Source organism: Myxococcales bacterium, assembly GCA_016706225.1.
GTDB lineage: Bacteria > Myxococcota_A > Polyangia > Polyangiales > Polyangiaceae > JADJKB01.
In genome coordinates this window covers 975,001-1,022,482 of the sequence record JADJKB010000022.1, presented here as the reverse complement: position 1 = coordinate 1,022,482, position 47,482 = coordinate 975,001, and the positions used below count along the sequence as shown (strand labels likewise).

The 47,482-nt window shown below is 67.1% G+C and carries 31 protein-coding genes, 1 pseudogene and 1 CRISPR repeat array (1 of these 33 cut by a window edge); of the genes and pseudogenes, 20 read left to right on the top strand and 12 right to left on the bottom strand.

Features of this window, described 5'->3' with window-relative positions; genetic code table 11:
- Nucleotides 1–59: 59 nt before the first annotated feature.
- Nucleotides 60–1,814: a CRISPR direct-repeat array (repeat unit 36 nt; unit sequence CGGATTCGTAGTCCGATGCCTTCGGGCGTTGGGCAC).
- 239 nt (nucleotides 1,815–2,053) lie between these two features.
- Both ettA and IPI67_35440 read left to right on the top strand, forming a co-directional pair.
- Nucleotides 2,054–3,724 carry an energy-dependent translational throttle protein EttA gene (ettA, locus tag IPI67_35445; GenBank protein ID MBK7585468.1) on the top strand — a complete coding sequence of 557 codons (1,671 nt, stop codon included), beginning with the start codon at nucleotides 2,054–2,056 and terminating at the stop codon, nucleotides 3,722–3,724.
- A 363-nt stretch (nucleotides 3,725–4,087) separates the two neighbouring features.
- Nucleotides 4,088–4,963 (top strand): hypothetical protein, encoded by an 876-nt coding sequence (locus IPI67_35440; protein MBK7585467.1) that lies wholly within the window; start codon nucleotides 4,088–4,090, stop codon nucleotides 4,961–4,963.
- 52 nt (nucleotides 4,964–5,015) lie between these two features.
- Here IPI67_35440 and IPI67_35435 read toward each other — a convergent pair whose 3' ends face one another.
- Both IPI67_35435 and IPI67_35430 read right to left on the bottom strand, forming a co-directional pair.
- The gene (locus IPI67_35435) at nucleotides 5,016–6,170 is read right to left on the bottom strand and encodes a PD40 domain-containing protein (GenBank protein ID MBK7585466.1); all 1,155 of its coding nucleotides are present in this window, start codon (nucleotides 6,168–6,170) and stop codon (nucleotides 5,016–5,018) included.
- A 135-nt stretch (nucleotides 6,171–6,305) separates the two neighbouring features.
- Entirely contained in the window at nucleotides 6,306–7,349 is a 1,044-nt protein-coding gene (locus tag IPI67_35430; GenBank protein ID MBK7585465.1) for a zinc-binding dehydrogenase, read from the bottom strand.
- Nucleotides 7,350–7,411: 62 nt separating this feature from the next.
- Between IPI67_35430 and IPI67_35425 the strand changes: the two genes are divergently transcribed.
- Nucleotides 7,412–8,032, top strand: coding sequence for a LysE family transporter (locus tag IPI67_35425; protein MBK7585464.1), 621 nt, complete (start codon nucleotides 7,412–7,414; stop codon nucleotides 8,030–8,032).
- Here the strand turns inward: IPI67_35425 and IPI67_35420 are convergent.
- On the bottom strand, nucleotides 8,029–9,246 hold the full coding sequence (locus tag IPI67_35420) for a hypothetical protein (protein ID MBK7585463.1): 1,218 nt from the start codon (nucleotides 9,244–9,246) through the stop codon (nucleotides 8,029–8,031). The two genes, IPI67_35425 and IPI67_35420, sit on opposite strands and share 4 nt — an antisense overlap.
- Nucleotides 9,243–13,616 (bottom strand): sigma 54-interacting transcriptional regulator, encoded by a 4,374-nt coding sequence (locus tag IPI67_35415; protein MBK7585462.1) that lies wholly within the window; start codon nucleotides 13,614–13,616, stop codon nucleotides 9,243–9,245. The genes IPI67_35420 and IPI67_35415 overlap by 4 nt, the downstream gene beginning before the upstream one ends.
- A 74-nt stretch (nucleotides 13,617–13,690) precedes the next feature.
- On the opposite strand from IPI67_35415, the gene IPI67_35410 reads away from it, so the two are divergent.
- Nucleotides 13,691–15,553 (top strand): sulfatase, encoded by a 1,863-nt coding sequence (locus IPI67_35410; protein MBK7585461.1) that lies wholly within the window; start codon nucleotides 13,691–13,693, stop codon nucleotides 15,551–15,553.
- Between the two features lie 165 nt (nucleotides 15,554–15,718).
- On the opposite strand, the gene psd is transcribed toward IPI67_35410, so the two are convergent.
- The 3 genes from psd to IPI67_35395 are packed head-to-tail and all read right to left on the bottom strand — an operon-like array spanning nucleotide 15,719 to nucleotide 18,732.
- Nucleotides 15,719–16,483 (bottom strand): phosphatidylserine decarboxylase, encoded by a 765-nt coding sequence (gene psd, locus IPI67_35405; GenBank protein MBK7585460.1) that lies wholly within the window; start codon nucleotides 16,481–16,483, stop codon nucleotides 15,719–15,721.
- Nucleotides 16,484–16,542: 59 nt separating this feature from the next.
- A complete protein-coding gene (locus tag IPI67_35400) occupies nucleotides 16,543–17,820 on the bottom strand; it encodes a fatty acid desaturase (protein MBK7585459.1) in 1,278 nt (425 codons plus the stop codon).
- Nucleotides 17,821–17,823: 3 nt separating this feature from the next.
- Nucleotides 17,824–18,732: a hypothetical protein gene (locus IPI67_35395; GenBank protein MBK7585458.1), complete on the bottom strand. Its 909-nt coding sequence runs from the start codon at nucleotides 18,730–18,732 to the stop codon at nucleotides 17,824–17,826.
- Nucleotides 18,733–19,007: 275 nt separating this feature from the next.
- On the opposite strand from IPI67_35395, the gene IPI67_35390 reads away from it, so the two are divergent.
- Both IPI67_35390 and IPI67_35385 read left to right on the top strand, forming a co-directional pair.
- The gene (locus IPI67_35390; GenBank protein ID MBK7585457.1) at nucleotides 19,008–20,741 is read left to right on the top strand and encodes an OmpA family protein; all 1,734 of its coding nucleotides are present in this window, start codon (nucleotides 19,008–19,010) and stop codon (nucleotides 20,739–20,741) included.
- A 5-nt stretch (nucleotides 20,742–20,746) separates the two neighbouring features.
- A pseudogene (locus IPI67_35385) lies at nucleotides 20,747–23,521 on the top strand (DUF11 domain-containing protein).
- A 384-nt stretch (nucleotides 23,522–23,905) separates the two neighbouring features.
- On the opposite strand, the gene IPI67_35380 reads toward IPI67_35385, so the two are convergent.
- Nucleotides 23,906–25,258, bottom strand: a complete 1,353-nt coding sequence (locus IPI67_35380) for a sigma 54-dependent Fis family transcriptional regulator (protein ID MBK7585456.1) — start codon at nucleotides 25,256–25,258, stop codon at nucleotides 23,906–23,908.
- A 68-nt stretch (nucleotides 25,259–25,326) separates the two neighbouring features.
- Here IPI67_35380 and IPI67_35375 point away from each other — a divergent pair, with 68 nt between their 5' ends.
- The 6 genes from IPI67_35375 (at nucleotide 25,327) to IPI67_35350 (ending at nucleotide 34,992) form a co-directional block, all read left to right on the top strand.
- Nucleotides 25,327–27,024, top strand: a complete 1,698-nt coding sequence (locus tag IPI67_35375) for an OmpA family protein (GenBank protein MBK7585455.1) — start codon at nucleotides 25,327–25,329, stop codon at nucleotides 27,022–27,024.
- Nucleotides 27,017–28,789, top strand: a complete 1,773-nt coding sequence (locus IPI67_35370; GenBank protein ID MBK7585454.1) for an adenylate/guanylate cyclase domain-containing protein — start codon at nucleotides 27,017–27,019, stop codon at nucleotides 28,787–28,789. Before IPI67_35375 ends, IPI67_35370 begins: the two co-directional genes overlap by 8 nt.
- Nucleotides 28,782–31,085, top strand: coding sequence for a FecR domain-containing protein (locus tag IPI67_35365; protein ID MBK7585453.1), 2,304 nt, complete (start codon nucleotides 28,782–28,784; stop codon nucleotides 31,083–31,085). The genes IPI67_35370 and IPI67_35365 overlap by 8 nt, the downstream gene beginning before the upstream one ends.
- On the top strand, nucleotides 31,082–32,518 hold the full coding sequence (locus tag IPI67_35360; GenBank protein MBK7585452.1) for a protein kinase: 1,437 nt from the start codon (nucleotides 31,082–31,084) through the stop codon (nucleotides 32,516–32,518). Before IPI67_35365 ends, IPI67_35360 begins: the two co-directional genes overlap by 4 nt.
- 109 nt (nucleotides 32,519–32,627) lie before the next feature.
- Nucleotides 32,628–33,497 (top strand): FHA domain-containing protein, encoded by an 870-nt coding sequence (locus tag IPI67_35355; protein MBK7585451.1) that lies wholly within the window; start codon nucleotides 32,628–32,630, stop codon nucleotides 33,495–33,497.
- 103 nt (nucleotides 33,498–33,600) lie between these two features.
- Nucleotides 33,601–34,992 carry an OmpA family protein gene (locus IPI67_35350; protein ID MBK7585450.1) on the top strand — a complete coding sequence of 464 codons (1,392 nt, stop codon included), beginning with the start codon at nucleotides 33,601–33,603 and terminating at the stop codon, nucleotides 34,990–34,992.
- 106 nt (nucleotides 34,993–35,098) lie between these two features.
- On the opposite strand, the gene IPI67_35345 is transcribed toward IPI67_35350, so the two are convergent.
- The gene (locus IPI67_35345; GenBank protein ID MBK7585449.1) at nucleotides 35,099–37,963 is read right to left on the bottom strand and encodes a TIGR03960 family B12-binding radical SAM protein; all 2,865 of its coding nucleotides are present in this window, start codon (nucleotides 37,961–37,963) and stop codon (nucleotides 35,099–35,101) included.
- 337 nt (nucleotides 37,964–38,300) lie between these two features.
- Here IPI67_35345 and IPI67_35340 point away from each other — a divergent pair, with 337 nt between their 5' ends.
- Nucleotides 38,301–39,059 (top strand): outer membrane beta-barrel protein, encoded by a 759-nt coding sequence (locus IPI67_35340; GenBank protein ID MBK7585448.1) that lies wholly within the window; start codon nucleotides 38,301–38,303, stop codon nucleotides 39,057–39,059.
- A 128-nt stretch (nucleotides 39,060–39,187) separates the two neighbouring features.
- Nucleotides 39,188–39,913: a ferredoxin--NADP reductase gene (locus tag IPI67_35335; protein ID MBK7585447.1), complete on the top strand. Its 726-nt coding sequence runs from the start codon at nucleotides 39,188–39,190 to the stop codon at nucleotides 39,911–39,913.
- Between the two features lies 1 nt (nucleotide 39,914).
- Here IPI67_35335 and IPI67_35330 read toward each other — a convergent pair whose 3' ends face one another.
- The 3 genes from IPI67_35330 to fbp are packed head-to-tail and all read right to left on the bottom strand — an operon-like array spanning nucleotide 39,915 to nucleotide 42,677.
- Nucleotides 39,915–40,664, bottom strand: coding sequence for a hypothetical protein (locus IPI67_35330; protein ID MBK7585446.1), 750 nt, complete (start codon nucleotides 40,662–40,664; stop codon nucleotides 39,915–39,917).
- Nucleotides 40,665–40,687: 23 nt separating this feature from the next.
- Nucleotides 40,688–41,614, bottom strand: coding sequence for a hypothetical protein (locus IPI67_35325; GenBank protein ID MBK7585445.1), 927 nt, complete (start codon nucleotides 41,612–41,614; stop codon nucleotides 40,688–40,690).
- 37 nt (nucleotides 41,615–41,651) lie between these two features.
- Nucleotides 41,652–42,677 carry a class 1 fructose-bisphosphatase gene (fbp, locus tag IPI67_35320; protein ID MBK7585444.1) on the bottom strand — a complete coding sequence of 342 codons (1,026 nt, stop codon included), beginning with the start codon at nucleotides 42,675–42,677 and terminating at the stop codon, nucleotides 41,652–41,654.
- A gap of 161 nt (nucleotides 42,678–42,838) precedes the next feature.
- On the opposite strand from fbp, the gene IPI67_35315 reads away from it, so the two are divergent.
- The 6 genes from IPI67_35315 to IPI67_35290 form a co-directional block, all read left to right on the top strand.
- On the top strand, nucleotides 42,839–43,753 hold the full coding sequence (locus IPI67_35315) for a class I fructose-bisphosphate aldolase (protein MBK7585443.1): 915 nt from the start codon (nucleotides 42,839–42,841) through the stop codon (nucleotides 43,751–43,753).
- 118 nt (nucleotides 43,754–43,871) lie between these two features.
- Nucleotides 43,872–45,350, top strand: a complete 1,479-nt coding sequence (locus IPI67_35310; GenBank protein ID MBK7585442.1) for a leucyl aminopeptidase — start codon at nucleotides 43,872–43,874, stop codon at nucleotides 45,348–45,350.
- 7 nt (nucleotides 45,351–45,357) lie between these two features.
- Nucleotides 45,358–46,104 (top strand): hypothetical protein, encoded by a 747-nt coding sequence (locus IPI67_35305; protein MBK7585441.1) that lies wholly within the window; start codon nucleotides 45,358–45,360, stop codon nucleotides 46,102–46,104.
- A gap of 14 nt (nucleotides 46,105–46,118) precedes the next feature.
- A complete protein-coding gene (locus tag IPI67_35300) occupies nucleotides 46,119–46,826 on the top strand; it encodes a hypothetical protein (GenBank protein MBK7585440.1) in 708 nt (235 codons plus the stop codon).
- Between the two features lie 10 nt (nucleotides 46,827–46,836).
- Nucleotides 46,837–47,019: a hypothetical protein gene (locus tag IPI67_35295; protein MBK7585439.1), complete on the top strand. Its 183-nt coding sequence runs from the start codon at nucleotides 46,837–46,839 to the stop codon at nucleotides 47,017–47,019.
- Nucleotides 47,020–47,021: 2 nt separating this feature from the next.
- Nucleotides 47,022–47,482, top strand: the 5' portion of a protein-coding gene (locus IPI67_35290) for a peptidyl-prolyl cis-trans isomerase (protein MBK7585438.1). Its footprint extends 472 nt past the window's final position; only the first 461 of its 933 coding nucleotides appear in the window; it begins with the start codon at nucleotides 47,022–47,024; the stop codon falls past the right edge of the window.

Below are 47,482 nucleotides of genomic sequence, written 5' to 3'. Positions count from 1 at the left end.
CGATGCCTTCGGGCGTTGGGCACTCACGAGTTTCCACGGGCCTCCACGCGAGCCAGGCCGGATTCGTAGTCCCGATGCCTTCGGGCGTTGGGCACCGATATTGCGGGTCATCGCCATGCGCCGCGCACCAGCGGATTCGTAGTCCGATGCCTTCGGGCGTTGGGCACAACCTTGGTCCGAGTACCGGCAGAGGTCCGCAAATCTACGATTCGATCAGTCCAACCGATGCCTTCGGGGCGTTGGGCGGCCCTCGACCGTCGATTTTTCGACGGCGCGGCGATCCGTCGGATTCGTAGTCCGATGCCTTCGGGCGTTGGGCACGCCTGCTCGGCTCAGCCTGTGATGCAGCCGACATCGGATTCGTAGTCCGATGCCTTCGGGCGTTGGGCACACTCAGTCAGCATTACGCCAACCACTGCTTTCCCGCGGATTCGTAGTCCGATGCCTTCGGGCGTTGGGCACAGCTTCCACCGAACGCTCATCTTCCGCGGGGACCGCGGATTCGTAGTCCGATGCCTTCGGGCGTTGGGCACCAAGGAAGCAGCGAAGAGCGACGCGCAGCGACACCGGATTCGTAGTCCGATGCCTTCGGGCGTTGGGCACCACGACACGCAACGGAAGAACGGCAAGCAGGTGCAACGGATTCGTAGTCCGATGCCTTCGGGCGTTGGGCACCGGCCCGCTTCAGTTGGTGGGACGACGTGGCCCCCGACGGATTCGTAGTCCGATGCCTTCGGGCGTTGGGCACCTGGCGTGAGCGCAACCAGTTGCAGGCCCTCGTGCTCCGGATTCGTAGTCCGATGCCTTCGGGCGTTGGGCCCACCTGCCAGATGACAGTGCAGCGCTCCGCGAGGCTCGGATTCGTAGTCCGATGCCTTCGGGCGTTGGGCACAGGATCGGTCCGCCCGCCTCGCTGAGCACGCGACACGGATTCGTAGTCCGATGCCTTCGGGCGTTGGGCACGTCAGGAACAAAACCACGGCGGCGAGGCACGCCTCCGGATTCGTAGTCCGATGCCTTCGGGCGTTGGGCACTCGAATCGGACCGCGGAGTGCTGGGCGCTTCCGTCGGATTCGTAGTCCGATGCCTTCGGGCGTTGGGCACTAGTCGGCGGCGCATTCCCCGCACAACCCACCAGACGGATTCGTAGTCCGATGCCTTCGGGCGTTGGGCACCGCTCCGCACCGTCGCCGGCGATCGCGATTGCGGTCGGATTCGTAGTCCGATGCCTTCGGGCGTTGGGCACCCGACCATTCAGGATGCTGGCCAACGTACTGAGGCGAGTTCGTGATCCGATGCCTTCGGGCGTTGGGCACATGTCGAGAGAGCGGCGTCACGCGCCCGCTGCGAGTCGGATTCGTAGTCCGATGCCTTCGGGCGTTGGGCACCGCACGTTGCGGGGCTCCGGGCAGTTGCAGCGCGCTCCGGATTCGTAGTCCGATGCCTTCGGGCGTTGGGCACCCGACGAGCACGGCGGAGGTCGCTACGTCGACGACGGATTCGTAGTCCGATGCCTTCGGGCGTTGGGCACCAGAACGCGAAGCGGCTCGGCGAACGTGACCCCCGGCGGATTCGTAGTCCGATGCCTTCGGGCGTTGGGCACACCGGCGGCGGGTCTCTGGTTTCCGCCGGGGGTGCGGATTCGTAGTCCGATGCCTTCGGGCGTTGGGCACTCGTTCACCGTCTCGCTGTGATAGGCCCGATTCGCGGATTCGTAGTCCGATGCCTTCGGGCGTTGGGCACGCGGTTTCGAGGGACGCGGATTCCCCGAAGTCCAACGGATTCGTAGTCCGATGCCTTCGGGCGTTGGGTACCTCGGTGGCTGCAACGCCTACAACGAAGCGACACAATAGGACACGCCCTGGCCAACGCCTCTCGGGAGCGGGCCGACGGCCGGGGCTCCGTCGCGCTGCAACCGCGCGTCGCCCGCTGCGGGTCAGGGCGGCGGCAGCGGCAGGGTCGGCTGCGACATCACGAGAGAATGAGTCGTCTGGGCTCGGGCCTATGTGCGCCTCTACCCGGCGCCGCGCGGGCGCGCTAAACACGCGCGGCCATGGATTTCATCTTCACGATGCAGGGGGTCACGAAGGTCCACCCCCCGGACAAGAAGGTCCTCGAGGACATCACGCTGGCGTTCCTGCCCGGCGCCAAGATCGGTGTCATCGGCGCGAACGGTTCGGGCAAGAGCTCGCTCCTGCGCATCATGGCCGGCGTCGACAAGGACATCTACGGCGAGGCCAAACCGCATCCGGCCATCAAGGTTGGTTATTTCTCTCAAGAGCCGGAGCTGGGTGACGCCAAGACCGTGCGCGAGGCCGTCGAGGAGGGTGTGCAAGAGGTTCGCTCGCTGATCACCCAGTTCGAAGAGCTGAGCATGAAGCTCGGCGAGCCGATGAGCGACGACGAGATGAACAAGCTGCTCGAGAAGCAGGGTGCGCTGCAAGACCGCATCGACGCGCTCGACGCCTGGAACATCGATCAGCACGTGGACGTGGCGATGGAGGCGCTGGAGCTGCCGCCGCCGGACGCAGAAATTCAACATCTGTCGGGTGGCGAGAAGCGGCGTGTGGCCCTTTGCCGGGTGCTGCTCAGCGCGCCCGACATGCTCTTGCTCGACGAGCCCACCAACCATCTGGACGCGTCCAGCGTGGCGTGGCTGGAGCGTTTCTTGAAAGAGTTCCAGGGCACGGTCGTGGCGGTGACCCACGACCGTTATTTCCTGGACGACGTGGCCGAGTGGATCTTGGAGCTCGACCGCGGGCGCGGATACCCATTCAAAGGCAACTACTCGGGCTGGCTGGAGCAGAAGGGCGCGCGCCTGGCGCAAGAAGAGAAGGGTGAGAGCTCGCGGCAACGCAAGCTGAAGCAGGAGCTGGACTGGGTGCGAGCGTCACCCCGGGCGCGGCAGGCCAAGAGCAAAGCTCGCCTCTCCGCCTACGAAGAGCTCATGACCAAGAGCAACAAGGGACCGGTCGATCCCGCGGAAATCAGCATTCCGCCGGGGCCGCGCCTGGGCGAGGTGGTGATCGAAGCAGACCATCTGGTCAAGGGCTTCGGCGACAAACTGCTGATCGACGATCTGGAGTTTCGCCTGCCGAGGAGCGGCATCGTGGGGGTGATCGGCCCGAACGGTGCGGGCAAGACCACCCTCTTCCGCATGCTCGTTGGGCAAGAGACGCCGGACTCGGGTGCGCTCAAGGTGGGCGAGACCGTGAAGATTGCCTACGTCGATCAGAGCCGCGAGTCCCTGGCCGGGGACAACAGCGTGTGGCAGGAGATCAGCAAAGGTGAAGACAAGATCGAGCTGGGCAAGCGCGAGGTCGCGTCCCGCGCTTACTGTTCGTGGTTCGGCTTCAAGGGCAGCGATCAGCAGAAGCGCGTCGGCAGCCTCTCCGGCGGTGAGCGCAACCGAGTGCACCTGGCCAAGCTGCTGCGTGAGGGCGGGAATCTGCTGCTGCTCGACGAACCGACCAACGATCTCGACGTCGACACCCTGCGCGCCCTGGAAGAGGCCTTGCTCGAGTTCCCCGGCTGCGCCGTCGTCATCAGCCACGATCGCTGGTTCCTCGATCGCATCGCGACCCACATCCTGGCCTTCGAGGGCGACAGCCACGTCGAGTGGTTCGAGGGTAACTACCAGGCGTACGAGGTGGACCGGAAGCGACGCCTGGGTGTGGACGCGGACCAGCCGCATCGCATCAAGTACAAGAAGCTGCGCGGCTGAGGCGTCTCAGCGCGACTTCAGGTTCTCCGCCAGGAATTTCCGGACCTCGACGAAGGCGGCCTCGGCGCTCTTCTGGTCGTAGCGCGAGTTCGACGGATTCGCGAAGGCGTGCTCGGACCGAGCACCCCCGTGAGTCCATTCGGGTTGGGGGTTGTCGAGGCGCTGGGGGCGGGCGCGGAGGAGGCCTGAGGTGCGGGCGACGGATTGGGCGCCGGAGGCGCGGGAGGGTTCTTCGAGCTGGCTGCGGTGATGGCCAAGCTGAAGAGCGCGATGCTGATTTTGCGCGTGGCTTGGCTGTAACAGAACTCCCGACCGGCGTCGCGAGGTCACCATCGTCGACCCATCGATGCTAGGTTGGTAAGGATGCGCTGGGCCTACGCTGTTGTGTTGCTCTCGACCTGCGGTTGCTCTGGGGAGGCATTCACCGACGCCGGCGCCAGCGGCGCGAGTGGTGCGCCAGGCAGCGGTGGGGTGGCGAGCGGCGGTGTATCGGGCGCCTCGGGGCAGAGCGGGGCGGGCGCGGGTGGCAGCGGAGCCTTGTCGAGCGGTGGCGGTGCAGGTGGTTCACTGCCCAGCGGCGGCGCGGGCGGTGTAGGCGGCGTTGGCGGTGGCAAAGGCGGAAGCGGAGGCAGCGGCGGCGGCGCGGGCGGAGGCGGCACCTGTCTCGGCATTCCGACGGGTGCGACGTTCCCCTTCCGCCCGTTGCTGGACAACTTCGACCGGCCCGACACCCAGGCGATTGGTGGCGCGTGGGTGGGCAATACCGCCCACTTCGCCATCAAGGGCAATCAGCTGCTTCACATGAAACCCGGCCAGGACAGCGAGATCCTGTTCGCTGAATCGGCCTGTCCCTGGCAAGAGGTGTTCGTGACCCTGATGACCGTCGACAACACCGCCAGCAGCATTGGGCTCCAGCTGGCGTCCCAGGGACCGATCAACTGTGAGCAGGTGGAGGTCGACTACGTCCCTGCAAAACCCATGGTCCACGTCACCACCTGCAGTGCAGGCACCTGGCTGGAGCAGGGCGCAGAGATCCCGCTGACCGCCAAGCTCGCGAACGGAACGAAGTTTGGCGCCCGGCTCTACGCGAATGGGACGGTCGAGGTGTTCGTGAACGACAAGATCCTGGACACGCGCAAGATCGCCGGTTGGCCGCATGTGGGCAAGCCGGGCAAGATCGGGCTTGCGGTCTGGAATGGCAACGGCACCGCCAAGTTCGACGACTTCGGCGGGGGTTGAGCGCTACGGACTCTCGGCTGCCGCCCGCGCTTTGGGCTCGCGGGCAGCACGCTCAGGGTTTCACGACCCAGGACAGCTCCGTGACGAACGAGCTGCCACACTCGCGGACGCGCGTCGGCGCGTCGGCTTGTGAACCATCGGCGAGCACCACCTCGATGTGGCTGCAGCCCTGGGTCTCACCCCAGAGGTACGCGACCTTCGTGCCGTCGGGTGACCAGACGGGGCTCGTGCCGTTGCGAGTTGCGACCTTGAGCACGTCGCTGCCGTCGAGCTTCATGCTGTAGAGGGCGCTCTTTTGCAGCGAGTCCGCGAACAGAAGCCGGGTGCCGTCCGGTGACAGCACGGCGCCTGAAGCATCCGCGCGCACGGTCTCCGGCGCTCCGCCCGGCAGAGTCTTTTTCACGATGCTGCGCTGCTGCTTGCCGCCCGCGATCTTGATCAGCGTGTAGTGGAGCGTGCCCTCGTCCGCGCTCAGCTGCGGGTGAAGCTCGAGGGTGGTGGCAGTATCGTCTTCGCCCAGGCCCAGCCACTCGAAAGCCCCCGTGAGCGCCAGGCGGCCGACGCGATAGGTCTTGTTGCCTCCCGCCGCAGTGAAATCTCGTCGCCGGCAGATCACCAACGAGTCGTTCTTCTGATTGAAATCGTGGCACTCGTCGTTGATGTTGCCCCACGCCAGCACCGACGCGCTCTGTTGCCCCACGTCGTAGAGCCACGTGTGTTGAATGGCGTCGCCGATGTTGATCCCGTAGTGCTCGTTCTGGAGCGGGTCACCGCAGGCGAAGGCGATCTTCGAGACGTCGTGCGCGACGCCCATCGACCACACGCGGTAGGCCTCGAACAGCTTGGTCTCGCCGCTGCCGTCCGGCTTGATGGAGAAGACGGCGTTCGGCTGCGGGTTCCAGTCGTTGAACAACAGCTGCTCGCCGGTCGGCACGGGGTTCACCGCCTTGAACGAGATGTCCGCCGCTTCTGGCTTCGCGACGTTGCCATCCCCGAATGGTGCGTCGGAGGCGGCGTCTCCTGCGCTGCCGCCCACGCTTGCGTCGCCGGCCGTGCCGCCACCGCCGATTCCGCCGATTCCGCCGCTGGCGCCGGCGCCCGCAGCGCCGCCACTGGTTGCGCCGCCGCCCCCACCTTCACTGCCGCATGCGAGGGGGGTCACCGCGCCGAGCACCCACAGCGCGCCCAACAGGATCTGGAGCTTCATGGCGGCGCAGCCAAGCACGCCGGCGAAGCTCCAGCAAATCTCGCCGAGCGAGGCTCGCGGTGGGGCGAAGAACGCGCGGTCCGTGCGCCTCCACGAGCCGCCCTCGGGGCCGGCGGTCGCCGGCGGCTTCGACGCTCACCCGGCGCGATCCGTGGTGAGCACGAGCTTGCCGACCGTCGTGCCGGACTCCAACAACTGATGTGCCTTCCGGACCTCTTCGAACGCGAAAGTCTGCACGGCGTGTGGGCGGAGTTTCCCCTCGTTCAGCCACGCGAGCAGCGCACGCATACCCTCTTCGAGCACCGAGGCTTCGTCGAACAGGTACGACAGGTTGAACGCCATGACGCTGCGATTCTGCTCGGTCATCGCGAGCGGGTTGAAGCGCGGGGTCCGCAGCCAATCGACCGCGAGCTTGCCGTAGTTCGGCTTGCCGCCGGACTTCGGCATCATGGTGTGAAAGCCGTAGATCACCAGTCGCCCCGCCGCCTTCAAGTGTTCGTAGCTCTGGCCGAGGGTCTCTACTCCGTTTGCGTCGAGCACGACGTCGTATCCATCCGGAGCGTAACGCTCGGCGAGCGCCCATAGATCAGCCGTGCTCTTGTCGATCACGAATTTGGCGCCGTGGGAGCGCGCGGAGTCGACCTTGTGTGCACTACCGACGACCCCGACGACCTCGGCGCCGTGCAGGCAGGCGATCTGCGTCAGCGCCCCGCCGACGCCGCCGGCCGCGGAGTGAACCAGGAGCTTCATGCCCGGCCGCAGGCGACATAGCTCGACCAGGGCGAAGTACGCGGTCAAGAACACTCCCGGGAAACCTGCCGCGTGATTCAGATCGACCCCGCTCGGCATCGGAAAGACCTGATGCTCGGGCGCCACGACCTCGGTCGCGTAGGCGTTGAAACGTGTGACGCCGAAGACCTCGCTGCCGGGCGCCGGCGCCTTCGCCCCGATGCCCAGCGCCTTCACCACACCGGCGAACTCGAAGCCGGGGGTGATGGGCCAGCCGACGTACTTCTTGGCCGAAGAATACAGCCCCATGCGCACGATGCAGTCGGCGTAGTTCACGCCGATGGCGCGCACGTCGACCAGGACCTCGCCCGGACCGGGCTCGAGCGGCGCGTGCTCTTCGATCACCAGCCGGTCGTAAGAGCCCGCCCGGTGCACGACCACCTTCTTCATGCCTCACTCCATACTCCTTTGAGCATTCGGCGTGGACTCTTTGGGTTAGCGTACGGCGCAGCATGGTGCTCTTTGCACTCGGCCTGGGGGTCGTGCTCGGGTTCCTGGGTTCGATCCCGGCGGCGGGTCCGCTGCTCTTGCTCGTGATCGCCAGCGGGCTCGAGGGACGAAGGCGGAGCGCGCTCTCGCTGGCGAGCGGTGGTGCCCTGGCCGAGAGCATCTACGTGGCGCTCGCGTTCTGGGGTTTTGCTGCCGTGCTGGACGCGCACCCCCACATCGTCGTCACGCTGCGAGTGGCCAGCGTCGTGCTGCTGACCGTGCTGGGTCTCTGGTTGGTCTTCAAACGTCGAACGGCGGGCGCAGGACCGGACGCCGCGCCGGTCGCAGGGAATTTCGCGACCGGGTTCATGTTGGTCGCGCTCAATCCCGCGTTCCTCGCCACGTGGAGCGCCGTTGCGGCGGTGGCCTACGGCAATGCGTGGCTGAGCGCTGACGCCCGTCGCGTGCCCTGGCTCGCGCTCGGCAGCTTTGCCGGCATCGTGCTCTGGTTCTTGCTGGTGGCGACCCTGGCCCATCGCCACCGCGAGCGTTTCCGCGCCGAGGTCTTGGAAAAGATGGTGCGCGGGTTGGGCGTCGCGATCTTGGCGATCGCGGCCTGGCTCTCGTTCTCACTGCTTCGCTAGCGCGGGATGGCGAGCAGCGCGGGCGCGCTCGCCGCGGTCTTGCGCACGGCCAGAACGGTCATGCTGCTGGCCGAGCTGGGAGCGTGCAGCACCTCGATGCTGCCCAGCTGAAGCGCGAGAGGTGGTTTCGAGCCGTCGAGCTCGGCGCGCCACAGCGTGCTCTGACTGCTCCAGCGCACGACCCACTCGGCGACACCCGCGTGGGCAGTCGGTCGCACTGCCTGTTCTGATTGCACACTCGCAATTTCGATGCCCGGTGCCATCAGTGTCGTGATGGGCACCGCTCGAATCGTGTACTCCTGCAGCTTCGGCACCGGGTGCACAGTCACCCACTCCAGGTACGCGAGGCTGCCGCTCGAGCCCAGCATCGGGAACGCCTGCTTGCCGGCGACCTTGCGCACCGACACGTCCAGGGTCTTGCGATCGACGACGATGATGTTGGCCAGCGTCGTGCCGTCCCCAGCGTAGGTTCCGCTGGGATCTTCCGAGAAGTCGCTGATCGCCACGTGTGTCATGGAGACGTCCGCGAAGCGCTGCTGCCCCTTGCCTCCGGCGACGAGCGTGACGGCCTTGGTCGACGTCGAATACAAGAACACCTCGGTGTCCCCGTCGCTCGCGCTGCTCGTCCAGCCGGTGAACACCACCGCGTCCGTCGTAGCGCGGGGTTCCCCCGCGTGATCGAACCCACCACTCAGCGTCGTGGTCGCCCCGCCGTTACGCACGCGCACCACACCCTTGCCCGACACGTCAGCTTCCCAGGTCAGCACGTCCCCCGCGAGGCTCGGGCGGCGCGGAGACTCAGCGGCGAGCGCGACTTCCGTCTCGCTGCCGCTCGCGAGGTCACGCAAGATCAGAGTCTTGTTCTTGGCGGATACGTAGGCCAGCTGGCATCCGTCGACGGAGTACGAAGGGAAACCGTCCAGATCGACGTCCGCGACCTCCACCCCTTGGGCCTTCGTCAGGCAGTCCGGCGCACCCGCACTGCCGCCGCTTCCGCCGGTGGTCGTGCCGGCGGCGCCGCCGCCGCTCCCCCCGCTCGAAGCTCCTCCGCTCGAAGCTCCTCCGCTCGAAGTTCCCCCTGCGCCTCCGGTCGTTGCGCCTCCGGTCGCGCTGGTTCCGCCGCTCGCGGTTCCTCCGCTGCCCACGACCTCGGCGTCGTCCGAGCCGCAAGCAAGCGCGAACGTCGCGAACATCGATAACACCAAGCGCTTCATGCAGAGCCTCCCGATGCCTTGGGCTCCCGCAGCCCCAAGCGCAGCATCTTCTTCTTGAGGCCGTGCCGAGTGAGGTGCAAGCGGGCGGCGGCACGCGTGATGTTTCCCTGCTCTGCCGAAAGCGCCTGAGCGACCTCCTCGCGCTCCCCGATGGAGCCCGCCGGGACGCGCGGTGAGGGGGTGGGCAGGCCCTTTGGGCGTGGTTCTCGCTTGAATGCCGCGCGAACCTCGCGCGCCAGGTGTTCGAGCTCGATGCGCGAAACGCCGCGCGCCGCGACTCGCTGCAGCTGGTGTTCGAGCTCGCGCACGTTGCCCGGCCACGGGTAGGCCAGGAGCGCCTGTTGCGCCTGCGGTGCCATGTCCCCGCGGTACCCCGCGGCCTCGAGCACCTGCTGGGTGATGGGCAAGATGTCCTCCCGGCGCTCTCTCAGCGCTGGCACACGAACCTCGAGCACGTTCAGCCGGTACAAGAGATCGCGACGGAAACCACCGCTCTCGACCTCTGCTTCGAGGTTTCGGTTGGTCGCGGTGACGATGCGCACGTCGAAGGGTCTCTCCTCGTCGCTGCCCACCGGTCGATAGCGTTTTTCTGCCAGCACCCGCAGCAGGGTTGCCTGTCGCATCAGCGGTAGCTCGCCGATCTCATCCAGAAACAGTGTGCCGCCCTCGGCTCGCGCAATGAGGCCTGCGCGGGCGCGATCGGCGCCTGTGAACGAACCGCGCGCGTGCCCGAACAGCTCGGCCTCGAACAGCGAGTCGGGCACAGCGCCGCAGTTGATCGCCACGAAGGGCGCCGCAGCACGCGGCCCGTGTTCGTGCAGCGCGCGCGCGAACAGCTCCTTGCCGACCCCCGTCTCGCCGGTGATGAGCACTGGGAGCTCGCTGTCCACCGCGGTATCGAGTCGGGCCAGGGCGCGCTCGATGCCCGGGCTGTCTCCGGCGATGGTCGGGAACGAGCGGCGTCGCCCGCGGCCGGGCAGCACGGTGCTCGGCTCGCGACTCGAGAGCGGCAACGAGCGAGGCGCAGCCGGAGCCGGAGCTTTGGCGCTGACACTCGAAGTCTCGTGTGGGCCTCGCGCGCCGTCGAGGGCGAGGCAGAGTGCGGCGCACACCGCCCAGCGCTCGATCAGCGAGCGATCCAGCTTCTCGAAGGCATTCGGCACAAAACGATGTTCGAGCACCAACAGCGCTCGGGAATGGTCGGGCCTCTGCGCCGATAGGGCGGTCAACCGCGAACCGCGTCCGCCGCGAGTTGCCACAGTGGGGTGATGCGCAATGCCCCCGGCGCGCAGCGCGCTCTCGATGAGCTCGCTGGGCACTCGGTCCATCACGTCGGAAATGGCGATGCCGTCCAGGTCGACACCGTCACCACGCCTGGCTACACCGGAATCGCCGAGCGCCAGCAAGAACACGCGCTCCGCGCCGCTCGTCTCCGCCACCCAGCGACACAGCGCGAGCGCTACCTCGCCCGCGTCGGTGCGGGTCGACGCAGTGGTCAAGAAGCTCCAGAGCTCCGCGTCCGTGGGCATGTTCGTTGCCGGAGCGTACTCGGAGCTTGCTACGGGTGCGAGTCTTCGCCGCGCTTCCGCCAGTACGGACAGAGCGCGCGCCTCGGGTTCGGCGAGCCCCGCCGTGCGCGCCGCGCGCGCCGCTCGGATCGCGTCTTTTGCTGCGAGCTTGCGCTCGGCGGGCAAGGTCGCGAGGTGTGCGCGGGCGCGCAGCGTGAGCGAACGCGAGTGAAGCAGCGCGTCCGTCGCGAGCAGCTCGGCCTCGACGCGGGCGACCTCGGACAGCGCGCGCTGCCCATCACCTTCGAGCAATGCAAGCTCCGCCCGTAGCAACGCAAGATCGGCGTGGACTGCTTTGGGTAGCCCTTCGCCCAGGTGCTCGGCTTCGGAGATGTGGCGCTCAGCTGCGCGCGCGTCACCACGCCGCACACCTACGTCGGCGAGCGCCGCCAGGCACCATCCGGCGCCGGAGATCTGACCGAGCGCTCGGCACGTCGCCAGACCCTCGACCAAGGCTTGCTCCGCTTGTTCGTAGCGGCCGAGCTGCCCGAAACACAGTCCCAGATTGAGCAGGCAGGCCCAGGTCCCGCCGCGATCACCCAGCGCCCGTTTGGCGGCGAGAGACTGTTCGAAGGCAAGGCGCGCCTCCTCCAGACGACCGCGATACAGCGCGACGACTCCGCGGTTGTGATCCAATCGGCACAGCTCCTCGGCGTCGTCGACTCCGCCGGCGGAGAGTGTGGTCGTCGCGCGGGAGAGCGCCACCTCTGCGCCTGCCCAGTCCGCGCGAAACAACGCCGCTGAAGCCACGGTCGACATCGCCAGTGCGAGCTGTCCGTGGTCCCCTCTCCGTTCTGCGAGCTCCACGGCTCGCTCCGCCAGCGTCCGCGCACCCTCCTGATCGCCAGCGCGCGCGCGCTGCTCCGCACGACGCCGAAGTGCGAGCACGCCCAGCTCGGGCTCGCGCGTCGCGGCTTCTTCCAGCCACTCGATGAGCTCAGGATGCAGGCCAGCGCTGCCGCCGCCGCGGGTTGCGCGATCGAGTGCCGACAGCACCTCCCACGTACGCAGCTTCTTGTCGGCTGCGAGCGCCAGGAGGGCGTCGGTCTCTTCCGAGCGCAGTCCCTCCCCACGAGCCGCGCGCGCGGCAGACATCAACAGCTGTTCGCGCCGAGCGGGTGGGTGTGGTGCACCCGCGAGCGCGAGGAGCTCTCGGGCATTCGGGCGGTGGTCGCCGTCGAGGACGGCGTTGGCGATGGCATCGACGACGTCGAAGCCTCCGAGTGCGTCGGCCAGCTCCGCCAGAATTTCGGGGTGCGCGAGCGAGTACGTGATCTCGCCGGCGCGCACGTCGCGCCGGGCGAGGGCGGCGCGGGAGAGCTCTGCACAAGCTCGTCGAGCTTCGTCCGCTCCCAGGACAAAGCTCAACAGTTGCTCTGGCGCGTGCCCGCCCAGGACTGCGATCGAGCCGAGCGCGCGTCGAGCCAGCGCGGACTGGGTATGAACGATCTCGAGGGCGGCGCCGCGAGACAGAGCCGCTTTGCCCAGCACCGCGGCCACGAAGCTCGGATTCCCCTTGCTCGAGCCGAGCAGCTCGGGAGCACGGGACACGTCCTCCCCCAGCTCACGACACAGGCTGTGCATGCCGTCCAGGTCGAGCGCGTCGAGCACGACTCTCGGCGCGTCGGGCGGCGCGCTCTGTGTCGCGGCGATCAACGACACGTCGTTGGGATCGCGCCGTCGGCAGCGGAACGCCTCGACGGCAGCGCGCACTTCGAGGGGCGCCTCCGCCAGTTGATCCAGCACCAACAAGAGTGAGCCCGCCGCGAAGGGTCGTGCCGATTCGGCTCCGCGCAGCCAAGCAATCAGCGCGCGGGTGAGCTCGGAGTCGGTGTGCGGGAAACGAAGCAAACGCGCGCTTCGCCCTGCCAAGAGCGCGCGCGTGAGCAGCTCGTCTAGGGTGTGGCTCTTGCCGATCCCCGCAGGCCCGACCAGGTAGTGGACCCCAGGGTCGAGCGCTGCAAGCTGCAGAAGCTCAGGCTCTCGTGGCGAGCGCTCCGACGCCGAGGCGCGGGTCGCCCGGGCCGCCCGGGGTTGGGCGACGACCAGGCTTTGACCGAGCATGCCGAGCGCTTCACGGGCGTCACCCGGGCGATCCGCAGGGTGGGCGGAACGCAGGCGATCGATCACGTCACCCAGACTCGGTGGCAACCAGGGCGCGAGCTGCCGCACCGGCTGCGTCGACTCGGGGGCACGCTGCGTCACCACGCTGAACGCGAGCGCACCGAGTGCGTAGAGATCGCTGCGCGGAGTTGGGCGTGCGCCGGCCAGGAGCTCCGGGGCGGCGTATCCGTGGGTGATCGCGACTGCGCTCTCTGCCGTGCGTGCGCGAGCGACTGCAGCGCCGAGGTCGAGCAGGGTGGCCCGACCGGTTGGTGGCACGCGCACATGTGCGGGCTTGAGATCACCGTGCAGAAAGCCACTCTCGTGCAAGAGCGCGAGGGTTCTCGTCACGTCCCCCAACAGGCGCCCGACTCGCTCGGTGCGGGCGCGGTCGCTCGATGCCGCGCTCACCCACTCGCGCGCGTCGAGCCCCTCGACGAAGTCCTCGACCAAGAACTGCGCGCCCGTCGTGGTGTCTCGCCCCAGATCGTGCGCGCGGACCAGCCCGGGGACGTGCAGACGGCTGAGCAGCGCGAACTCGCCAGCGAGCAGGTGTTCCTCGAACAGGCCAGGCTGCCAGAGCTTCGCCACCAGCGCGCGCGTCGGGGCCTCGCGGTCCGTCACCCGGAGCACGACGGCTTGTGCACCCCGGCCTAGCTCGGGTCCGGGGAGGTAACGGGGGTGCTCGAAGGGGCTCAATGGTCGGCCTTTTGCGGCAGGGTACGGTCCTTGTAAGCAGAGTGCGATCCAGACGCGCAACTAGCGGAAATCCCATGCAAGACAGCCAGCCCTGGACAAGAGTTACCGGTAACTTCGCTGCGGGTGTGGCGTTCCGTCCAGAGTTACCATCTGGGGTCGTGAAGCGGGCCGCGGCGCTCGGTGTGGGGCTGCTCGCGGCCAAGCTCGCGCTGGTCAGCCTGCGCGTGTTCGATGGCGGCGGACGCGGGCTGCTCGATGCGTGGTCGCCCCTCGCCTTCGTGTACCAGGACGTCGCGGTCGTGCTCGGGGTCGTCCTCATCGACCTTGCCCTGACGCGCGCTCGGTCGAGCGCCGCGGACTACGCCGCGTGGTCCCTCGTCTGGATGTTGATCGCCTACTCGGCGTTCAACGTGACGGTCGCGCGGGTGTTCTCGACACCGCTGACGGTCTCCATGCTGGGGGCCGCGGGCGGTGCGCTCAGCGATTCGATCTTCGCGCAGGTGACCCCTGGCAACCTCACGGCCATCGCCTTCGTGATGGGAGTCGCCGGTGTGGTTGCGCGTCGCGATGTGCGCGCTCTTGGTGGTCGACGTTTGGCGATGGCAGCTACCCTCGCCCTGAGCACGCTGTTCATGGGTCCCCGTGCCGCTGCGCGCGTCGACACCCTCGGCCTGCACCGAAACGCCGCGGTCGCTCTCGGATCGACCTACTTCGCACGGCTCTCACCGCCGCCGCAGGCAGCGCACGCGGTGAACCTGCCGGTCGAAGGCGACGCGCTCGATCTCGGTCACCTCGCGGGTGCGGCACGAGGCCGCAACGTGGTGTGGGTGATCCTGGAGTCGACGGCGGCCGAGTACCTGGGTGCGTACGGCGCCAAGCTCGACCCGACGCCGAACCTCACGCGGCTGAGCCAGAACGCCGTGGTGTTCGACGCGGCGTACAGCGCGTATCCGGAGAGCATCAAGGGGCTCTATTCGATGCTGTGTGCAACGAGCCCAGCCGCCCAGACCACGGCCCAGGACTACGTTGCCGCGCGCCTTCCCTGCGCTTCGGTGGCCGAGTCCTTTCGCGGTGCAGGCTACAAAACAGCCTTCTTCCACTCCGGGCGCTTCCGTTACCTGGGCATGCAGGGCATCGTCGACGAGCGTGGTTTCGATCAGCTGTTCGACGCCGAGAACATCGGTGGCAAACACGCCTCGAGCTTCGGCACCGACGACGCCTCCACCGTCGGGCACCTGCTGGCGTTCGTGGACGAGGTCCCGCGCGAAAAGCGATTCTTCGCGGTGTACTCACCGATCTCCGGTCACCATCCCTATCGATCCCCGGGCACGGGTCCGCGGCCGTTCCCGGCCAAGACCGAGAAGGACCACTACCTCAACGACCTCTACGCCGGCGACGCGGCGTTCGGTGAGTTGATCGAAGGGCTGCGGCGCCGTGGTCGCTACGACGACACACTCTTCGTCGTGGTCGGTGATCACGGCGAGGCCTTCGATCAGCACGAGGGCAACTTCGCTCACACACTCCACGTGTACGAAGAGAACGTGCGGGTCCCGTTCATCGTGGCGGCGCCAGGCCTGACGTTCGGCCGCGTGCGCGCGCCGCAGATCGCCAGCCTGACCGATCTGGCGCCGACGACGCTGGCCCTGACCGGCCTGCCGCGTCAGTCGCGGCACGAAGGCCGCTCGCTGCTGGAGCCTCGGCCTTCGGTCGCGCGCTTCTACACCGATCACGGCCCGCTCGAGCTCGGGCTGCGCCACGGGCGATTCAAGCTGATTCACGAGACCGAACACGACCGCACGCGGCTCTTCGATTTGAGCGCGGATCCCGGCGAAAAGCGCGACATCTCGGCCGAGCAGCCCGAGCGGGTCGAGCGCTACCGAAGTCACCTGCTCGCGTGGTCCGCGGAGCGCAGGAACGCCGTCGCGAATCCCAATTGAGGGGTTGTCGCGACCAGAAATTTTTCACAGGAAGACGGAAAGGTTGGAAGAGGCTGGGACTTGGCTCCGTCCGGGTTGCGAGCCCGTTCCGCGCCCGAGCATGCACTTGCGCCAGCGCAAGTTGATGAGTGGTGTGCGCGTCCGTGGCTCCCACCCGCGCGCAGCTCAGACCTCGAACAGCGTCTCGCCCATCCGGACCTCGGGTCGCTCGACGACCCGAGCTTGAAAGCTCGGCGGCAGCAGCATGACCACCGTCGAGCCAAACGCGAAGTGACCGAGCTCGTCACCTCGCGACAGCTGCCGGCCAATCTTGGTGGGCGCGGCGGTCATCCAGCGTTTCTGCTCCAGGTGCTCGAGGTGGATGCCGCCGATCAGGCTGGCGCCCACCATCACCAGAAGAAACCGCCTGCCCTGGCCGTCACGGAACGAGAGCGTGGCACGCTCGTTCCGCTCGTAGATGCGCGGGATGTGCTCGAGCGCATCGGCGTTTTGAGGGAAATACCGCCCCGGGATCCAGCGCACTTCTTCCAGCTCCGCGTCGAGCGGAGCGTGCAGCCGGTGGTAGCCACGCGGCGTCAGGAAGATCACGGCAAACGCGCCGCCCTCCCACTCGCGCAGGTCCAGCTCGTGCCGTCCGCCGTTGACCACACGATCCACGCTGAGACGCTGGCCCTTCACGACCAGCGGGCGCTTCAGCGCGAGCGGGCCGCTCGCGACCAAGTTGCCGTCCGCCGGCGCGGTGAAACCAGCACCAAGCGGTCGAGCGCCGGCCCTGAGCCGCCGCAGAAAAAAGTCGTCCAGCGACACGAAGCGGCGGTCTTCGAACTCGCTCAGAGCGATGTGGTCTTTCGCGACCCAGGCCCGCACGGCACGGTCGACCAGCCAGGCGGGGCGCCGCACACTCGTCAGCCTTGCGATGCCGCGATTCATCACGCGGTGTGGGAGGAAGGCGTAGCTTCGAAGAAAGGTGCGCGTCCTGTGCAGCGCGGTCACCGCGCCGGACCCTCTAGGGTCACGCGCTTCAAGAGCAGCCACGACACGACTCGTGAGAGGCCGGCGCTCTCGCCCCACACCCAGTCGTGGCGCAACACAGAGGTGCGCTGCGCAGCTTCACCGAGCGAGCTCGGGTCGCCTACGAATCCGAGGGGTGCGACCAACAGTCCCGCGCGGCAATGCAGCGCTGGGTCGAAGCCCGCGATGCAGAACTGAACCCGCGTCAGATCGAAACTCCGGAGCCGCAAATGCGCCAGTGCTCGGGCCACGTTGTCGCTGGACCGATCCACGACCGTGAAGCGTGTGTTCGGCAGAAGCTCCGCCAACACCAGCAAGCTGCGCGGGAACAGCCCGCCTCCCACGATCGTGACGTGTGTCGGCAGCGTTGGCAGCGTCGCCAGGAGCGGCGCGATGGCCCGACTGTGGCTCTCGAGCAGGAACGACTGCAGCAGCTTCGAAGCCAGCGCCAGGCGCTCGAGAGCGCACAAAAACACGCCCTTCAGCGCGTTCTGCCGGCGCAAAAGGTTTCCCACGAAGCGCACGTGAGGCGGGAACGCGCTCGTGGGCGCGGTCAGCTCGTGACGGCGCATCGGTAGCCGCGTCCAGTGTTCGCTGGGGAACTGGTGGTGTTCGGCGTGGTGACCGTCGTTGAACCAGAAGAAGTTGTAGAGCCGACCGTAGTGGCTGATGCCGCGCTCGGGACGATCGTCGAGCGCGTGCTCCATGTCCCCTTGAACGCGGCAGAGCCCCATTCCCAAGATGTAACCCGGAACGTAGGTGAGAAGGAACAAGCGTGGTGCCGCGACCAGGAAAACCAGCCAGCCAGCGGCCACCATCATGATCTGCAGCCGTGCGCTCCGAGCCAACGGCAGCCGTTTTTGCTGCGGTTCGCCCGCATGGTGCCAGACGTGACGCGCCTTCCAGATGGCCTGCGGCACACCCAAGACCAACGTGAGCCACAGATCGAACGCGCGGTTGTTTCGCCGCGACGAGAACAGCGGGTTGTGCAGGTGGTTGTGCGAAACGGTGTTGGAGCACCAACAGATGCCCACACCAAAGATGGCGATCGCGGCGGCTCGACTCAGTGCGCCCCCGCCCGCCGCCAACACGAAGAAGGTGATGGAAGCAAGACTCTGAATGACCGCCACGCCGACCAACCAGGCGTCGCGCGCGGAGTGGCGCAAGAACGGGCGGGCTCGCCTCACGACGAGCGCCTCGTTTTTTCCGGGCGCCGAGGCGCCGTCGTCCGACCACCACTCCGCGAGCATCGCCATGGCTCAGGCCCTCCGCCTGCGCCGCAGCGCAAACGCGGTGCTGAGCGCTGCCGCGGCCCAGAACAGCGACGACGAGCTGGCGTTGACGCCGGCGATCGTGCAGCCGCCGTCGTCCTCCGAGCTGCCGCCACCGGCCTTGCCGCCTGTGCCGCTCGCCGTTCCGCCCGTGCTCGCGCCGCCAGAGGAAGCACCGCCGGCGCTGGCGCCACCGCTGCTTGCACCGCCGGAGCCAACTGCCCCCGCGGAGCCCGCAGTGCCGGCCGACCCGCCGGTGCCCGCGCCCGCTGACCCGCCGGTGCCCGCGCCCGCTGCCCCGCCGGTGCCTGCGCCCGCTGACCCGCCGGTGCCCGCACCCGCTGAACCGCCAGTGCTCGCCCCGCCGGTGCCCGCGCCGCCCGTGCCGCCGCCCCCGGTCCCACCGCTGCCGCCCGTGCCGCCGTCAGGCTGACTGAGCAGGAACGTCTCGATCACCTTGCAGGGTGTGTAGCCAGACAGCACGCCGACCGCGATCGGGTACTTGTCCGCGTTGGCGGGGAGCGCGGTCGAGCTGCGCAGTGTGCCGGTGGGCAGGCTCTGATCACCGAGCCCGATGCACACGTCGCTGGTCGCCAGGATGTTCTTCTCCACGTCGGCCCACTCGCTGACGCAGGTCTTCTCCTGGCCCGATGGGCAGTCGTAATACAGGTAACCGAACGCGGGCTCCGTGTAGCCCGCGTAGCTCGTACCGGTGCTCTTGTCGTAGAGCATCGCGACGCCGTGAATTTGGATCTTGGTCGGGGCGGTAGCGTTCGGTTCGAACACGACCTTCTGCACCTTCACCCAGACCCCTGCCGGCAGACTCGCTCCGGCCTCCGCGGCGCTGAATACGACTCCGAGCGCGAGTGCCGCGCCCATTACGTTCCTGAACAACATGCTTGAAACCTCCATCTAGGGATGGCATCGCTTCAGCAACTCTCGGTCCATGAATCAGCCCTGCAATTACAAGCGGTTGGCTATGGTTACCGGTCAAGAAGTTACCGGTAACTCGGCTACGCAGCCGCGCTTGTGGGTTCCAGACGACAGCCTCACCCCACCTGTCGCTTCGCGCCTGCAGGCCATCGACAGGTCGGTTCAATATCCTGCAGTGTTCCGCTGCGGCACAGCCGTTGCTCTGCGCGCTTGGCCTACTGCCGAATCGGGTGACCACCATGCGACGAACTCAGCTCCCCGCGCTCACCGCCTTCTGTCTTCTCTTTGCCGCCAGCGCGTCCGCGCAGGACGGGCGCTTCGCGCTCGACCGCTACGAACCGGCAGAGCGGGGCAGCGATTGGTTCGCCAACGAGTCCCTCGACCTTCGCGGCAACGGCCGCCTCGCCCTGGGCGCGATCGGGGACTACGCCTACAAACCCCTGGTCTTCTACGACGCCAATGGAGACGAACAGGCCGCGGTCGTCGAGCACCAGCTCTTCGTGCACCTGGGCGGAGCCGTCGTGTTGTTCGATCGCCTGCGGCTCGGCGCCAACCTGCCTCTGCTCGCTTACACGAAGGGGGAGTCGCTCAACGTCGGCAACTCGTCCTTCTCGAGCAACAACAAGTCGAGCATTGGGGATCTCCGCCTGGGCGCGGACCTTCGCCTCGTCGGTGAGTACGGTGGCCCACTCAGTCTGGCCATCGGTGTACAGGGGTTCGTTCCCACGGGCAGCCAGGATGCCTTCGCAAGTGACGGCAAGGTCCGCATTCGTCCGCGACTGATGGCTGCGGGTGACATCGGATCTCTGGCCTATGCGGCGCAAGCGGGCATCAACTACCGGGCCCGCAACGAGAACCTCGGAGGCGATCCGTTCGGCAGCGAGCTCACCTTCTCCGCCGCCATCGGCGTGCGCGCCATGGACAAGAAGCTGATCATCGGGCCGGAGGTGTTCGGCTCCACGGTGGTGAGCGACTCCGGTGACGGCGCGTTCAAGAAACGTACGACTCCGCTCGAGGTGATCATTGGCGGCAAGTACCGTGTGACCGACGACTTCCGTGTGGGGGCAGGCGTTGGGCCGGGACTCACGCGGGGCGTGGGAGCCCCAGCGGTCCGCGTGCTCGCGAGCCTGGAGTGGTTCCCCGAGGTCGAGAAGAAGGCGGCGCCCAGCGACCGCGACAAAGACGGCATCTTGGACCAGGACGACGCCTGCCCGGATACACCCGGAGTGCGGACGGATGATCCGAAGACCCATGGCTGTCCGCCAGCAGCTGCCCCGAGCGATCGTGACGGCGACGGCATCCTCGACGCGGACGACGCTTGTATCGACGTGCCGGGTGTGAAGAGCGACGACCCGAAAAAGAACGGCTGCCCGCTGCCGGCGGATCGCGACGGTGATGGCATCACCGACGACAAGGACGCCTGCCCCGACGAGAAGGGTGTGGCCAACGCGGACCCCGCGAAGAACGGCTGCCCCGAGGTCAAGGACCGGGACGGCGACGGTATCCTCGATCCCGACGACGCTTGCCCCGACCAAGCGGGCCCGGCGGATCCCAACCCGAAGAAGAACGGCTGTCCGAAGGCGCAGATCAGCGCCGGCCAGATCAAGATCCTGGAGCAGGTGCAATTCGCCACCAACAGCGCCAAGATCCTGTCGGAGAGCGACGCCATCCTGAACGCGGTACTGAAGATCTTGCAGGACCATCCGGAGCTCACCCAGGTCGGTGTCGAGGGCCACACGGACAACCGGGGTGGGAAGGGCTACAACAAGGATCTGAGCAAGCGGCGGGCGGCCAGCGTGGTGAAGTGGCTCGTCGAGAAGGGCATCGACAAGACGCGCTTGAGCTCAGCCGGCTTCGGGCAGGAGCGCCCGGTCGATTCCAATGACACCGCCGAGGGGCGCCAGAACAACCGCCGCGTCGAGTTCCACATTCAGTCCAAGGAAAAGGGCTCGACCGAGATCAAGTCGAAGTGACGGAGATGAAAGCCATGAAGAAACTCACAAGCTTGAGCTCGCTCGCCGGTTTTCTCGTGTTCGCCTCCAGTGGCGTTGCGGTCGCCGCCCCCGCGTTGCGCGTGCAAGTCGATCAAAAAGGCGACTTCGTCTTGATCGGCAACACGCTGGGCCACGACTGCCGCGCCATCGTGCCCGCGCCGGTGGTGGGCACCGTCGGGGCTTGCGGCAACAACACAGGTGATTCGGCGCCGGACATCTACTGGCGGGCGGATGCGCCCGCCGTGGGCCAGGCTGCAGCGAACAACACCATCACGACCGCGCAGTCCCAAAGCACCGCAGCGCTCAACCTGAAGGCGGGCGCGACCGTCACTCACGCCTTCTTGTACTGGGGTGCGACACGGACCGGTACGACCGCGGATCTCGCGGTCACGCTCGACCGGCAGGGCGGTTTCACCAGCAACGTGACCGCCACCCAGTCATTCACCCAGAACGCGGGCAACGGTCAGGTCTATTACCAGTCGGTCGCGGACGTGACCCAGCTGGTCAAGACCAACGGTGTAGGTGGTTACCGGGTCTCCGGCGTCGACGGGGTCTCGTTCATCAACCTGAACCAGAACGTCAACTTCGCCGGCTGGTACATGGTGGTGCTCTATCAGCTCGACAGCGAGCCGCCGCGCAACCTGGCCATCTTCGACGGTCTCGATCTGGTGACCGGCACGCAGAGCCAGTCCGCCACGCTGTCTGGCTTCTTGGTCCCCAACGCCGGCTTCGACGCCAAGCTCGGGGTGATGACCTTCGAGGGTGATCCGGACGCGACCGGAGACTCACTCCGCTTCGGCAAGGCCCCGCTCACCAACGCCGATCGCCTGTTCGACGCGGTCAATCCCGTCGACAACTTCTTCAACAGCTCGCGTTCCTTCCTAGGTGCGCCGGTTTCCGTCGTCGGGGACTTGCCGCAACTGACCGGTGGCGCGGCGAGCATGTCGAGCTTCGACCTCGACGTGGTCAACATCACCAACCGCGTCGCGGCGGGGCAGACCTCCGCGGACATCCAGGCGACCAGCAACGGCGACGTCTACCTGCTCGGCGGCTTCGTGACCTCGATCTCGACCTTCAAGCCGGACTTCTCATCGTCCAACAAGTCTGCGGTCGATCTCAACGGCGGCACCGTGCTGCCGGGTGACGTGTTCGAGTACACCATCGTCGTCACCAACAATGGCAACGACACGTCGGTGAACACCGTGCTCACCGACAAACTCCCTGCCGGGGTCACCTACGTGCCGGGCTCGCTGCAGATCAGCGCCGGCGTCGGCGCCGGCGCCAAGACCGACCCGGCGGGGGACGACACCGGGGAGTTCACCGCGGCCACGAACACACTCACCGTGCGCCTCGGCGCCGGCGCAACGGCCGCGGTCGGCGGCACGCTGGCGGTCGCCGAATCGGTCACGGTGAAGTTCAAGGTCACCATCAACGCGAGTGCATCCGGGACCATCGCCAACCAGGCGAACATCACCGCGGGGGGCCAGCAAGGCGCGCCGCCCGCGACCACGCCGACCGACGGCAACAGCGGCACGCCGGGCCCGCAGACCACCGACATTCCGGTGGGCGACACCGACACCGACAAAGATGGTCTGAGCGACTTCGACGAGAGCGTGTTCGGCACGGATCCGAATGACGCCGACAGCGACGACGATGGCGTTCCGGACGGCGCCGAGCCGAGCTGGAACAAGGACACCGACGGCGATGGACTCATCAACGCGCTCGATCCCGACAGCGACGACGACGCTCTCTACGACGGAACCGAGCTCGGACTCACGTGCAGCGGCACCGGCACGGATGCCACCAAGGGTCACTGCATCGCGGATGCGGACGCCGGAGCGACCAAGACCGATCCACTCTTGAAGGACACGGATGGCGGAGGCGCGTCGGACGGCTCAGAGGACGCGAATTTGAACGGCGCCATCGACGCGGGCGAGACCGATCCCGCCACGGGCAAAGGGGCGGATGATTCCACGGTCGTGGACACCGACAAGGACGGGTTGTCCGACGCCCTGGAGAAGTTCCTCGGGTCGAGCCCGACGGACGCTGACAGCGATGACGATGGGTTGCTCGACGGCAAGGAGCACAACCCGAGCGACGACACCGATGGTGACGGGCTGAAGAACGTGCTCGACGTCGACAGCGACAACGATGGCCTGTTCGACGGCACGGAAGACGGCCTCCTGTGTGACGACCCGGCCACGAATCTGGCGGCGAAACACTGCATTTCCGACGCCGATCCGACGACCAAGACCTCTGGAGTGATCGCCGACACGGACGGCGGCGGTGTGATCGACGGCAGCGAAGACTTCAACCGTGACGGCAAGCTCGACACCGGGGAGACCGATCCCACGCTCGGCCACGGTGCGGACGACGGCACGTCGGTCGACAGCGACAAGGACGGCCTGTCGGACGGGGTCGAGAAGCTGCTCGGCTCGGATCCGAACGACGCTGATAGCGACGACGATGGCGTGCTCGACGGAGATGAGCCGAACTTCGCCGACGACACGGACGGCGACGGCAAGATCAACGTCCTCGATTCGGACAGCGACAACGATGGGCTCTTCGACGGAACGGAGCTCGGGCTAGACTGTGCGAACTCTGCCACCAGCGCGGGCGCCAACAGCTGCAAGGCGGACGGCGACAGCGGGGCGACCAAGACCAACCCGTTGATCGCCGACACCGATGGCGGTGGCGTGAGTGACGGAGACGAGGACAGCAACAAGAACGGCATGGTCGACAGCGGTGAGCGCGACCCGCTGAACCCGAGCGACGACAACACGGGCACCGGTGGCACCGGCGGTCAGGCGGGCTCCGGCGGCCAGGCGGGTTCTGGCGGTGCGGCTGGCGGCGGTGGTGCCGCGGGCAGCGGCGGTGCCAGTGGAGGTGCCGCGGGCAGCGGCGCAACCGGCAGCGGCGCGACGGGCGGCACCGGCGGCACGGGCGGCAAAGCCAGCGGCGGCAGCGCGGGTAACCTCGGGGCTTCCGGCACACTGGAGGGCGGCGGCTGCAGCTGCTCGGTGCCGGGACGTGGCTCGAACACTCCCGCGGCGCTAGGCCTGCTGGCCCTCGCGTTCGTTGCGATCAGCCGCCGTCGCCGGCGTTGAACAGACCCCCTGAGGCGAGGGCACCGAATGTTCGGGTCAGCCCTCGCCGTCGGCGTCGGGGGTTTCGGATTGGCTTTTGAGTCGATGGCGCGCCAGCAGCTTGATCAGATAGCTGCGGTCCATCTTCGCGCGCCGTGCGGCCTCACTCACGTTGCCGCCGCACTTTGCGACCAGCCGCGAGAGGTAACGCTGCTCGAAGCGCTCGAGCACCACGTTGCGGGCATCCTTGTACGGCAAGGCGAGGTGGGCTTCGTCGTCGGAGATTTGCCGCGTGTTCGGTGCCGCACTGCCAAACAGCTCCGGGGACTCACCCATTGCGAGGGTCGCCTCGACCCAGTTCCTCAGCTCGCGTACGTTGCCGGGCCAACGATGTGTCGCGAGCACCGCCAGCGCTTCCTTGCTGAAGACCGCCTCCGCCGGACCGACGTGGCCGCACTCCTGCAAGAAGTGCTGGCACAAGAGCGGGATGTCCTCGGCACGCTCGCGCAGCGGTGGCAAACGAACCTCGACCACCGCCAGCCGGTGATAGAGGTCGAGGCGGAAGGTGCCGGCGTTGACCTCCGCGCGCAGGTCGCGGTTGGTCGCGGCCACGACACGGACGTCGACGCTGATCTCCTTTTGCCCGCCGACACGGCGGAATTTTCGGCGCTCCAGCGCCCCGAGCAGCTGGGGCTGCAGCTCCGGCGGCAGCTCCCCGACTTCGTCGAGAAAGAGCGTGCCGCCGTTCGCCCGCTCGAAGGCTCCAATATGGGTGCGGTCTGCTCCGGTGAACGCACCGCGCTCGTGACCGAACAGCTCACTCATCACGATGCCGGGCGCGAGGGCGCCGCAGTCGACGACCACGAAGGGTGCGTCCTTGCGCGGACCGTGCTCGTGAAGGGCACTTGCCACGAGCTCCTTGCCCGTCCCGGACTCGCCGATCAGGAGCACCGGCACCTGCACGGTCGCAACCCGAGTGACCTGCGCCATCAGCCGCCGCATCGACGGGGTCGCGCCCAAGAGATCCGACAGTCGATCGCCAGCGTGCACCTCGACGGTCGAGCCCGCCCCGTCGAACACCCGAAGTGTCGTGCGGCCCACCCGCAGCTGGGTTGCGGGTGGGATGACGCCGCGTTCGATCTGCACTCCACCAACGAAGGTTCCGTTCGTCGATTCGAGATCGTCGACGACGATGCCGCCGTCCGCTCGCCTGAGCTCGAGGTGGTACCGGGACACGGTCGGGTCGGTGAGGATCAGGATGTTTCCGGCCGCAGAGCCGATCGTCATCTGTTCGGTGTCGGCCTCCGCGCGCATGCCTTGGTCGGGCCCAGTGAGAACCTCGACCGCCAAGGTGCGAACTTCGACCCGAGCTTCTCCCAGCGAAAGTGGAGACGTTGCGATCGAGGGCACGCCGCGGGTATATCACGCTCGGCTCGAACGTCTGCCCCGGTCGGCAGGCCAAGAAGGAGTGCCGGCGAGTGAGATCTCTCAGATCGACCGCGGCTTTCGCGATCGCAGTCCTGTGCTCCGGCGTGGCCGGAGCCGAACCGGAGGTCGCGCTCGACCGCTTCGAACCCGCGCCTGCCGGGGACGCCCTGCTCTCGACGCCGGACTTCGACGTCGGCGGAGCGAACCGCCTCAGCCTGGGGGCGTCGTTCCTGTACGCCCACGAGCCGCTGGTGTTGTTTGTCGAGCGCAACGACGGCACGTCCGAGCGTACGGTGCTCGTCGACCATCAAGCACTCTTGCACCTGCAGGGTTCTTTTGCGCTCTCGCGTTCACTGCTGGTCGAAGCGGATCTGCCCACCATCGTCAGCCAAGGTGGCGACCGCGGAAGGGCTGGCGCGCTCTCGCTCGGGGATCCGTCTGGATCCGACGTCGGGGATCTGCGCGTCGGGTCGCGCTTGGCGCTCCTCGATCAGAAGGACTTCGTGCCCGGCGCCTCGTTCGCCGCGAGCCTCTGGTTTCCTACGGCCACGGGTCGCTACGCCGGTACGAGCTCCGTGCGGGCCGGCGCTGGAGTCGTGTTCGGAACCAATTACGATCACTTCTTCTGGCGGGCCAACCTGGGTGCGCGCCAGCGTGACGCCGCGAGTGTGTATAGCGGCGTCTTTGGCAGCGAAGCGTTCAGCTCGCTGGGTATCGGCTACCGCTACGCTGCGCTCCAGCTCGGGACGGAGTTACTCGGCGCGACCAGCATGGACGCCAAGGCGGGCTGGTTCGGTGGCAACACCACACACCTCGAAGCGCTCGCGTCGGTTCGCTACACAATCGCGCCGGTTTCCGCATTTCTGGGGGCGGGCCCGGGCCTCACGCGGGGCGCCGGGACGCCGGCCTTTCGTGTGGTCGCCGGCCTGACGGCGAGCTTCGAGCTGCTGCCCGCGGCGAGCGCAAAACCGAGTGCGGCTGCCGGGGCCACCGCCGCAAACTCGAATGGCGCTGCCAATGGCGCAGCGGCAACTTCCCCGCATCCTGCCATCCAAGATCGTGATCACGACGGTGTGATCGACGCCAGCGACGCCTGCCCCGACGTGCCCGGTGAACCGGATGCCGAGCGTCCGGGGTGTCCGAGTGACAAGGACGGCGACGCGATCCCCGACGCGATCGATGCCTGCCCGACCGAGCCCGGACCGAAGAGCGCCGATCCGGCGCGCCACGGCTGCCCGGCAGATCGCGATGGCGACGGCATACCCGACACCGTCGACGCGTGTCCTGACGAAAAGGGTGCAAAGACCGAGGATCCGAAGACCACCGGCTGCCCGACCTCGGTGCGGGTCGTGGGTCAGCAAATCGTGATCACCGAGCAAGTGAACTTCGCCACCGGGAGTGACGTGCTCGCTGCGGAGAGCTCGAAGGTGCTGGAACAGGTTGCGGGGGTGTTGACGGAGCATCCGGAGATCGCCCGCATCGCCGTGGACGGGCACACCGACAACGTGGGCGCAGACAAAGCCAACCTGGCTCTCTCGCGTCGTCGCGCCATCGCGGTGTTGCGCTGGCTCGTCGCCCACGGCGTCGACGAACGGCGCATCGAAGCGCGCGGGTTCGGTGCGCGTCGCCCGATCGCGGACGTAAAGTCCACCGAGGGTCGCGCCAAGAACCGCCGGGTCGAGTTCCAGATCCTCAAAAAGACCGAAAAAGGGGCCCAGGGCTGGAAAGATGGCCCCGTCGATGAGTGAGCGGCGCTTCCGGCTCTCGATCCGGCTGAAAGCAGCGGTGCTCCTGGTGGCCATCGCGGCGCTGCCGGCGGGCGTGGTTGCCCAGCGCCTCACCGGCATCAATCGCGGTGCCGTCGAGACCAGCGAGCGGCACCTGCAGGCATCGGTCCTGGCGGAGCTCTCGCAGTCGGTGCTGGCTCGCGTTCGCGCCGTCGAAGCGGACGCCCGCGCAGTTGCCAACGCATTGACCCTGGCCGCAGCGCGGCCCGACGCGGGCGCAGCGACGGAAGCCGCCGTGCGGTCCGTCGTGGCGACGCGCACTGCGATCGACTCCGTCCGCTTCGAGGTGCCCAGCGCAAAGACGGATCTGTTGATCAAGAAGCAGGGAAGTGAGTCGGTCGACGCGCCGCACTCGACCGCCGAGATGCGGAGTCAGGCGGACGAACGGGGTGTGTCGTTCGTGATGACCGGGCCCGGAACCGGCGCGGTCGTGGTCCCTGTCACCAAGGTCGATGCCCACGGAGCCAGCGGCTACGTCACCGTTCGTGCCGACCTCGGTGTGCTCGGCGATCAGCTCAAAGAGCTGGCGGACACCCGCTTCGGCGGCGGCGGCACGAAGTTCTTGGTGGCAGACGGCGCCCGGCGCGCCGTCGCGGCGCATGGTGATGCGGCGATCACGTCCGGCTCGGACGTCGCGAACCTGCCCATCTGGGAGGTCATCCCCCGCGGTGCGAGCTGGAGCAGTCGCGTCGCGGTCGTGAGCGGTTTCAAAGAAGGCGGCGCGGCCCAGGTGGGTGGCATCGAGAGCGTCGAGGAGCTGGGCTGGGCGGTTGCGCTCTGGCGGCCGGAGAGTGTGGCCTACGCGACCGTCATCGACATGCAGCGGCAGAGCAGCTGGGTGCTCGGGTTCGCGCTCCTGGGGGCGCTGATCGTGGGGTTTGCCGCGGGCGAGGGTGTCACACGTCCGGTGCTCGCCATCGCAAAACAGGCCGCGCTGATCGGCAACCGTCGCTGGGGTGAGGTGAAGCTCGAGCGAGCGCGCAACGACGAGCTCGGCGATCTGGCGGTGAGCGTCGGGCAGATGGCCAAGGACCTCCAGACGAGTGAGGCCGAGATCGAGAAGGAGGCGAAGCTGCGCGGAGATCTCAGCCGCTTCATGAGCAAGGAGCTGGTCGAGGCCATCGTGCGGGGTGATCACCCGCTCGCGCTTGGCGGAAAGCGCACGGAGATCTCCGTGCTCTTTGCCGACGTCGTGGCGTTCACGCCGCTGGCGGAGAGCCGCCCGGCAGAAGAGGTCGTGACGCTGCTGAATGAGCTCTTCTCGATGCTCAGCGAGGTCGTCTTTCGCCATCACGGCACGGTGGACAAGTTCATCGGCGACTGCATCATGGCGGTGTGGGGCGCGCCGGTCTCACAACCAGACCACGCGCGCCGCGCGCTCGCGGCGGCCGAGGACATGCAGCGTTTCCTCGAGAGCGCGAACCAGGTCTGGAAGACGACTCATGGGGTCGAGCTTCGCCTCGCCATCGGGGTCAACTCCGGCGAGGCCATCGTGGGCAACATCGGCTCCGACAAACGCATGGAGTACACGGTGGTCGGCGACGTGGTGAACGTCGCGGCGCGCCTCGAGGCGATCGCAAATCCGAACCAGATCTTGGTCGCCGAGCGCACCGTGGAGCTGGCGGGTGACGAGTTCGAGCTCAAAGCGCTCGGACCCCATCAGCTCACGGGACGCAAGGCGGCGACGGCGGTCTTCGAACTGAGATTGGACGTGGCGGATGTCTGAGCGGAGGTTGAGAGCGGTAACGACGCTGTCTCTGCTCGTTGCCGTGATCACGGCGGCGGGCGAGGTTCGCGCCGAGGACGCAACGCCGGGTTACCCCGAGCGGGTCGTACACTGGACGACCAAGAGCAAGGAGACGTGCGCGGACATCGCGTCGGCGCTGTACGGCTCCGCCAAGCACAAGGCGCTGCTCGAACGTTACAACTCGGTCAGCTGCGCCAATGGCAAGCCGCTCCCGGATGGGTTGACCCTGGTGTTGCCCGCGAAGGTCACCGATCTACCCAGCGCGCGCCTGCGCTCGATCTACCCCGACGTGAAGGCGCGCCCTCCGGGCGGGGCCTGGCAAGAGGCCGCGTCGGGCATGGCTCTGTACAAGAACCACAGCGTCAACACGCTGGACAAGGCTCGCGCGGACATCCTGTTCGTCGATCGCACGCGGGTCGTGCTGGCCGAGCACACCCTCGTGATCATCTACGGGACAGCCAAGAACACCGCGGTCTCGAAGACACCCCCCATGGTGGAGCTCGACAGCGGTGAGCTTCAAGCCGGGCTCGCGGCTCTGCGCGGAAAACCCATCGAGGTGGCGACCCAGGGTGGCCGAGTGACGGCAAACTCCCGCGACACTGCGGTGCGCGCGAAGGAGAAACGCGCAACCGTCAGCGTCTTCGACGGCACGGCTAAGGTGGCGTCCGCCAAGAAGAGCGTGGACATCCCGACCAACTTCGGCACCGCGTTCGTGAAGGACAAGGCGCCCGAGCCGCCGCGCCCGCTACCCCCCGGCCCGAAGTGGCAGGCATCGACCGCATCCGGAACCGTGCTCGGCCCGCCGGGCGCGCTCGTGCTGACCGCGGGTTGGGATGGCGTGGACAAGGCGCGTTCGTATCGCGTGGAGCTAGCCAAGGACGCAGACTTCAAGGAGCTCGTTGCGCGCGAGGAAGTCCCGAGCGAAGTACGTGCGTTTCGCGCCGAGCGCCTGCCGCCCGCGGCCTACTTTCTTCGCGTACGAGTGATCGACACGGACGACTTTCTCGGGTTGGCCTCGGAGACGCGCCGAGTGGTGCTGGCCGAAGCGCGCGTCGAAGGCAGTCAAGGCAACATCAAAGGTGGTGTGATCGAGCTCAGCCCCTACGCTTCGCTCGGCCTCGGAGGCTTCGACGGCCTCGAGCTTTCGATGGACGACTCACCCTTCGGTAAGGTGCCGAATCGAATCGACGTGCTGCGACTCACGCCCAAGTCCATCGCACTCCGGTTGCGCGGCTCGAGCGAGAGCTCGCGCTACGAGGTGCGGTACCGTGAGCCCGGGGTCAGCGCGCAGGCGAAGCTCGATCAGGCAGGCACAATCCACGTCAGCGTCGCGCTGAGTGGTGTCGATGGCGTGGACGTTGCCGGGCGCATGGCACCCGAAGCGCGCGTGTCCAGCGCAGGAAAATGGCTGCGGCAGCGGCTCAGGGCCGAGGGCGCCGTGTGGGTCGCCGAGCTCAGCGGCGCGAGCGCGGGCAGCGAGCCGCTGAACGTTCAGATCCTGGATTCGCGCGGCCGCGTGCTCGGGGAGACCCCGGTGACGCCGCCCGGCGCGCCGGCCAAAGCAGCGCTGCCATCTGCGCCTCGCCGGGTGCTCGGGCCGAGCGCGGCGCTCGTACAACCTTCACCGGTGACCAATGTCGTGTGGTGGGCGCCGGTTCCGGATGATGCCGCTTCCGTGAGCGCGACGGGTTACTCCGAAGCTGGACGCTTTGGCTCGCAGCTCGCGACGCGCGCGTCGGGCTCGCTGGGCAGCTTTGGCTTCGATGGCCTGGTCACCACCTCCGAGCTCGATGGCGTGGCCGCCGACAGCGCTGCGTGGTTGACGTTGCACTGGCGACCGATCTCGAACGACAACGTCAGCCTCGGTCCGGCCCTGCAAGTGGGTCTGCCCATGACGGCGCTCAGCCCGCCCTCGCGGGTCGGTCTCGGCTTCGCAGCGGGAGGTTTTGCCGATCGGTTTCAGTGGCTCGTGAACCTTGGTGGCCGGGCGCCGCTCGAATACTCCGTGGACCGCCGGCCGGCGCCCGATGCCCAGGGCTACTTGCTCGGTGGTGGAGGTTACGAGGTCAACGAGTGGGCGCGTCTCTACGCGGTCGTCGACGGTCACGCGGTCGTCGACACGGTGGATGACGCCGTCGTGGGCCGCGGAGGTTTGACGCTGGGAGCGGAGTTCGGGCGGCGTGTGTTTGGCGGCGTCGCGCTACGCGCGTCACCCTGGGACGACGCCGGCGGTCACGTGATCGGACAGCTCGCGCTGGGACTCCGCGCGCGATGACGGACGACGAGAAAAAACCAGCTGGCCCCCCGGGGTTTCAGCCCGTCACTCCCGCCCGGCGTTTACAGCAAGAAGCCGAGACGATGCTGTCGAATCCGGCGGACAGCTTGCCGCCACCCGCGACCGCAGTGGGCACGACCCTCGCCGGAAAGTACCGACTCACACGCCTGCTCGGTCAAGGTGGAATGGGCAGTGTCTGGGCCGCCGAGCAGGTCGACCTCGGTGTGCAGGTCGCCGTGAAGCTCATGCACCCGCACGTCGCGGCGCAGGCGGAATACGTCGAGCGGTTCCGGCGCGAGGCGCGGGCCGCGTTGATCTTGAGTCATCCGAACATCGTGCGGCTCATCGATTTCGGTCAGCACGAGCAGACCTTCTTTCTGGTGATGGAGCTCATCAACGGGCAGGCGCTCGACGAGTGGCTCGCTCACTGTGCCGAGCTTCCGGCGTTGTCGCTGCTGGTCCCCATCTGCGTCGACATCCTCGACGGCCTGGACGCCGCGCACCGCCACGGCATCGTGCACCGCGATCTCAAACCCGAGAACGTGATCTTGTCGCGCGACGCTCAGGATCGCCAGGTCGCAAAGGTCGTCGACTTCGGTCTGGCCCACGTCGAAGATCCGACAAAAGACCAGCCCACACTCACGCGCAAAGACATGGTGGCGGGAACGCCGGCGTACATGAGCCCCGAACAGAGTCGTTCGCTGGCGGTGGGACCGAGCACCGATCTCTACGCCTTCGGCTGCCTCCTGACGGAGCTGTTGCAGGGGCGGCCGCCGTTCGAGGCCCCGAGCGCGATCGAGACCATTTCTCAGCACTTGTTCATGCCGCCCCCGCCCCTCGACCGACCGCCCCAGGCCGAGCCCGTGCCGCCGTTGCTCGAGCGGCTGCGCCTGGAGCTCCTGTCCAAACACCCGCACCAGCGTCCCGCGGACGCGCTGACCACGCGTGCTCGTCTGCTCGAAGCCGTTGATCCCGACGCAAGCGCCGTCCGTCTTCCATCACGCAAAGAGGAAATGCCCGGCGGGGCTCGGGCAGAGCGTGTTCCCGCCTGGAACAGCGCTGCGACCGCAGAGATCTCAGGCGCGGCCACTAGTCCGGCGGGTCGGGTCTCGATCGTCGCCCGCGCGGGCTCCCTGCTGGCCGATCCTGGTCTCGCCACCGGGCTGGCGGCTCAGGGGCTCTCCGTCTCCCACGCCCGTGTCATCGAACCCACGAACGCCGATGTCATCGTGTATGATGGCGCCTCGACCGACGAAGCAATCGCCGCGTTGTCGGCGATGGTGGGCACCACGCCCGTGCTGATCGTGCTGCAGGTGCTCGACACCAGCGCCATGCGCCGGCTGATCGAGGCCGGCGCCGCAGACGTGCTGGCGGCTCCCGTCGCGCCGGACGTCCTGGCGCGCAAGCTGAAGCGCATTCTGCGCAAGCGTTGAGGGCTCGCCGGCCGCGCGTCTTCTTTCGCGAAAGCAGCCGGTTGCGACGTCCGCACCCGGCCTCACATCGGCGCTGCAGGCGCGACGCCGGCGTGGTATCCGGTGAACAGTGAGCGGCGCTTCAAGATCGGGCTTCGGTGCGGCTCCGAACGCGCCATTTTGGTTGGTGTCTGCCCACCGCTCCGTTGGGCTCGAGCCAGGGCGTTACGTCGTGGGTCGCGCTTCTGACGCGGAGATCCAGATCGTCGACGATCCCAACGTCTCGCGGCGTCACGTGCGACTCGTCGTCAGCCACGACGTGGTCGAGCTCGAGGATCTCGGCAGCAGCAACGGCACCTGGCTCGACGGCAAGCTCGTGCAGCATCCGTTGCGTATGCCGGTAGGAAGCAAGCTCCGCGTCGGCGCCGAAGAGTTCGAGCTCCGCCGCCTTCGGCCGATGCGGCGCGGGCGCCAGTCGGCGACGACCTCGCCGGAAATACAGCTCAACGAGGTGCTCATCGCCGATGCGTCGTCTCCCGAAGCGGCGACGCGGCAGGAGACCCCCGTCGACATGGTCTACGATCAGGTGATCGAGCTGCTCGACAAGCGTCGCGTCGATGACGCGCGGCGCTTCGTGGACCCGCTCTTGGGTCTGCTCGAGCTCGGGCACCGACCCATGCAGGCCGCGGCCCTCGAGCGTGTCTCCGTGCTGGCGCTGAGCTTTGGAGAGGCCTCCGGCGAAGGGCGTTACCTGGACTGGACCGTCGAGGAGCATCGCCGCAGGGGACGTCTCATGAGCGCCCGTACCGTCGATCTGTTCGAGCGGGCGTTGTTTGCCGGAACGCCGGCCACCGGGGCGTTGCTCGAGACCTATTTCTCCGCGATTTCTGAGCTTTCTTTGGCAGGTACTTCCGACGAGATCAGTCGCGTGAAGCGGCTCCAAGACGCGGCAGCCGCGCGCGGATTCACGGTCCCGGCGCCGGGACCGCGTTCGCGCTGAGCCTGGCCGTCCGGCCGCTCGGGCGAAAGTGTGAGGGCTGCGACCCTGCCGCCGCGCCGGCAAATGAGTTAGCGTGCGGGCCGCTTCAGGAAAGGGACACAACATGCGGAAGTTGACTCTTGTTGCATGGGCCGTTGCGGCCACGAGCACATGGTCGAGCGTGGGGCTCGCTCAAGCGGCTGCCGATGGCTCCGCGTCCTCGGGTGGGGTGAACCTGGCGACGACGGAAGAACACGGCGATGACAACTACATCGAGGCAGGTCTGTTCGCGGGAGCGTTCTTTCCGAGCAGCAGCCACAACTTCGAGGACGCCGACACCGAGGCCGGCAAACGCCCGCACTTGAAGCTGAAGAGTGTGGCGCCGGAGATCGGTGTGCGTGTGGGTTATTACCCGGTGCGCTTCGTCGGCCTCGAGCTCGAGGCCGGGTTCATGCCGACCAAGGACGAGAACGGTGGCAAGGCCAGCGGTCGGGCGCTCCGCGCGCAGGCGGTCGGGCAGATGCCGATGGGCAGTGTCACTCCGTTCGCGTTGCTCGGCTTCGGCAGCCTGGGCGCCAACAGCGACTCCATGGGAAAGGACTACGATCCGGCCTTCCATTTCGGTGCCGGCGTCAAGGTTCCCCTGACCCCGTCCATCGGCGTTCGCTTCGACCTTCGCGACAACCTGACGCAGAAGGACAACGGGGCGGACGGAGATCAGACGCACCATCCCGAGGTGCTCCTGGGTTTGTACGGAACGCTGGGGCTCTCCAAAAAAGAGACGCCGCAGGCCCCGCCGAAGGACACGGACGGTGACGGCTTTATCGATCCAGGAGACAAGTGCCCGACGGTGGCCGGTGTGGCGCCGGACGGCTGCCCGCCGCCCGACTCCGACAAGGACGGGTTCATCGACCCGCAAGACAAGTGCCCGACCGAGCCAGGCATCGCGCCGGACGGTTGCCCCGACAAGGATCCCGACAAGGACGGCATCCTCGATCCGATGGACAAGTGCCCGAACGAGCCCGGGGTGGCGCCGGATGGTTGCCCGGACAACGACCCCGACAAGGACGGCATTCTCGACCCGAACGACAAGTGCCCGAAGGAGCCCGAGACCAAGAACGGCTTCGAAGACGCGGACGGCTGTCCCGACGAGATCCCCGCGGAGGTCAAGAAGTTCACGGGTGTGATCGAGGGCATCGAGTTCGACACCGGCAAGGCGACCATCCGCGCGAAGTCGACGCCCAAGCTCGACGCGGCGCTGAAGGTGCTGCTTGCATACGAGTCGTTGCGGATCGAGATCAGCGGTCACACCGACAACGTCGGCACGGACGAGAAGAACACCCAGCTGTCCCTGGACCGCGCCAACTCGGTGAAGAAGTACTTCACTGACAAGAGCATCGCCGATTCCCGCATCGAGACGCGCGGCGCAGGTCCGAACGAGCCCATCGCGGACAACAAGACCGCAAAGGGCAAACAGAAGAACAGGCGCATCGAGTTCAAGCTGCTGACGAAGTAAGCGAGCGCGCGCTTTCCGGCGAGGCATTTCGCGCCTCGCCGGCGGGGTCACGAACTGCCCGCCGCTGAAAATCTGAGCGCTGGCTGCCAGCGCCTTCGGACTTCGCTCACTCGGCTTCGAAGGGCACCGTCAGTGGTGCTTCGGTGCGAGGTGGCTTCCTGTGGGGAGCCAGGTCGAGGGGCGAACGCCCACCGCCTGTGAGTGTGACTCTCACGGCCACGAACGGAAACTGCGCGTCGCCGAGCACTGCCTGAACGACCTCCGACACCTTCGCAGCTCCACTCTGGGAGAAGACCACTCTGACCTCGAGCGCCAGGGTCCGGCCGACGATCCCCGCCCGCGCGAGGGCGGCCCGCGCCCCGTCACCGTCGACCTCCAGGCTCTCGACGAAGGCGCGCACGTCGACCATCTTGCCGACGCCCTCGATCTCGCGACGCACGCGGTGCTCGGTCTGCGCCAGAAAGGTCCGCACGCGCTCCTCGACCTCGGGACGGCCGCCAATCGCTTGCACCGCGTCCTCCGCCAGGCCGACGACGTAGCGCGCGCCGTCGAGGATCTTGCACACGCCGGGGTCGTTCGGCCCGAGCTGCACTGCCCCCGTGAAGAAGAGCCCGCCCGCCGCCGCCTCATTCAACTGCGCGAGCAGCTCTGCTGGCGCCGGCGCGTCGATCAACTTCACGTCGACGTACTCGTCCAGACTCGCAACGCCGAGCGACAAGGCGGGTCCGAAGCTCACGTCGGGTTTGGGATGGAAGCCGGCCGTGTAGGCCGTCTTGACACCGGCCCGCCGAATCACCCGCGGCATCTCCCGCATGAGATCGAGATGACCGAGCAGCGCGGCCGCGCCCGTCTTCGCGAACGAGAGCCGCCAGCGTGCCGGAGGGTTGCCCGGCCGGACGGGACGATAGGTCTCGGGCTGGTTCTTGCGGCGCTCGGCGTTCGAGACCAGCGGCAACCGCGTGCGCTGCTCGGGTTCGAGCGCGCCCAGCTCGCGTAAAAACCCGAGCCGCTCGTCGCGCATCGCGCTCAGATCACACGCAATGCCGCAGTCGTAGCAGACCAGGCGCCGAGCATCGGCGTCGGCATCCTTCAAGTTTGCGTGGTGTACGAACATGCCCTTGGCCTTGCCACACGGTGGGCTCAGGCGACTGTGCAGGCTCTTTCGGTACTCGCGAGCCAGAAAGCCGTCCTCTAGCCCGACATCGATGTGATCCCATGGCAGACGGGCCGTCACCGGCAGGGTGCCGAGGTAACGCGCGAGGTCGACCTCGTGGGCCGTGAACGCGGCGCGCCAGTGGTCGAGCTGCACACGTCCCTCCCAGCTATCGAAGCGCGCGCCCGCGCGATAGGCGTGTTCGATCACAGCGCCCAGACGCCGATCCCCCCGCGCGATCACCGCCTCGAGGAAGCTCGAGCCTGCCTCGTGCATGCGCAACTTCAGCCCACGCACCTCACGGGCCGCGTCGCGCAGGAGCCGTTGTTTCTCCGCGATTTGGTCCTCGGTATCCATCGCGCACCACTGAAACGGCGTGTGCGGCTTGGGCACGTGCACCGAGACGCTGACCGTGACCTTGGGCCGAGCGCCGGTTCGTTTTCCCACCGCGAGAGCGTTCTTGCCCACCTCGATGATCCCGAGCACGTCCTCCTCGGTCTCGGTCGGCAGCCCGCAGATGAAGTAGAGCTTCATCTTGTCGAAGCCCCGGGAAAAAACTCGCTGCGCCGTCTCGAGCAGTTGCGCTTCGGTGACGTTCTTGTTGATCACGTCCCGCATGCGCTGAGTGCCGGCCTCGGGTGCGAAGGTCAGGCCCGAGGCGCGCACCTGCCGCATGTCGTCGAGCACCTCTTCCGCGAGGCCATACGCACGCAGTGATGCCACCCCCAGGCTGATCCGCTCCGGCGCGGTGCGCGCAGTGAGATCGCGGATCAGCGGTGAAATGGAGCTCACGTCGGCGGTCGAGAGGGCCGTCAGGCTGACCTCGTCCTGGCCGCTCTTTTCCAGCGCGCGCTCGACCGTCTCGATCACCTGCTTGGGATCACGCTCCCGCACCGGGCGGTAGATCATGCCCGCCTGGCAGAAGCGGCAGCCCTCGGTGCAACCCCGCGCAATCTCGATGCTCATGCGGTCGAAGATCGCCTCGGGCCCGCCGACGGGGCCGTCGTCCGGGAATGGGAAGGCATCCAGGCTCCGCAACATGCGACGCACGATCGGAAAGGGGACGTCGAACGGCGCCCCGGTCTCGGGATCGATCGCGGGCCCGGTCACGACCTCGAGGCCGATATCCGGGTCGATCGCCACCGCATACAGGCTCGGCACGTACACCCCGGGCAGTTTGGCCAAGCGCTGCAAGCGCGCCCGGCGCGTGAGTCCCTCGCGTTTCGCCGTGGTCCACGCCAGCGCGATCTCCGTGGCCGCCTCTTCTCCGTCACCGATCAGCACGGCGTCGAGAAAGTCGGCCATGGGTTCGCAGTGGGTCGCGACAGGGCCGCCGGCCACGATCAGCGGGTGGTCTTCTCCACGGTCCGCGCTCCGGAGTGGAATGCCTCCGAGCTCGAGCATCGTCAGGATGTTCGTGTACGTGAGCTCGAACTGGAGCGAGAAGCCGACGACGTCGAAGTCACACAAGGGGCGGCCGCTCTCGAGCGAGACCAGCGGCAGGCCGCGCGCTACCAGCTCCGCCTGCAAGTCGACCCACGGTGTGTAACAGCGCTCCGCGAGCGTGCGCGGGTCGTCGTTCAGGATCTTGTAGAGGATGCGGTAGCCGAGGTGGCTCATCCCGATGTCGTAGACGTCCGGGAACGCGAGGCAGATGCGAGCGTCGACCTTGGACCAATCCTTCCGCCGGCTGCCGTGCTCGCGACCGGTGTAGCGGGTTGGTTTCTCCACGCGCTGGAGGAACGCGGCGTACGGATGATCGATCAGCTCTGGCACAGAATTTCGCCGCTCTCCGTCTGGTGAGGAACCGCAGATGATTAGGGTTCCCTCGGGTTTTGACCAGTGCGCGTCAGCCGGCGCGAAGCCCACTACGCACCAAAGGGGCTGAAATCGCAGAGAAACTCGGTGAATTGATGGCCGACGTCCAGCGTCTCTCTACGGTCCGCGCAATTCTCACGATACTGCCCCCATTTTGGGGGTGATTTGTCGGGCTGCGGCGTATACGCCGGCATCTGCGCGGGGTTTACGACCTGCAGCAAATTGGGCCGTTGGCTGAAACACCAGGGATGATTTCGCGAAGGTGACCGGCGCACCGATCCATCCAACGGCAACACGCACGCAGCGCCGGAAGCAAAAAGTACCAGGAGGAACCAGAATGATTCGTCGTATCTCGTCACTTGCCCTTGGGCTCGCATTTACGTTTACCGCAGTCGGCGCATTCGCCCAGGAGGGTGAGGGCGGCGGCGAAGAGAAGGCTGCCGACGCACCGGCGGCTGGCGAAGAGAAGCCGGCTGGCGACGCGGCGGCTGGCGGCGAAGCCAAGGCCGAAGGCGCCGCCGAGATGAGCGGTCCGCCGGACGCCGGTGGGAAGATCAAGGTGGGTCTGCGCCTCGGCTACATGTTGCCAATGGGCGACGCCGCCAAGGACGTCAAGCTCGGCGACAGTGTGAGCGGTGGTATCCCGATCTGGCTCGACCTCGGCTACATGGTCACGCCGAACATCATGGTCGGCCTCTACGCTTCGTACGCCTTCTTGATGCTCGACTCGAAGATCAAGGATGCTTGCGATGCGGCGAGCGCGGACTGCTCGGCGACCCAACTTCGGTTCGGTCTGCAGGGCCAGTACCACCTGTCGCCCGGTGAGGGGCTCGACCCGTGGTTCGGCCTCGGCCTGGGCATGGAAATGGTCGACTTCAAACAAGGCGACGCCAAGGGCGGCTTCAGCGGTCTCGAGTTCGCGAACATCCAGGCCGGCGCCGACTTCAAGGCCATGGACAACTTCACCGTTGGCCCATTCCTCAGCTTCTCGATCGGCCAGTACTCGAAGATTACCGGCGACAACGAGGCGGACATCAAGGACAAAGCCATGCACCAGTGGCTCACCCTCGGCGTCAAGGGCACGTTCGGCTTCTGATCCGAACGCACTCTTGAAATCGACGCGAGAGCGCCGTCCCGCAGGTCGGGGTGGCGCTTTCGTTTTTTGCAGAGCGCCACCGCCGACGGTCGCCGAAGCCGCCGAGCTGCGCTACACGTTCCTCACACATGAGCGCCTGGCTCGAAACCGTCGTCGCCGAACGCCGCGAGTGGGCCGCGGGGCTCGTCACGCTGAAGCTCGCGGGTGAGCTCGAAGCCTTCGAAGCGGGCCAGTGGGCGAACCTGTCCCTCGACATCGACGGCACCCGTGAGCGCCGCGCCTACTCTCTCGCCTCCGCCCCCTGCGCGCCGCCCGAGCTGTTCGTTGCGTTGGTCCCCGGCGGGCGTTTCAGCCCGCGTCTGTTCGAGCTCCGGGCCGGTGCTGCCATCTCCGTGGAGAAAAAACCGCAGGGCTTCTTCACGCTGCGCTGGCTGCCCGAAGCCAGAGACCTGTGGCTCGTCGCAACGGGCACCGGGCTCGCGCCCTTCGTCTCGATGCTGCGCGCTGGTGAGGTGTTCCAGAAATTCGAGCGCGTCGTGCTGGTGCACGGCGTCCGCGAGCCTTCGCACCTCGCCTATCGCGACGAGCTCGCCAAAACTCCCACCGTGTCCGTCCCCGTCGTCAGTCGAGATCCGACCGCCCAGGGAGTCCTTCACGGTCGGGTCACCACGCTGCTCGCTAGTGGTGAGCTCGAGCGCGCGGCGGGTCTGACGCTCTCGCCCGAGCATTCCCACATCATGCTGTGCGGCAATCCCGAGATGATCACCGAGATGACGACGGCACTCGACGCCCGCGGGCTCCGTCGTCACCGCCAGCGAAGACCCGGGCACGTGACGGTCGAGAGTTACTGGTAGCTCAGGTGACCGGCCGGCGTGTGCTGGCGATGGCGCCCCAGGTGTCGTCCTTCTGCGGCTCGGCGACGCGTACGACCTGCACGTGCAAGATCACGCGCGTCACCTTGGAGGTCACCACCAGTCGGGGACGGCGATGAGCATCGAAGGTCTGGAACACGGCTTCGGAGCCGGGCGTCGGCAGCGGAAACGTGAGCTCGTTGTTGTCGTTCACTCTTCGCTGACCACCCACCAGTTGTCCGCCGAAAAACGGGTGTTTCTTGTCACTTTGTCCGGTCGCGAGATCGATGACGTCGACACACACCAGGGTGGCGTCCAGCGCGTAGACGCGGTTCTTGGTCCAGACCTCGTACGCAGGTGGCGTGCGTTTGGCCGCAGCGGCCGAGAGTTTGCGCACCTCGACCTCGACCGGTGGCCGCTCGAAGCGTGGGGCTGCCACCGGCGACGACGGCTCGGGTTTCTGCACCAGATTGAAATCCGCGGGTGGCCCCGAATGCGTCTTCGCGCCGGCGTGACTCGGCGGGCGTGAGGGTTTCCTCGGCGGTTTTCCGGCGGGGGACTGCTCCTCCACCGTGCGCTCGACTTCCCACTCTTGACGGTTCTCGATGTCTGGATTCGTCGGCATCTCCCAGCCGACCGGCGCGCCCACGACTGTCGTCTCGCCCTCCCAACCCGGCGGCGCCGCACCCACGTGCGTCGCTTCCGAGTCCCGCATCGGGAGCGTCTTCATCTTCACTTTTCGACGCTCGGTCACCTCGGCTCCTCCCTCTCAGCGGCTCAGTCGATCACGATACCCAGCGAGAACCGCCCCATCAAATACACCGGATGCAATCCGCCGTTGAGGTCCGCCAGCGTGCTCGTGTTCCGATCCAGAGAAATCAGGAGCTGGCCATCACAGCCCGAGCTCGTGGCGTCCGTCTTGGGCGTTGCGGGTGGATCCGGATAACAGCGCTCTTCCTTGTTCAGCTCCACGCCCAGGCCAATTCCCGCGGAAATCGTGAAAAACCCCCAGCGGTGGTGGGAGCCGAAGAAACCATACAGGTGGCGCTCGGTGTGCTTGGCCTTGTCGATCTCACCCGCGTCGTCGTTGGTGCGGTACTCGTAGCCGTAGTTCGTGAGAATGACCCGGAGCACGTTGCCCTCGAAGGGTTTGCCCTCGAGCCAGAAGCCCAGGCCGAACGACGCGCCGGACATCGAGCCCACGCCATTCGAGTGCTGAGTGAGCTCCGAGTCCAGGCCGCGGAAGTTGATCATCGGTGGCTGCTCGTTCACGACGAACACTGGGACCAGCTCGAAGCTCATGAAGTCGAGGAGCCCAGCCTCGATTTCGAAGCCAAGGCGTCCCTGCAACAGCCAGTTGAATGGGTCGATGCGCACCGAGAGGGGCGGCATCTCGAAACCGCTGTCCTGTTTCTTTGGTGGTGGAGGCGGAGGTCCGCCGTAGTAGCCCCCTTGCTGCTGACCGTAGGGCTGCCCGTACCCGCCCTGCTGCTGCCCGTAGCCGGGAGGTGGAGGCTGCCCGTAGCCGGGCGGCGGTGGCTGCTGTCCGTAGCCGGGCGGCGGTGGCTGTTGTCCGTAACCAGGCGGCGGTGGTTGCCCGTAACCGGGTGGCGGGGGTTGCCCGCCGTACTGCGCGCTCGCCGTCGAAGAAGCCAAGAGGACCGGGAGCAGCGCGCTGCTCGCGATCACGATCGGAAGACGCATGCGCTCATTCTAACAGGGGATGCGGGTCAGCGGGAGGTCAGGCGTCCCCGCGGGTGAATCGTTCGAAGGTTTCCACGTCGTCCGGCGAGCCCACGATCAGGGGCACCCGCGCGTGCAGCTCGCTCGGAACGACGTCCAGCACGCGCTGTCGCCCGGTGATTGCACGCCCGCCGGCAGCCTCGAACACAAAGGCCATCGGGTTGGCCTCGTACAGCAGGCGCAGCTTGCCCTGTGGGCTTTTTTTGTCCGCCGGGTAGGCGAAGATGCCACCTTTGAGCAGCGTGCGGTGGGCGTCCGCCACCAGCGAGCCGACGTAACGAGCCGAGTACGGGCGCCCGTCGACCTTGTCTTGTTCCTTGAGATGAGCCACCCAGGCCTTCACGCCGTCGGTCCAGCGCGCCGTGTTGCCCTCGTTCACCGAGTAGATGTTGCCCTTCTTCGGACAGCTGATGTTCTCGTGTGAGAGAAAGAACTCGCCCGCGCCAGGATCCCAGGTGAAGCCGTGCACGCCCTTGCCTGTGCTCAAGACGAGCACGGTCGAGGAGCCATAAATGACGTAGCCCGCGGCAGCGTAGCTCTTGCCCGGAAGCAAGAAGCTCTCTTCGGACAGCTTGCTCCCCTTCTCCATGCGCAGCATGCCGAAGATGGTTCCGATCGAAATGTCGACGTCGATGTTGCTCGAGCCGTCGAGCGGATCGACCACCACCAGATAACCTCCGCGTGCTTCCGGAAACAGGATGGCGTGATCGAGCTCTTCACTGGCTATGCCCATGCAGTGTCCGCGGCGCTTGAGCACGTGGATGAACGTCTCGTTGGCGATGATGTCCAGCTTCTGAACACTCTCACCCTGAACGTTGGTCTCGCCGGTCCAGCCGAGCACGTCCGCCAACCCCGCGCGCCGGACGCGCCCCGTGATCAGCTTCGCCGCCAAGCTGATCTGGTTGAGCAAGGACGTGAACGTTCCAGTCGCCCCGGGGACTTGGAACATGCCCTCGAGGATGAAGGTTTCGAGCGTTGCGCCAGCTTTCGATGCGTCCGGTGGGCTCCAAGAGGTGTGAGTCATGCCGCTCGTTCTCTCCTCGTCGGGCCTTGGTTGAAAGGCCGCCGATAAGGATCTACTTTCCTGGCCCGCATTCAAGCGGGCAGTCACGGACCTCCAGCTGGGGCCAGACTGCGCTGATTTTGCACCCAAGCCGCGTGCCAGAGCACGCAGGGGAAAATGAAATGGCAACCGATCGCGTGAAGGAAATTCTGTCTTGGTACGGCTCGGACAACCCGGGGACCAAGACCAGTATCGCGCGCCTGCTCAACACCGGCGCGCTGGCCGGCACCGGCAAGATGGTGATCCTGCCCGTCGACCAGGGTTTCGAGCACGGGCCGGTGCGCTCGTTTGCCGTGAACCCCGACGCGCACGACCCCGAGTACCACTTTCGGTTGGGCATCGACTCGGGCTGTAACGCTTACGCGGCCCCCTTGGGGTTCCTCGAAGCCTGCGCTGACAAGTTTGCGGGTCAGATCCCGCTCATCCTGAAGCTCAACAACAGCGACTCGCTCTCCAAGGTCGAGCCGTGCTCCGCGCTGACCGGGAACGTCGATGACGCGCTCCGCCTTGGCTGTACGGCCATCGGCTACACCATCTATCCCGGCTCGGGGCTGCGCAATCAGATGTACCAGGATCTGAAGGAGCTCACGTACGAGGCGAAGTCGAAGGGCCTCGCCGTGGTGACCTGGGCCTACCCGCGCGGTGAGGGCCTCAGCAAGGACGGAGAGACCGGCATCGACGTCGCGGCGTACGCGGCGCACATCGCAGCCCAGCTCGGCTCGCACCTGATCAAGATCAAGGCCCCCACCGCTCACATCGAGCAGCCGGAAGCGAAGAAGGCCATCGAGAAAGCGAAGATCCCGGTGGGGACCCTGCCCGAGCGGGTGCGCTACTGCGTGCAGGCCGCCTTCGGCGGCAAGCGCATCGTCATCTTCTCCGGCGGCGAGGCCAAGGCAACCGACGAGGTTCTGGAGGAAATCCGCCAGATCAACGCCGGCGGTGGTTTTGGTTCGATCGTCGGCCGCAATGCCTTCCAGCGCCCGCGGGCTGAAGGCGTCGACCTTCTGAAGAAGATCATCGGAATCTACAAGGGCTGAACGAGCCGCTCCCGAAACCGGACTTGAAGCTGCTCGGGTTGGGGTGGCAGTATCGCCACCCTTCCGAGCAGCTCGCCGTTTGTGAAGCTGCCTCGGACCCGTGAGGAGAGATCGAGCCATGGCTTTGCACATTCAGACGGCATCGGGCGACCCAACCTCGGCGGCGGTCGATCTGCTCGCGGTGCTCGTCACCGAAGGTGGTCTCGAAAAACAGAAGGTCGTCGCCGATCTCGACAAGGCGCTGGGCGGAGCGCTGCTCGACCACGCAAAGCTCGCCGAGTTCACCGGCAAGGCGGATCAGTGTTTCGAGCTGGTCACCCTCGGGCGAGCCAAGGCTCGCCGCGTCCTCTTGCTCGGGACCGGACCCAAGAAGAGCCTCGAGCCGGCGCGCCTGCGCGCGACCATCGCGACTGCCACGCGTAGCGCGCAGGGCAACAAGGCCAAGACCCTGGCCGTCGCGCTACCTGCTGACGGCGTGGATCTGCGTGTGGTGGCCGAAGGCGTCGGGCTCGGCGCGTATCGCTTCGTCAAATACATGACCGGCGATCGCGTCCCGAAGTCCGACATCAAGGACGTGAAGCTCTTCGCCGGCAAGGCCTCGGCGGCCGACAAACAAGCCATCGAGCTGGGCATGAAGATCGCGCAGGCCGTGTGTCTCGCTCGCGACGCGGTCAACGAACCACCCAACGAGCTGAACCCCGAGGCGCTCGCGCAGATCGCCAGGGGCTTGGCCAAGAAGAACGGCCTGGGTCTCAAGGTTCTCGACAAAAAAGGCATCGCCGCGGCTGGCATGAAGCTCCACTACGCGGTGGGTCAGGGCAGCGCCAACGAGCCGCGTTTCATCCACCTGTCCTACGTGCCCAAGAAACCCAAGAAGAAGCTGGTGTTCGTGGGCAAGGGCCTCACCTTCGACTCCGGCGGCCTGTGCATCAAACCCGCGCCCGGCATGGGCGAGATGAAGAGCGACATGGGCGGCGCAGGCGCCGTTCTCGGGTTGATGGCCGCCGTCGCTGCGCTCAAGCCCAACGTCGAGGTCCACGGGATCGTCGGGGCCGCCGAGAACATGCCCGACGCGGAGGCCTATCGTCCGGGGGACATCTTCGGCTCGCTCGACGGCAAGACCGTCGAGATCATCAACACCGACGCCGAGGGCCGGTTGGTGCTCGCAGACGCCCTCACCTACGCGACCCGGCTCTCGCCCGATCTCTTGGTCGACGCAGCCACGCTGACCGGCGCGTGTATGGTTGCGCTGGGCAAGAACTGCTCGGCCTTCTACGCGACCGACGACAAGAACGCGCGGGAGCTCGAGTCCGCGGCCAAGGAAGCGGGCGAGCAGTTCTGGCGCATGCCGCTGTTCGAGGAGTTCCGCGAACAACTGAAGAGTGACGTCGCGGATCTGAAACACACCGCGGATCGCTGGGGTGGTTCCATCAGCGCTGCCGTGTTCTTGCAGCAGTTCGTGGGCAAAACCGCCTGGATCCACTGCGACGTCGCGGGCCCGGTGCTGGCGGACGCCGCGAAGGGCGCCTACCCGAAGGGCGCGACGGGTCACCCGGTGCTCACCTTCTTGAAGATGGTCGAGCACGCCGCGCGCTGAGCGCGTCATGTCGCTTCGACGGCGTCGAGCCGCCGCCATCGCCGGCAGTCTCGCAGCGGCGATCTTCGCCCAGCAAGGCGACGCCCATCTGCGTTTCCCCAAGGTGAAGGGCGAGCGTCTGATCGAGCTGCGCCTGGCCGAGGACCCCATCCGACTTGGTTATCGGGTCGGCTTCGGCGACAGCTTGGCGGCACAGATTCGCTCTCGGGCGGACCGCGATGGTGACACGCAGGTGAGTGCCGCCGAGGGCAATGCGGCTCTCGACGCGCGCTCCGCCGAGGTGCTCGCTGCGCTCGTGATCTGCACGGGGCGCACTCCGGACACCACGACCTGTCGCCACTTTTCCGCGCGCGACATCGAGCGCGTCGAGGCCGAAGGCTGGGTGCCCAGTCAGAGCGGACATCTCCATTTCGCCTGGACGCTGCGGCTGAAGGAGCGCGCCAATGAAATTGGCGTCATCCGCCTCGAGGACGCCTACGAAGTCCCCGGGATCGAGCTGACCGACGTCGAGATTTCAGCGCCGCCACACACCCCCCTGTTGCGCGCCGGGGATGGCGCCGTTGCGAGCGGCGTGGCTCAGCGTTTCACCTGGATCGAACGTGTCCGCGAACCCGGGCCGCGCATCGTGGTTGCGAGTTATGCGCCGCCGAAGCCCACCCGAAAGCGATTCCTGCTTGCGGCAGGCTTGCTTGCGCTGGCCGGGGCCATGGCCTGGGTGTTCCTTCGCCAGCGGCGCCCGCGCCGGGAGAATTGAGCTAGCCTGCCGCCATGGCGCTCGCCACGGCAGACACGGCTCGCTCGCTCTCGGCGAGGTCCAACATGCTGTTGCCGGGTCTCTTGGCCTGGGTGAGCACCGTGGGTGTCCCCGCGTTCGAACGAACGGGCGGCGCGGAGGCGCGCGTCTTCGCGCTGGCGGCGCTCGTGACCATGGTTGCCGGCCCGCTCACGTCGGTGACTCATCCGCGGTTCAGTCGCGTGCTCGGCATTCACCTGACGATGGCCTTCTGTCTAATCACCTGGCTCCGGCTCGGTCCCGCCATCAGCGTGCAACACGTGGAGCCCGTCCGCGCCGCCATCGGGGTCGTGGCCTGGGTCCTGTTTGCGTTCGGTTGGGGGGCCGTGCGTGCGCCGGGAATCCCCGAGGAGGATCCCCGGGCGATCCTGGGTGACCCGCTGCCCGCGCGAAGTCAGCTTCCACCCGCCGCCACTGCGATCTTCGTGGTTGGGGTCCTGGGAGCTGCCGTGACGCTGGCGTCCGCCTGGCGTGTCACGCGCCCGAGCCACGCGCTCTTGTCCCACGCCGCCGCCGTGGTTTGTGCGATCGCGTTGGTCGTCAGCGCCGCAAAAGTCGCGGTCGATCGCCAGGACTGGCGCCCCGTGACACCGCCGTCCGCCCGCCTCAGCTCCGCTGTTCGTCCCCTCACCATCCTGGCTGTGGCGTTGATCCTGCGTTTTGCATGGATGCTGGTCGAGTAGACTCACCGCCGTGGCACGAGCCGTAGACATCATCAGCGTCGTGCTCCTGGCCGCCGCGGCCGGGGCGTTCATCTTCGGCGTGAACGCGCTGGGTGATCGCCGCGACCTGGATGCGCTCTACTGGCTCGTCGTCGGCGGGCTCACCCTCCGCGCGGCGACTGACATGCTGCGTCCGAAAGGCGCGTCACGCTGAACATGAAGCGCCCCGCATGGCACGCGGTGACCCTTGCGGTCTCGATCATCGGGTGTGGATCCGAGACACACGCGCCGAAACCTGCCGAGGTCGGCGCGCTGCCTGCGGGCATTGCGGCGCGAGTGGCCGACGAAGACATCGCGACCGAGCTCGTGGCGAGTGTTGCCGTGGCGCAGGGGATATCCCCGGCAGCGGCGCGCGAGCGACTGGTATCGGACGCGCTCTTCGCGGTGCACGCCAGAACAGTGCTAGCCGGGACCGGCTTCGCTGCGGCAGCCGAACGCTCCGCCGTCGCCCGCGCGTTGTCGGAGCAGATCCGGAGTGAGGCGCAGGCAAAAGGCCCCCCGACCGACGCAGAAGTCGACGAGGTCACGGAGCTGCGTTGGTTGGACTTTGCACGCCCTGCCATGGTTCGCACCTCACACGTCGTCGTGCTCGACGACGCGCCCACGAAGGCGGCCAA

Bases quoted from the DNA above. Each gene is read 5' to 3' on its own strand.
- ettA (MBK7585468.1), top strand. From the start codon at position 2,054: ATGGATTTCATCTTCACGATGCAGGGGGTCACGAAGGTCCACCCCCCG.
- IPI67_35440 (MBK7585467.1), top strand. From the start codon at position 4,088: ATGCGCTGGGCCTACGCTGTTGTGTTGCTCTCGACCTGCGGTTGCTCT.
- IPI67_35435 (MBK7585466.1), bottom strand. From the start codon at position 6,170: ATGAAGCTCCAGATCCTGTTGGGCGCGCTGTGGGTGCTCGGCGCGGTG.
- IPI67_35430 (MBK7585465.1), bottom strand. From the start codon at position 7,349: ATGAAGAAGGTGGTCGTGCACCGGGCGGGCTCTTACGACCGGCTGGTG.
- IPI67_35425 (MBK7585464.1), top strand. From the start codon at position 7,412: ATGGTGCTCTTTGCACTCGGCCTGGGGGTCGTGCTCGGGTTCCTGGGT.
- IPI67_35420 (MBK7585463.1), bottom strand. From the start codon at position 9,246: ATGAAGCGCTTGGTGTTATCGATGTTCGCGACGTTCGCGCTTGCTTGC.
- IPI67_35410 (MBK7585461.1), top strand. From the start codon at position 13,691: ATGCAAGACAGCCAGCCCTGGACAAGAGTTACCGGTAACTTCGCTGCG.
- psd (MBK7585460.1), bottom strand. From the start codon at position 16,483: ATGAATCGCGGCATCGCAAGGCTGACGAGTGTGCGGCGCCCCGCCTGG.
- IPI67_35400 (MBK7585459.1), bottom strand. From the start codon at position 17,820: ATGGCGATGCTCGCGGAGTGGTGGTCGGACGACGGCGCCTCGGCGCCC.
- IPI67_35395 (MBK7585458.1), bottom strand. From the start codon at position 18,732: ATGTTGTTCAGGAACGTAATGGGCGCGGCACTCGCGCTCGGAGTCGTA.
- IPI67_35390 (MBK7585457.1), top strand. From the start codon at position 19,008: ATGCGACGAACTCAGCTCCCCGCGCTCACCGCCTTCTGTCTTCTCTTT.
- IPI67_35370 (MBK7585454.1), top strand. From the start codon at position 27,017: ATGAGTGAGCGGCGCTTCCGGCTCTCGATCCGGCTGAAAGCAGCGGTG.
- IPI67_35365 (MBK7585453.1), top strand. From the start codon at position 28,782: ATGTCTGAGCGGAGGTTGAGAGCGGTAACGACGCTGTCTCTGCTCGTT.
- IPI67_35360 (MBK7585452.1), top strand. From the start codon at position 31,082: ATGACGGACGACGAGAAAAAACCAGCTGGCCCCCCGGGGTTTCAGCCC.
- IPI67_35350 (MBK7585450.1), top strand. From the start codon at position 33,601: ATGCGGAAGTTGACTCTTGTTGCATGGGCCGTTGCGGCCACGAGCACA.
- IPI67_35340 (MBK7585448.1), top strand. From the start codon at position 38,301: ATGATTCGTCGTATCTCGTCACTTGCCCTTGGGCTCGCATTTACGTTT.
- IPI67_35335 (MBK7585447.1), top strand. From the start codon at position 39,188: ATGAGCGCCTGGCTCGAAACCGTCGTCGCCGAACGCCGCGAGTGGGCC.
- IPI67_35325 (MBK7585445.1), bottom strand. From the start codon at position 41,614: ATGCGTCTTCCGATCGTGATCGCGAGCAGCGCGCTGCTCCCGGTCCTC.
- fbp (MBK7585444.1), bottom strand. From the start codon at position 42,677: ATGACTCACACCTCTTGGAGCCCACCGGACGCATCGAAAGCTGGCGCA.
- IPI67_35315 (MBK7585443.1), top strand. From the start codon at position 42,839: ATGGCAACCGATCGCGTGAAGGAAATTCTGTCTTGGTACGGCTCGGAC.
- IPI67_35310 (MBK7585442.1), top strand. From the start codon at position 43,872: ATGGCTTTGCACATTCAGACGGCATCGGGCGACCCAACCTCGGCGGCG.
- IPI67_35305 (MBK7585441.1), top strand. From the start codon at position 45,358: ATGTCGCTTCGACGGCGTCGAGCCGCCGCCATCGCCGGCAGTCTCGCA.
- IPI67_35300 (MBK7585440.1), top strand. From the start codon at position 46,119: ATGGCGCTCGCCACGGCAGACACGGCTCGCTCGCTCTCGGCGAGGTCC.